This window comes from Anaerococcus sp. Marseille-Q5996, assembly GCF_946893725.1.
Lineage (GTDB): Bacteria > Bacillota > Clostridia > Tissierellales > Peptoniphilaceae > Anaerococcus > Anaerococcus martiniensis.
In genome coordinates this window covers 1-41392 of record NZ_CAMPPE010000007.1, presented here as the reverse complement: position 1 = coordinate 41392, position 41392 = coordinate 1, and the positions used below count along the sequence as shown (strand labels likewise).

At 35.9% G+C, this 41392-nt stretch carries 67 protein-coding genes and 1 tRNA gene; 63 read left to right on the top strand and 5 right to left on the bottom strand.

Translation table 11 applies throughout. The features are described 5' to 3' along the window. Positions 1 to 40 precede the first annotated feature (40 nt). Positions 41 to 126 (top strand) — tRNA-Leu (locus tag OC526_RS08265). 85 nt (positions 127 to 211) lie between these two features. Here the strand turns inward: OC526_RS08265 and OC526_RS08260 are convergent. From OC526_RS08260 to OC526_RS08250, 3 genes are all read right to left on the bottom strand, one after another. Then, complete coding sequence (locus OC526_RS08260; protein WP_262123444.1) at positions 212 to 1306, bottom strand: tyrosine-type recombinase/integrase; 1095 nt, start codon at positions 1304 to 1306, stop codon at positions 212 to 214. Positions 1307 to 1441: 135 nt separating this feature from the next. Further along, a complete protein-coding gene (locus OC526_RS08255) occupies positions 1442 to 2044 on the bottom strand; it encodes a hypothetical protein (protein ID WP_262123443.1) in 603 nt (200 codons plus the stop codon). A gap of 51 nt (positions 2045 to 2095) precedes the next feature. Then, entirely contained in the window at positions 2096 to 2743 is a 648-nt protein-coding gene (locus OC526_RS08250) for a LexA family protein (protein WP_262123441.1), read from the bottom strand. Positions 2744 to 2906: 163 nt separating this feature from the next. On the opposite strand from OC526_RS08250, the gene OC526_RS08245 reads away from it, so the two are divergent. Then, positions 2907 to 3110 (top strand): hypothetical protein, encoded by a 204-nt coding sequence (locus tag OC526_RS08245; protein WP_262123439.1) that lies wholly within the window; start codon positions 2907 to 2909, stop codon positions 3108 to 3110. A gap of 4 nt (positions 3111 to 3114) precedes the next feature. Here OC526_RS08245 and OC526_RS08240 read toward each other — a convergent pair whose 3' ends face one another. After that, entirely contained in the window at positions 3115 to 3465 is a 351-nt protein-coding gene (locus tag OC526_RS08240; protein WP_262123437.1) for a hypothetical protein, read from the bottom strand. Between the two features lie 116 nt (positions 3466 to 3581). Here OC526_RS08240 and OC526_RS08235 point away from each other — a divergent pair, with 116 nt between their 5' ends. Continuing rightward, positions 3582 to 3767 carry a helix-turn-helix transcriptional regulator gene (locus OC526_RS08235; protein WP_262123435.1) on the top strand — a complete coding sequence of 62 codons (186 nt, stop codon included), beginning with the start codon at positions 3582 to 3584 and terminating at the stop codon, positions 3765 to 3767. Between the two features lie 11 nt (positions 3768 to 3778). Beyond that, positions 3779 to 3982 (top strand): hypothetical protein, encoded by a 204-nt coding sequence (locus OC526_RS08230; protein WP_262123433.1) that lies wholly within the window; start codon positions 3779 to 3781, stop codon positions 3980 to 3982. Here the strand turns inward: OC526_RS08230 and OC526_RS08225 are convergent. Then, positions 3925 to 4590 carry a DUF4145 domain-containing protein gene (locus OC526_RS08225; RefSeq protein WP_262123449.1) on the bottom strand — a complete coding sequence of 222 codons (666 nt, stop codon included), beginning with the start codon at positions 4588 to 4590 and terminating at the stop codon, positions 3925 to 3927. The genes OC526_RS08230 and OC526_RS08225 overlap by 58 nt on opposite strands. On the opposite strand from OC526_RS08225, the gene OC526_RS08220 reads away from it, so the two are divergent. The 59 genes from OC526_RS08220 to OC526_RS07930 all read left to right on the top strand — a co-directional run bounded on the left by OC526_RS08220 (position 4513) and on the right by OC526_RS07930 (position 41149). Beyond that, positions 4513 to 4857: a helix-turn-helix transcriptional regulator gene (locus OC526_RS08220; protein WP_316043783.1), complete on the top strand. Its 345-nt coding sequence runs from the start codon at positions 4513 to 4515 to the stop codon at positions 4855 to 4857. The two genes, OC526_RS08225 and OC526_RS08220, sit on opposite strands and share 78 nt — an antisense overlap. A gap of 47 nt (positions 4858 to 4904) precedes the next feature. Then, positions 4905 to 5687 (top strand): phage antirepressor KilAC domain-containing protein, encoded by a 783-nt coding sequence (locus OC526_RS08215; RefSeq protein ID WP_262123431.1) that lies wholly within the window; start codon positions 4905 to 4907, stop codon positions 5685 to 5687. A gap of 8 nt (positions 5688 to 5695) precedes the next feature. Then, complete coding sequence (locus OC526_RS08210; protein ID WP_262123429.1) at positions 5696 to 5899, top strand: hypothetical protein; 204 nt, start codon at positions 5696 to 5698, stop codon at positions 5897 to 5899. A 14-nt stretch (positions 5900 to 5913) separates the two neighbouring features. Continuing rightward, entirely contained in the window at positions 5914 to 6132 is a 219-nt protein-coding gene (locus OC526_RS08205) for a hypothetical protein (protein ID WP_262123427.1), read from the top strand. A gap of 104 nt (positions 6133 to 6236) precedes the next feature. Continuing rightward, entirely contained in the window at positions 6237 to 6377 is a 141-nt protein-coding gene (locus tag OC526_RS08200; RefSeq protein ID WP_262123425.1) for a hypothetical protein, read from the top strand. After that, positions 6367 to 6609, top strand: a complete 243-nt coding sequence (locus OC526_RS08195; protein WP_262123423.1) for a hypothetical protein — start codon at positions 6367 to 6369, stop codon at positions 6607 to 6609. Before OC526_RS08200 ends, OC526_RS08195 begins: the two co-directional genes overlap by 11 nt. After that, complete coding sequence (locus tag OC526_RS08190; RefSeq protein ID WP_262123421.1) at positions 6606 to 7544, top strand: YqaJ viral recombinase family protein; 939 nt, start codon at positions 6606 to 6608, stop codon at positions 7542 to 7544. The genes OC526_RS08195 and OC526_RS08190 overlap by 4 nt, the downstream gene beginning before the upstream one ends. Continuing rightward, on the top strand, positions 7541 to 7831 hold the full coding sequence (locus OC526_RS08185) for a hypothetical protein (protein ID WP_262123419.1): 291 nt from the start codon (positions 7541 to 7543) through the stop codon (positions 7829 to 7831). The genes OC526_RS08190 and OC526_RS08185 overlap by 4 nt, the downstream gene beginning before the upstream one ends. Beyond that, positions 7824 to 8768, top strand: coding sequence for a recombinase RecT (locus OC526_RS08180; RefSeq protein ID WP_262123418.1), 945 nt, complete (start codon positions 7824 to 7826; stop codon positions 8766 to 8768). Before OC526_RS08185 ends, OC526_RS08180 begins: the two co-directional genes overlap by 8 nt. Continuing rightward, a complete protein-coding gene (locus tag OC526_RS08175) occupies positions 8768 to 9568 on the top strand; it encodes a DNA-methyltransferase (protein ID WP_262123416.1) in 801 nt (266 codons plus the stop codon). The genes OC526_RS08180 and OC526_RS08175 overlap by 1 nt, the downstream gene beginning before the upstream one ends. A 12-nt stretch (positions 9569 to 9580) precedes the next feature. After that, positions 9581 to 10447: a conserved phage C-terminal domain-containing protein gene (locus OC526_RS08170; protein WP_262123414.1), complete on the top strand. Its 867-nt coding sequence runs from the start codon at positions 9581 to 9583 to the stop codon at positions 10445 to 10447. After that, the gene (locus OC526_RS08165) at positions 10440 to 10898 is read left to right on the top strand and encodes a helix-turn-helix domain-containing protein (protein WP_262123413.1); all 459 of its coding nucleotides are present in this window, start codon (positions 10440 to 10442) and stop codon (positions 10896 to 10898) included. Before OC526_RS08170 ends, OC526_RS08165 begins: the two co-directional genes overlap by 8 nt. After that, entirely contained in the window at positions 10895 to 11308 is a 414-nt protein-coding gene (locus OC526_RS08160; protein WP_262123412.1) for a single-stranded DNA-binding protein, read from the top strand. Before OC526_RS08165 ends, OC526_RS08160 begins: the two co-directional genes overlap by 4 nt. 101 nt (positions 11309 to 11409) lie before the next feature. Then, positions 11410 to 11784: a DUF1064 domain-containing protein gene (locus tag OC526_RS08155; RefSeq protein ID WP_262123411.1), complete on the top strand. Its 375-nt coding sequence runs from the start codon at positions 11410 to 11412 to the stop codon at positions 11782 to 11784. After that, on the top strand, positions 11785 to 12009 hold the full coding sequence (locus OC526_RS08150; protein ID WP_262123409.1) for a hypothetical protein: 225 nt from the start codon (positions 11785 to 11787) through the stop codon (positions 12007 to 12009). Between the two features lie 39 nt (positions 12010 to 12048). Then, positions 12049 to 12180, top strand: a complete 132-nt coding sequence (locus tag OC526_RS08145) for a hypothetical protein (protein ID WP_262123407.1) — start codon at positions 12049 to 12051, stop codon at positions 12178 to 12180. Continuing rightward, the gene (locus OC526_RS08140) at positions 12177 to 12350 is read left to right on the top strand and encodes a hypothetical protein (RefSeq protein ID WP_262123406.1); all 174 of its coding nucleotides are present in this window, start codon (positions 12177 to 12179) and stop codon (positions 12348 to 12350) included. Before OC526_RS08145 ends, OC526_RS08140 begins: the two co-directional genes overlap by 4 nt. Further along, positions 12347 to 12559 (top strand): hypothetical protein, encoded by a 213-nt coding sequence (locus OC526_RS08135; protein ID WP_262123405.1) that lies wholly within the window; start codon positions 12347 to 12349, stop codon positions 12557 to 12559. The genes OC526_RS08140 and OC526_RS08135 overlap by 4 nt, the downstream gene beginning before the upstream one ends. Positions 12560 to 12674: 115 nt before the next feature. Next, positions 12675 to 13187, top strand: coding sequence for a MazG-like family protein (locus tag OC526_RS08130; RefSeq protein ID WP_262123403.1), 513 nt, complete (start codon positions 12675 to 12677; stop codon positions 13185 to 13187). Next, positions 13172 to 13798, top strand: a complete 627-nt coding sequence (locus tag OC526_RS08125) for a hypothetical protein (protein ID WP_262123402.1) — start codon at positions 13172 to 13174, stop codon at positions 13796 to 13798. Before OC526_RS08130 ends, OC526_RS08125 begins: the two co-directional genes overlap by 16 nt. A 34-nt stretch (positions 13799 to 13832) precedes the next feature. Further along, a complete protein-coding gene (locus OC526_RS08120; protein WP_262123400.1) occupies positions 13833 to 14318 on the top strand; it encodes a hypothetical protein in 486 nt (161 codons plus the stop codon). A 223-nt stretch (positions 14319 to 14541) separates the two neighbouring features. Beyond that, the gene (locus tag OC526_RS08115) at positions 14542 to 14964 is read left to right on the top strand and encodes a terminase small subunit (RefSeq protein ID WP_262123399.1); all 423 of its coding nucleotides are present in this window, start codon (positions 14542 to 14544) and stop codon (positions 14962 to 14964) included. Further along, positions 14961 to 16238 (top strand): PBSX family phage terminase large subunit, encoded by a 1278-nt coding sequence (locus tag OC526_RS08110; RefSeq protein WP_262123398.1) that lies wholly within the window; start codon positions 14961 to 14963, stop codon positions 16236 to 16238. Before OC526_RS08115 ends, OC526_RS08110 begins: the two co-directional genes overlap by 4 nt. Before the next feature lie 253 nt (positions 16239 to 16491). Then, complete coding sequence (locus OC526_RS08105) at positions 16492 to 17859, top strand: phage portal protein (RefSeq protein ID WP_262123397.1); 1368 nt, start codon at positions 16492 to 16494, stop codon at positions 17857 to 17859. Next, entirely contained in the window at positions 17825 to 19375 is a 1551-nt protein-coding gene (locus OC526_RS08100; protein ID WP_262123396.1) for a minor capsid protein, read from the top strand. The genes OC526_RS08105 and OC526_RS08100 overlap by 35 nt, the downstream gene beginning before the upstream one ends. A gap of 114 nt (positions 19376 to 19489) precedes the next feature. After that, positions 19490 to 19744: a hypothetical protein gene (locus tag OC526_RS08095; protein ID WP_262123395.1), complete on the top strand. Its 255-nt coding sequence runs from the start codon at positions 19490 to 19492 to the stop codon at positions 19742 to 19744. Positions 19745 to 19807: 63 nt separating this feature from the next. Next, a complete protein-coding gene (locus OC526_RS08090; RefSeq protein ID WP_262123394.1) occupies positions 19808 to 20737 on the top strand; it encodes a DNA adenine methylase in 930 nt (309 codons plus the stop codon). A gap of 103 nt (positions 20738 to 20840) precedes the next feature. Further along, positions 20841 to 21425: a DUF4355 domain-containing protein gene (locus OC526_RS08085; protein WP_262123393.1), complete on the top strand. Its 585-nt coding sequence runs from the start codon at positions 20841 to 20843 to the stop codon at positions 21423 to 21425. A 14-nt stretch (positions 21426 to 21439) separates the two neighbouring features. Then, complete coding sequence (locus OC526_RS08080) at positions 21440 to 22306, top strand: capsid protein (RefSeq protein WP_262123392.1); 867 nt, start codon at positions 21440 to 21442, stop codon at positions 22304 to 22306. A gap of 10 nt (positions 22307 to 22316) precedes the next feature. Then, positions 22317 to 22586, top strand: a complete 270-nt coding sequence (locus OC526_RS08075) for a hypothetical protein (protein WP_262123391.1) — start codon at positions 22317 to 22319, stop codon at positions 22584 to 22586. An 11-nt stretch (positions 22587 to 22597) separates the two neighbouring features. Beyond that, positions 22598 to 23014, top strand: a complete 417-nt coding sequence (locus OC526_RS08070; protein ID WP_262123390.1) for a hypothetical protein — start codon at positions 22598 to 22600, stop codon at positions 23012 to 23014. Continuing rightward, entirely contained in the window at positions 23008 to 23376 is a 369-nt protein-coding gene (locus OC526_RS08065; protein ID WP_262123388.1) for a hypothetical protein, read from the top strand. Before OC526_RS08070 ends, OC526_RS08065 begins: the two co-directional genes overlap by 7 nt. Further along, positions 23376 to 23762 (top strand): HK97 gp10 family phage protein, encoded by a 387-nt coding sequence (locus tag OC526_RS08060; RefSeq protein ID WP_262123386.1) that lies wholly within the window; start codon positions 23376 to 23378, stop codon positions 23760 to 23762. Before OC526_RS08065 ends, OC526_RS08060 begins: the two co-directional genes overlap by 1 nt. 1 nt (position 23763) lies before the next feature. Continuing rightward, on the top strand, positions 23764 to 24411 hold the full coding sequence (locus tag OC526_RS08055; protein WP_262123385.1) for a DUF6838 family protein: 648 nt from the start codon (positions 23764 to 23766) through the stop codon (positions 24409 to 24411). A gap of 3 nt (positions 24412 to 24414) precedes the next feature. Beyond that, entirely contained in the window at positions 24415 to 25494 is a 1080-nt protein-coding gene (locus tag OC526_RS08050; protein WP_262123384.1) for a phage tail sheath C-terminal domain-containing protein, read from the top strand. Positions 25495 to 25508: 14 nt separating this feature from the next. After that, complete coding sequence (locus OC526_RS08045; RefSeq protein ID WP_262123383.1) at positions 25509 to 25961, top strand: phage tail tube protein; 453 nt, start codon at positions 25509 to 25511, stop codon at positions 25959 to 25961. Positions 25962 to 25969: 8 nt separating this feature from the next. After that, positions 25970 to 26350 (top strand): phage tail assembly chaperone, encoded by a 381-nt coding sequence (locus OC526_RS08040; protein WP_262123382.1) that lies wholly within the window; start codon positions 25970 to 25972, stop codon positions 26348 to 26350. A 20-nt stretch (positions 26351 to 26370) separates the two neighbouring features. Further along, positions 26371 to 26511 carry a hypothetical protein gene (locus tag OC526_RS08035; protein WP_262123381.1) on the top strand — a complete coding sequence of 47 codons (141 nt, stop codon included), beginning with the start codon at positions 26371 to 26373 and terminating at the stop codon, positions 26509 to 26511. Beyond that, positions 26498 to 28891, top strand: a complete 2394-nt coding sequence (locus OC526_RS08030) for a tape measure protein (protein WP_262123380.1) — start codon at positions 26498 to 26500, stop codon at positions 28889 to 28891. Before OC526_RS08035 ends, OC526_RS08030 begins: the two co-directional genes overlap by 14 nt. A 2-nt stretch (positions 28892 to 28893) precedes the next feature. Then, complete coding sequence (locus tag OC526_RS08025) at positions 28894 to 29547, top strand: LysM peptidoglycan-binding domain-containing protein (RefSeq protein ID WP_262123379.1); 654 nt, start codon at positions 28894 to 28896, stop codon at positions 29545 to 29547. Then, positions 29547 to 30557 (top strand): hypothetical protein, encoded by a 1011-nt coding sequence (locus OC526_RS08020; RefSeq protein WP_262123378.1) that lies wholly within the window; start codon positions 29547 to 29549, stop codon positions 30555 to 30557. The genes OC526_RS08025 and OC526_RS08020 overlap by 1 nt, the downstream gene beginning before the upstream one ends. After that, positions 30557 to 31045, top strand: a complete 489-nt coding sequence (locus OC526_RS08015; RefSeq protein ID WP_262123376.1) for a hypothetical protein — start codon at positions 30557 to 30559, stop codon at positions 31043 to 31045. Before OC526_RS08020 ends, OC526_RS08015 begins: the two co-directional genes overlap by 1 nt. A gap of 9 nt (positions 31046 to 31054) precedes the next feature. Then, the gene (locus OC526_RS08010) at positions 31055 to 31507 is read left to right on the top strand and encodes a DUF2634 domain-containing protein (RefSeq protein WP_262123374.1); all 453 of its coding nucleotides are present in this window, start codon (positions 31055 to 31057) and stop codon (positions 31505 to 31507) included. Next, positions 31486 to 32583 (top strand): baseplate J/gp47 family protein, encoded by a 1098-nt coding sequence (locus tag OC526_RS08005; protein ID WP_262123372.1) that lies wholly within the window; start codon positions 31486 to 31488, stop codon positions 32581 to 32583. Before OC526_RS08010 ends, OC526_RS08005 begins: the two co-directional genes overlap by 22 nt. Further along, complete coding sequence (locus OC526_RS08000; protein ID WP_262123370.1) at positions 32580 to 33323, top strand: hypothetical protein; 744 nt, start codon at positions 32580 to 32582, stop codon at positions 33321 to 33323. Before OC526_RS08005 ends, OC526_RS08000 begins: the two co-directional genes overlap by 4 nt. Next, positions 33324 to 33668, top strand: coding sequence for a hypothetical protein (locus tag OC526_RS07995; RefSeq protein WP_262123369.1), 345 nt, complete (start codon positions 33324 to 33326; stop codon positions 33666 to 33668). Then, a complete protein-coding gene (locus tag OC526_RS07990) occupies positions 33661 to 34128 on the top strand; it encodes a hypothetical protein (protein ID WP_262123368.1) in 468 nt (155 codons plus the stop codon). The genes OC526_RS07995 and OC526_RS07990 overlap by 8 nt, the downstream gene beginning before the upstream one ends. A 3-nt stretch (positions 34129 to 34131) precedes the next feature. Continuing rightward, a complete protein-coding gene (locus tag OC526_RS07985; RefSeq protein WP_262123366.1) occupies positions 34132 to 35988 on the top strand; it encodes a hypothetical protein in 1857 nt (618 codons plus the stop codon). Further along, positions 35981 to 36256: a hypothetical protein gene (locus OC526_RS07980; RefSeq protein ID WP_262123365.1), complete on the top strand. Its 276-nt coding sequence runs from the start codon at positions 35981 to 35983 to the stop codon at positions 36254 to 36256. The genes OC526_RS07985 and OC526_RS07980 overlap by 8 nt, the downstream gene beginning before the upstream one ends. Beyond that, positions 36256 to 36522 carry a hypothetical protein gene (locus tag OC526_RS07975; RefSeq protein WP_262123363.1) on the top strand — a complete coding sequence of 89 codons (267 nt, stop codon included), beginning with the start codon at positions 36256 to 36258 and terminating at the stop codon, positions 36520 to 36522. Before OC526_RS07980 ends, OC526_RS07975 begins: the two co-directional genes overlap by 1 nt. 131 nt (positions 36523 to 36653) lie before the next feature. Further along, positions 36654 to 37598 carry a collagen-like protein gene (locus OC526_RS07970; protein WP_262123362.1) on the top strand — a complete coding sequence of 315 codons (945 nt, stop codon included), beginning with the start codon at positions 36654 to 36656 and terminating at the stop codon, positions 37596 to 37598. Then, positions 37595 to 37948 (top strand): hypothetical protein, encoded by a 354-nt coding sequence (locus OC526_RS07965; RefSeq protein WP_262123361.1) that lies wholly within the window; start codon positions 37595 to 37597, stop codon positions 37946 to 37948. Before OC526_RS07970 ends, OC526_RS07965 begins: the two co-directional genes overlap by 4 nt. A gap of 25 nt (positions 37949 to 37973) precedes the next feature. Beyond that, positions 37974 to 38411 (top strand): hypothetical protein, encoded by a 438-nt coding sequence (locus tag OC526_RS07960; protein ID WP_262123359.1) that lies wholly within the window; start codon positions 37974 to 37976, stop codon positions 38409 to 38411. A 41-nt stretch (positions 38412 to 38452) separates the two neighbouring features. Then, complete coding sequence (locus OC526_RS07955) at positions 38453 to 39178, top strand: peptidoglycan amidohydrolase family protein (protein ID WP_262123357.1); 726 nt, start codon at positions 38453 to 38455, stop codon at positions 39176 to 39178. A 10-nt stretch (positions 39179 to 39188) separates the two neighbouring features. Beyond that, on the top strand, positions 39189 to 39578 hold the full coding sequence (locus tag OC526_RS07950; RefSeq protein ID WP_262123355.1) for a hypothetical protein: 390 nt from the start codon (positions 39189 to 39191) through the stop codon (positions 39576 to 39578). A gap of 190 nt (positions 39579 to 39768) precedes the next feature. Beyond that, positions 39769 to 39951 (top strand): type II toxin-antitoxin system HicA family toxin, encoded by a 183-nt coding sequence (locus OC526_RS07945; protein WP_262123353.1) that lies wholly within the window; start codon positions 39769 to 39771, stop codon positions 39949 to 39951. Positions 39952 to 39993: 42 nt separating this feature from the next. Next, on the top strand, positions 39994 to 40395 hold the full coding sequence (locus OC526_RS07940; RefSeq protein WP_262123351.1) for a type II toxin-antitoxin system HicB family antitoxin: 402 nt from the start codon (positions 39994 to 39996) through the stop codon (positions 40393 to 40395). Positions 40396 to 40689: 294 nt separating this feature from the next. After that, positions 40690 to 40950 carry a hypothetical protein gene (locus OC526_RS07935; protein WP_262123349.1) on the top strand — a complete coding sequence of 87 codons (261 nt, stop codon included), beginning with the start codon at positions 40690 to 40692 and terminating at the stop codon, positions 40948 to 40950. Then, positions 40940 to 41149 (top strand): hypothetical protein, encoded by a 210-nt coding sequence (locus OC526_RS07930; RefSeq protein ID WP_262123347.1) that lies wholly within the window; start codon positions 40940 to 40942, stop codon positions 41147 to 41149. Before OC526_RS07935 ends, OC526_RS07930 begins: the two co-directional genes overlap by 11 nt. Positions 41150 to 41392: the final 243 nt, after the last annotated feature.

Genomic DNA, 41392 nt, shown 5'->3' with positions numbered 1-41392 from the left:
CCCAGGAGGCCGTGAGTTCGAATCTCACTACTCACCCCATGCGGGATTGGCGGAATTGGCAGACGCGCTAGACTTAGGATCTAGTGAGAATTTCTCGTGAAGGTTCAACTCCTTTATCCCGCACCAAAGATTTAAAGCAGACGTTGGAATATCAGCGTTTGCTTTTTTTAGTGTGGGTAATATGTGGGTAATAGGCTTTTTAAAAGGTGTTTTATTGAATTTTTTGTAACTCACTATAGATATACTCATCTAAATCTTGGATATATGAGTTCGCGGTTATATTAAAGTTTGTATGTCCCATTAATTTTTGTAAAGCCTTATCGGTTACTCCACTATTATGTGCTATGGTAGCAAATGTATATCTGCAAGTGTATGGTATCTTTTTTTCAACTCCTGCTTTTTCTAGAGCAGGGTAGTACATTTTTTTGTTAAAGGTATTTATACTAGGATTGATTATTTTTCCGTTAGGTTGTTTATACTCTACTATATAACCTGTTTGTGAGTTGAGCATTAGTTCTGCTAGTATTGGCTTTATTTTTGGGTGTATAAACATTTTTCTGTCTCTACCTGCTTCTGTCTTTTCTCCAAAGTCTATTATTGTATTATCCTTTAAGTTTATATTGTCTTTTTTAAGTCCTAAATACTCTCCTGTACGCATACCTGTGAAGATGAGTATTAATATATGCCTTGCATAGTAATTGGTGTTTATAGAGTTAAATAGTGAGTTTATCTCTTTATTGGTAAAGATTTGTTTCTTTCTTTGTATCTTTAATCCGCCTACTTCTAGATTTGTTGCTAAATTATAAGTAAGTAGGTTTTCTTTTATCGCTGTTTTATATATCTTACTTACTAGGTGTTTTAATCTTTCTATTGATGATTTGCTATAGTATTTTTGTTTGTATGATCCATCTTGATTTTGTACTTGATAGCCGTCATTTTCCATATCATCTATAACTTCTTGGAGCTGGGAAAATCTGATGTCGTGTATATTTTCTTCGTGGATATCTTTATATTTATCAAAGGCTACGTCGTATCTTCTTTGTGTTTTCTCTGATAGTTTTTTAAATTCATTTGTATTTTTATATTTTTCATACAAAGCTTTAAAGGTTACTTCTGGAGGTGCTTCTTGGTAGTTGATTAGGGCTTCCATTGCTTCATTGTAGGTTTTAAAAAAGCCTATGTCTTTACGTCCTTTTTTTGCTGGTAGTCTTGCTCGGTATTGATTGAGTCGTGTTTTGCCTTGGGGTGTTAGTTTTACTCTTTCTATAGATCCTGTGCCGTTTGGTAGTTTTCTTCTTTTTGCCATTTGTATTTCCTTTCTTTTTGTGGTTGCCTGTTGCCCGGGCTGTGGGGCATCACCTCCTTTTATTGTCTGTTTTGGTCGCTTAGTGTCTTTGTTGGGTGTTTTTTTAGCCCTATGGATTGGCATAGGGCTGGGGTGCTATTTAAAAGAAGGGTGGATGTAATATTCATCAGATATTTCTTTGATGTTGTCTTCGTTGAAGTTATCAAAGTTTATCTTGTCAGCTTCTTCCCTTGGAATATAGATATGCATTACTTCGTCTTTTTTCTCATTGCCGTATTCGTCGGTAAAGTCAGTGTATGTGTTTTGGACGTAATAAGAATAATTAATGTTATTTTCTCTCAATTTCATTAGAACTTTTGTTGCTTTGCTATTTTGACTCATCATTAATTCTTTTTTTGTTGATAGGATTTCATAATAGCTGTTTACAGTGATTTGGCCTATACTTCCATCTTCTTTTTTGGATACTTCGTAGCTTTCGTACCCTTTTCCAATTTCAGATTTCAAGATGTTTTCGATTTTTTCTTCATCAGACATATCGTCGGTGATTGCAAATTCATCTTCTTCTTTTGTTTCTTCTTTTACTTCTTCTTGATGATCCTCTACTTTTGCAGGTTCTGGAGTTTCATTTTTATCTTTGTCTTTCGGACCAAAGATTGCTCCTATAATTATTAGGGCTGCGATTGCTATGAACCATTTCTTTTTGTAGAAAGGTTTTTTTTCTGTGTTGCTTGTTTTCATAATTTCCTCCTAGTATTTTTATATATTAAGCCTTGCGGCTGAATATCAATTTTATAAAGTTACTGAGTATTGGACTACTTTCCCTATAATTTTTATGTTATCTTCTATATCAAAGATTGTATCGTAGTAGTTTAGGTTGGTTGATTCTGGTCTGAATATCAGTTTATTACCGTCTCTGTAAAAGTATTTGACGGCAAATTCGTTATCTTGGGTCGAATAGACGACTATATCTCCATTTTTAAGGTCATAAATTGAGTCGTATTCAATTATCCCTATCACTGATTCGTTAGGTATTACCTTGTTCATGGATTCACCACTTACCTTTAAAAAGAATAACTTATTATTTCCAGCATATTGTCCTGTTATTTCGTCTGGTACTTGAATTTTAGGTAGGTTTTCCATACCGCTTATAGTGGTTGGACTACCTGCTGATACGTAGTTATCTATGTAGGGATAGGTGTGGGCTGTTACTGATTGGGCTATAAATTCTAATGTGTCTTTTGGTTCGCCTGTTAACTGAGATATGGATATGTTATATATATCCGCTAACATTTTTAATTTTGAGTATGGAGGCTCATTTCTACCTTGTTCGTATGATCCATAGGCGGATGTGGTGATTTTCAATTTAGGAGCGATTGTTTCCTGAGTATATCCGTTCAGTTTTCTGTAATGTTTTAGATTTTCAGTAAGTTTAGTCATTTTTTGTTCACCTCCTTTTATAGTATCTTACAACTTTAAATGGTACAATACCACGATTTAAAATGGTAATTTATAAAAAAACTATTTAAAATGATAAAAAATATTTGACAAATACCATTATAAATGGTATTATATGTTTAACAAACCAAGAAGGGAGGAAATGATGAGTAAAAGTGATAAAGAAAGATTTAAAGATTGCATAGTGCTTAGCGATGATGAGAGTGAGATTGAAGAGATTATTATTGATTGCTTAGAAGTTAATGACTTTAATGATATTTTTTATAGGCTGCAAGAATTGTATGAGTTTGAAAAAGAGTGCAATGTTTGTTGCACTCTTAAGAAGATTGTCATATCGCCCAAGAAATGAAAACTCACATTGGTAAATTTTTATTGATATACAAAATGAAAGATGTAATGCGAGTCGCTAAATAGATGTGATCATTAATATGCTCGTCTGGGATGTTAAAGACTCCTTTTTCCAAAGCTAATTGGGTTACTTCAATAGCGTTTTTAGAAACGGGGCTGTCTATCATTCGGCTCATATCTTCGATTAATGTATTGTAAAATTTAACTATAAAATCAGCAGCATTTATACTATTGTTGAAGTTGTTTGCAAAACCAGCTTTAATAATTGATTTGGTCAAATCATTGGCGTAATTTATTAATTGATTTTTATTAACCCTTGGCATCTGACGTTCAATTTTATCATAAATATCTGACATACTCTTCCTCCTTTCTTTGAAATTAATAGGATGAAACACCATACTTAAAGCATTATTCCTATTAATAACATTATACCACATATAGTGGTTTATATAAAAGGAGGACTATATATAGTATGAATAGTTTAAAAAAGTTTAGAAAAGCTGCAAATATGAAGCAAAAAGAATTAGCTGAAAAGGTTGGGGTAAATTGTAGGACTATTAGTTCTTATGAAACTGGTGCAAGAGATATGCCCGTTAAGGTTGCAAAGAAAATTGGTAAAGTTTTAAATATTGATTGGTGGATACTTTATGAAGATTAGGAGGGAGATATATGAAGAAAGAACCTTTGGGAATAGAAGTAAAAGAAGTGTTAGAAATGACTTTTAGAGTCAAAGATGATTCTCTGATGCCTGATAGGATTGTAAAAGAATATCAGACACCAGAGGGCAAGTTTATTGGCAAGTATGATCCATTGGATCAGTTTTCAGCAATCATATCAGCCGCTTCTGAAGCTGACAAATCAAATGCTATATAATGAATAAGAGCTTGTAAGAATTTTTTTAAATCAGAGATGTCTTTATCGGGTTGTAGCTTAACAGGATGTGTTTCATCATTGCCTATGTAAGATGACGCTCTAGCTAAATTTCTGATTTTATCATTGTCAATCATATCAATTGCATTGCCAAGACGAATTTTTAGAATATTTTCTGGTTTATCTATTTTTTTGAAAATCAGATAATCTTTTACTAAAAATTCTGTAGCCTTACGGTAACCCATTCCTGCAATTTGATTTAAATTATAGGCTTCTGCAAGCTTTGATTGTTTGTAGATTTCTTCAAATTTCTCAGAGGTTTTATTTATATTTTCAGGAATTTCGATATTTATTTCTGGAGAGTAATTGTAAGGTATTAAAGTTGTCTCGTGTTTGCCATAATAATATCTATAAAGATATCCTAAGGCGAAGAATTGGTCACATATTGTGCATTGAGCTAGTAAACCTATGCGATTAACTTGTTTTATCATTATAGGTTTTGACTGCATTATTATGTTAGCTGTCATTTCTTTATGACAATGAGGACATTTATCAGGTACTTCAAATTCGATTTCGTCTCTGGTGATGATATAAGTGTTTGTTTGTTGCATGGTGTACTCCTTTTTGTTTTATTATACATCAAGGAGAAAGTTTTAGGGGGTGGTTTTATTACAAATAATATTAAAATTTACAGGGCTTATAAAAATGTAAGTCAAAAAGAGATGGCTGAGGCTATAGGTATTACTCAGCAGACTCTAAGTAGGATTGAAACTACAAATAATACTAATCTTAATACAGCTAAAAAAATTGCTGATTATTTTGGTGTTGGGATTGATGATATTTTTTTAGATAAAAATACCATTTTAAATGTCAAATAATATAAAATAAATCAAAAAGACTATTGTAAATGTTATTTGGAGGGTAAATGAACGATTTAAAGATTTTTGAGAACAGCGAATTTGGAGAATTAAGAACAATTAAAGGCGAGAAAGGCGAGCCTTGGTTTGTGGGAAAAGATGTTGCTAAAGCTTTAGGGTTTACAAATACTAGAGATGCAATAAGAACTCATGTCTTCGAAGAAGATAAGGGGGTAGATTTGGTCGACACCCTTGGCGGAAGACAAAAAATGACAGTTGTAAACGAGTCTGGCCTATATGCATTAGTGTTTGGCAGTCAATTAGAAAATGCTAAAAAATTTAAGCACTGGGTTACATCAGAAGTCTTGCCAGCAATCAGAAAACATGGGGCTTATATGTCTGAAGAGGTTATCGAAAAGACTTTGTCTGATCCTGATTATCTGATTAGGCTTGCTACTAATCTGAAAGAGGAAAAGGCTAAGAGGATGCTTGCTGAGGCTGAGAATGAGCGAAATAAACCTAAGGTGCTTTTTGCTGATACTGTGTCTGCTTCTGCTAGGTCTTGTCTTATGGGTGAACTTGCTAAGATGATAAGCCAAGAGGCTATTAGACAAGGAAGAATTGATGAAAAGATTGGTCAGAACAAACTGTTTGCTTGGATGAGAAATAACGGATATTTATGCAAGTCTGGCGAAAGAAAAAACCAACCAATGCAACAGTATGTGGAGCAGGGGCTTTTTGAGATGAAGAAGGGGTCTTACATTGATAGCAAGGGTGCTAATGTTATGACTACTACTACAAAAGTTACTGGCAAGGGTCAGATTTACTTTATTAATAAGTTTTTAGGATAGGTGATTATGTGAAAGCAAGTGACCATTTAACTACAGTTGCAGAAGCTAGTGAGCTTTTGAACTGGGATGAAAAAATAATACGTGATTGTCTGAGGGCTGGGGTGTTGACTTTTGGGACTGCTATAAAAGGAACTGGGGGCAATCATAAGTATTACATTGATAAGAAAGCACTTTATAAGTGTGCAAGTGGAGAGAAAGAATTATTTAAGTAAAAGGAGATTAGAAAATGACTATTAGTATTAATTCAATTATTAAAAATAAGTATGAAATTCAAAGAAGTGATAGGGATAGGGTTAAGAGAAGGACTACTGCTCGTGAGAGGAGGGCTAATAGGGTTAAGCGTGAGGCTATGAGGTCTGAGTTTAACAGAAAAATGGAGTTTGAGAAGTATTTAAGGTTTTGTGAAGATCTTGATTTTGAACAAAAAAATGGCCAACTAGCGTAAGGGTCTAGTTGGCTAAATAAAAATATCTTTTACATGGTTATTATACCATGTTTGGAAAGGAATTGAAAATGAATATTTATAAAAGTGAGACTTTGAGAGAGAGTTTGAAGACTGTTGATGATAAGCACTTATATAGTTTGCGTGTTTGGTATGACGAAAAAGGAGAAAAGGGCAAGGATGAGTTGCTTTTGATTGACCTTGAGATTGAGAGAATGGCAAAGTTAAGGAGATATTATGATATTTAATGTAAATTTAACGCTTGATGTTGATCCTGATGAATTTTTTAAGGAATTTGATGAGGATGTTTCTTATCTTGATATTGAAAACATGATGAAATGTCATCCTGATTGGTTTGAAATTGATGATTATAAGCGTGATTATGACCCTCGTGATGATGTTTTTGAGGAAAGGGTGGCTCGTGAAATGGAGCTGGAGTTTAGGCGTATGGAGCAGGAATATTATGGGAGCTTGATATGACTAATACTATTGTTAATGTTAAGGATTTGTCCCGTGAGGAGTGGCTGGAGTATAGGCAACTTGGCATTGGTGGGTCTGATGCTGCGGCTGCTTGTGGGCTTTCTAAGTGGAAGAGTCCTGCCCAGTTGTATTTGGATAAGACTACGCCTGTTGAGAAACAGGAGTCTGAGAGTGAACATTTAAGGCAAGGGCGTGACTTTGAGGACTATGTGGCGAGGCGTTTTTGTGAGGCTACTGGCAAAAAGGTTAGGCGTGATAACTACATGATGAGCGATGATGAGTATCCGTTTTTGATTGCTGATATTGACCGCCGAGTGGTTGGTGAGGATGCAATCCTCGAGTGTAAGACTACTGGCCCTTATAACCGTGATAAGTGGGCGGATGGGCAAATCCCTATTGAGTATGAACTTCAGTGTTTGCATTATATGTCTGTGACTGGGGCTAGGAGGTGTTATATTGCTTGCTTGATATTTGGTACTGATTTTATTATTCGTGAGATTGATTGGGATGATGAGACTATTGAGATGCTGAGGGCTAAGGAAATAGAGTTTTGGACTGAATATGTGGAAAAAGGTGTTATGCCTGAACCTGACGGATCTAGTGCTTATGATGAGGCTCTTAAAAAGCGTTTTAAAGGTGGGTTAGAGGAGAGTATCGACCTTGATACTGATAAGCATGCCTATGACCTATATCTTTACAATAAAGAGCAGATTAAGACCCTAGAGGCATACAACAAACAGTTTGAGCAAGAGATTAAGTTGGCTATGGGTGATAACAATTTTGGTGAGAGTAAGCATTTTACGGTGTCTTATAAGCCTAGTACTAGCGTAAGGCTTGATACTAAGAGGATTAAAGAAGAAGCACCTGAGATTTATGAAAAGTATGGCAAAGAGACTGAAAGCAGAAGATTTTTGATTAAGGAGATTAAAAAATGAATTTAAAGCAAGAGTTATTACAATCAATGGAAAAGATTTTAAATTTAGGCATGAAGATGAGTATAGATCAAACGTTTGAAATGGACGAAGAAGAATTACTATCGAAATTTAAGGATGCAGCTTGTGATTCTCTAGAGGATAAATCTTCTGGAATGTTTGGATTGATGTTTGTAATCGGGACTTTTGGCACGGTTTTAATCACAAAATATGAAAGAAGTGAAAAAGAGCTAATTAAATTAATCAAAGAAACAAATGGTGATTTTATAAAGGAGTTACAAAATGACTAACGCAAAACAAGCACTAAGTAAAGTAAACAATAAAAAACCACAAAATAACAGCACTGGCAAGATGATTAGTATCCTGGATTCTGCGGTTATGAAGGAACAATTTAAGAAAGCACTTCCTAAGTATATGACTACTGACAGGTTTGTTAGGATGGCTATTACTGCTATTAACTCTAACCCTCTAATCGCTGAAGGTAGTCAATCAAGTGTATTTGCTGCTATGATGAATTCTGCTCAATTAGGGCTTGAATTTAATACTCCTATGGGCGAGGCTTATCTAATTCCGTATAAAAGAAAAGATGGAACGGTAGAAATAAACTTTCAAGTCGGATATCAAGGGCTTTTAAAACTTGCTTATAACACTGGCCAATTTAAAAGGATTACTGCTAGGGAGGTCAAGGAGAATGAAGAATTTGAGATTAATTATGGTACTGGGGAGATTAGTCACAAGCCTTGCTTAACTGGTGATAGTGGAGATGTTATAGGTTACTATGCAATTTATCAAACTAAGGATGGTGGCCAAGATGTCTTTTATATGAGTAAAGAGGATGCAAGAGCTTATGGGCTTGAATACTCTGTACCTTTTAGCAAATATAATAGTGGCCCTTGGGTAGACAACTTTGATGCTATGGCTAAAAAATCAGCTTTAATACAAGTTTTAAAGTATGCACCTAAGGCTACTGAAGCTGACAAGCTTGTTCAAGCTACTAGTGTTGATAATGCTAATATAACTGATTACAAGCAGGGTAACGACGGGTCGGTGGAATTCGATATTGACTATGAGGTTGTTGATGAGGGTGACAATTCTTCAGGAGATCCTTCGACTTCGCACAGCTCCGCTCAGGATGACAAGGGGGCTAAGGTTGATAAAGAGACTGGGGAAATTATTGAGGATGATTTCTTTGGGGATGATTTTGAGCCGGTGAAGGATGAGAAATAGTGAGTGATGTTAAATGTGAACTGTACAATGATAACTTTCAAAACTTTAAAAGATATGGGATACCAAAAGCCCAGTTAGTTATTGCTGATATACCTTATAATCTTGGAGCTAATGCTTATGCTAGCTCCACTGAATGGTATGTCAATGGGGACAACAAGCAAGGGGAGTCTAAAAAAGCTAAGAGTGCATTTTTTAAGACTGATCTTAACTTTAACCTTGCTGAGTATATGCACTTTTGTAGCAAGTTACTTAAAAAAGAGCCTAAAGAAAGAAATCAAGCTCCAGCAATGATAGTCTTTTGTAGTTTTGAACAGATGCCTTTGATTATAGAGTATGGCAAAAAATATGGCTTTAAAAACTCTTATCCATTATTTTTTATTAAAAACTATAGCTCCCAAGTACTTAAAGCAAACATGAGGATAGTTGGAGCGACTGAACATGCGGTTGTTTTATATCGTGATAAGTTGCCTAAGTTTAGGAATGGTAAGACAGACACTACTAAGGGCAAGATGATTTTTAACTGGTTTGAGTGGCAAAGGGATAATAAATCGGATTATCCTAAGGTGCATCCTACACAAAAGCCTGTAAGGCTACTAAAAGAGTTGATAACTATTTTTACAGACCCAGGTGATGTAGTTATTGATCCCGTGGCTGGTAGTGGCTCTACTTTAAGAGCTGCTAGAGAGTTGGGGAGGCCAGCTTATGGTTTTGAAGTAGAAAAAAAGTTTTATCAATTAGCTAAGGATGAAATGCTTAAAGAGGAGCCAGAAATTCAGATTACAATGTTTGAGAGTTGTTAGTGAGGTGAGTTAGTGGGAGATGAAAAGAGATATTATTGGCTGAAACTTAAAGATGACTTTTTCCAGTCTAGGAAGATGAAGAAACTTCGCAAGGTGGCTGGGGGTGATACATATACTATCATCTACCTGAAGCTCCAGCTTCTAAGCATAAATAACGATGGTGTGATTGAGTTTGAGGGCACCGATGAGGATATTTTTCACCAACTTGCACTTGAGATTGATGAAGAGATTGACGATATAAAAATGACTGTGGCTTTTTGCACTGCTAATGATCTGATTGAGATTAAGGAGCAGGATTTATTTTTAAATGATGTACCACATCTGATTGGGTCTGAAACTCAGGCTGCTAGGCGAATGCGTAGGAAAAGAGCAAGGGATAATAAAGCGATTGAAAGTAGTACAAATGGTAACAATGTTCTGAATGAACGTAACAATGTAACGGAGGAGCGTAACAATGTTCGCTCCTGTTACACAGAGATAGATATAGATAAAGATATAGAGAATAGAGATATATATAGTCGAGCAGAGCACGACCGTGTGGCTGACAAAATCCCTTACAAAGAGATTGTGTCTTATCTAAATAACAAAACTGGTAAAAACTATAAGCCTACTAGTAAAAAGACACAGAGTTTAATTAAGTCTAGGTACAATGAGGGTTTTAAATTAAGTGATTTCAAGCGAGTTATTGATAACAAGGTTGTTGATTGGGCTAACAATGACCAGATGAACAAGTATTTAAGGCCTGAGACTTTGTTTTCTAGTAAGTTTGAGGGTTATTTGAATGAAGTTGCTAAGAGCGATGCTAGTAATAGCAATGACTATGCACAGAAAGCCCGTGAGGAGAGGTTTAAGAGGATGTTGGAGTTTGGTAATGACTAGGAAATTGACTTTGAGTTTATCTTTTAATCAAGTTTTCACTGATTATAGTGAGGTGTTTGTGGGCAACTCTTTGCGTTTTGAGGGTTGCTTGAAGCCTTGTTTTGAGGGTGTTTCTAATTTTAACTTGATTAGATTTGTTAGTGGCGGTCGCAGGTATGTGACTTATAGGCTTGACCGTGATGGTGATTTTGTTAGGGGTGTGATTCGTTATAGGGCTTTGGCTGAGGCTGATCCTGAATTTATTGAGGTCAGTATTGCTAAGATGGAGGCTGCTATTGGTAGGGCACCTAGAAAAATGCCGCAAACTAGGGCTGTTAATGATGCCCAGATTGACAAGATTAGGTTGTTACACGCTAGTGGGATGAGTCAAAGGGATATTGCTAGAGACATGGATATACATTACATGACTGTTGGGAGGATTATAAACAGGAAAGGGGCGTATGCTGAGTGAATTGTGTTAGTTTGATTGGTCGATTGACTAGGGATTTGAATTTAAGGCAGACCAAAAGTGGTACTGCTGTTGTTGGTTTTAATTTGGCGGTTGACAGGGGTCTTTCTAAGGCTAAGCGTGACGAGGCTGAGCAAAATGGGAGTCCTACTGCTGACTTTATTTCTTGCCAAGCTTGGGGTGTGACTGCTGAACTTTTGGCTAAGTATTGCAAAAAGGGGTCTAGGATTGGCCTTGTGGGGCGTATCCAAACTGGGTCTTATCAGGATAAGGAAACGGGCAAAACTGTTTATACTACTGATGTTGTGGCTGATAGGATTGAGTTTTTGGATAGTGCTAATCAAGCTAAGGCTGATGATGACTGGGCTGATGATTTTGTTGATGAGACTGACAATGGAAGTATTCCTTTTTAGTGGTTATTGTTGGGTAGGTCTTTTAGGTTAACATAAATTTGCCTTAAATCGTGCATGTTTTATGCCTAGATTGGCTTGAAATATTAAAAGAGTACCAATGTATGGATAAGGGGGTCAATATCGTTAGAACGAGAAATAAAGGCTATAACAAGTATGGCAATAAAAAGGTTGTTGTCGATGGATATACTTTTGATAGCAAGAAAGAGGCTAGGAGGTATGGAGAGCTTAAATTGTTACTGAGAGCTGGGAAAATCAAGGATTTGGAACTCCAGCCTAAGTTTGAGCTTATCCCGACTATTAGGACTGAGGATGAGACTTTGAGGAAGGTTTCTTATATTGCTGATTTTAAGTACATAGATTTGGAGTCTGGCAAGGTGGTTGTGGAGGATGTAAAAGGTTTTAAAACGGATGTATATTTATTAAAAAAGAGGTTGTTTTTGCAAAAATATACAGAGTGTGTTTTTAGGGAGGTTTAGATGGCTGAAGATAAAATATACAAGATAAAAATCTATCATAACGATATGAGTACGTCTTATGTGAAAACTACTAAGGAGTATGTAAATGAATTCATGCGCCTACTATGTGATAGTCAGTATGACTTTACCTACGCCATTGGTTACACAGACGAGGATATTCTATCTTTCAAAAAGTCAAACATTAGAGCGGTGAAAACGAGTGAAATAGGAGGTGTTGATGAATAAGACTGATTTGAGCGACTTTGAGATGGTGGAGGTGGAGGAATGAAATTATATCTAGTAATCGAGAGAAATGATGGTGCAAGTGGTCTTTGGGGCGAGTATGTATCTTTATGTGGTATATATACAGATGCAGACCGACCAATAAATGAATTTTTAGGAGGGTATGGTGAATGATAGATGAATTAGATAAAGACCAAATATTAAGCGATATAAGTCAATTAGAAACTGGCATACAAAATCTTTATAATGTAACAGTTTATAAATTAGATGTTAAAATTGATGAATTAATTGGTGATGTACAGGATTTATATCAAATAGTTGAGGATTTAGAGGTTGAAGAGTGAAAACAATCAAAGTTGTTCTAAATGAACCTGAAAATGGGGTTGATACTTTTATGATAGGTAATGTTTTTAAATATGGGGAGATATATAAATTTGAAAGATTTCAATTTAAAGATATTCCAGTTGCTGCTGAACTAAGAATAGAATGTTTAGATGAAAGTGTTTGGGTATTTGATTTTGATAAAATACAGAGTTGGGAAGTTATAAGTTAAAAATAAGTGATTTTAGAGGTGGAGGAATGAGTGATAATGCTACAATTGTAATTCTACTTCTAATGTTCATGGTTTTTATCTATAAAGTGATTAAAGCAACTGAAAGGGATTAAATATGACAATTAGCGAATTAATAAAACTTATAGAACAATGGGCAATTGACCGTGGTCTTGATAAAAATGGTACTGTGGAAGGGCAGCTTATCAAGACTGCTGAAGAAGTGGCGGAGCTTATTATTGGAATATCCAAAGATGATATTGATGTGATTAAGGATAGTGTAGGAGATGTGTTTGTTACTTTGGTGATTGGTAATATGATTGATAAAAATCTTGATTTACTTGAGATTTGCCAAAGGGTTGGCAGGTCATCTACTATGCACCCTAAACGTAAGTTTGACTTAATTTATTTTTTAAATGGGTCTTTGCATAGTTTGTTGGCTGCTGAGTCTTATACTAACTTGGAGTTATCTTTTTTACTGGAGTCTTTGCTTGATGTGTGTGATTGGTATGAACTAGACTTTGTTGAGTGTGTGGAGAGTGCTTATAGTGAGATAGCAAACAGAAAAGGTGTTGTTAGGAATGGGACATTCTGGAAAAGTGAGGATTTAGAAAAGTGGGAAGAAGAATAGATGAAACTGGAAACAAATATGGCGAACTTACAGTAGTGAAGTCGGGCGGCACTAATAAAGATAAGAAAGCGTTATGGTTATGTAAATGTAGTTGCGGGAACTATACAACTACCACTGGAAAGTCCCTGCGAAATGGATCAAGCACCTCGTGTGGGTGCTTAAAAGTAAAGCGTGCAAGGGAAATGGCTAAGCGTAACAAAAAACACGGAGAAACAAACACCAGGCTTTACGATATATGGAGAGGGATTAAGAAAAGGTGCAGACTAGCAACGATTGATGCTTATGCAAACTATGGAGAAAAAGGTATAGATGTTTGCGATGAGTGGTTTGAGGATTATGAAAGCTTTAGAGATTGGAGCTTAGCTAACGGGTACGAAGACGACTTGACGATTGATAGAATAGATCCAAGAGGAGACTACACCCCAGAAAATTGTAGGTGGACGACCTGGAAAGTGCAAGAAAATAATAGAGGAAACACAGTTTTTTTGGAATACAAAGGCAAGCTATATCCTAGAGCTATACTGGCTGAAATGTTAGGGGTGTCTAGACAGGCATTGTATTACAGGGTAAAGCATGGAATTCCACTGGAAAAGCCATATAAAAATTTATAAAAGAAAGTTGTTTAGAGATAAGTAGGAGGTGTGGATGAATTTTAATAAGCAGCGTGAATTGAATAAGGATAGGGTTAGGGCTGATATTATTAAGGCTCGCTTGAGGAATTATAGGGAGGATCTAGAGATGCTAGATTCTCTTAATATGCGTATTGGTATTAATCGTGACAAAATGGATTTGCAGGGCGGTTGGTCTGATTGTGAGGCTGTGCAGGGTGGCGGGTCTAGTCAGGAGGATAGGCTTAATAAGCTGATTGATAGGATTCGCGAGGATGAGCGTTCTGTGAAGTTGATTGAGCTTGAGAATAGGGCGTTAAAGTATGCTATTGATTCGCTGGCTGATACGGATATGAAGTTGATTGTTCATCATGTTTGGGTTATGCATGATAGGTCTATGGAGCAGTTGGGCAAGGATTTGCATTTGTCTAAATCTAGTATTTGGCGTAAGTCTGATGCTGCTTTGCTTGAAATTTATCGTAAGTTATATATTTTAACTCCTAATGATGTTGATTTGAGATAGTTTGCCTTGTGCAACGTATTTGTCTTTGGAACGAAAACGGAACGATTACGGAACGGAAATGGCTTTTTATCGTGATATAATATAAGTGTGTAAAACTACATAAATTAACAACTACTTGGTACCGCGGTTACTGAATGAAACTCCTTATTTTTTTATCTTTTGATTTTTTGCGGTGGGTGGTTGTTTTTTTGTGTTTATTTTTAAGGGAAAGGCAGGTGACTGGATGAATCCTAAACAAAAGATTGCTGTGGATGAGTTTATCATCTGCGGTGATAAGAAAAGCTCTATGCTTAAGGCTGGTTATTCTAAGAATTATGCTGATAGGAATGCGGAGTCGATTTTTGGCAGGCGTGATGTTAAGGAATATATTGCTGAGCGTATGAAAGAGATTGACTCTAAAAAGATTGCTGACCAAAAAGAGGTTATGGAGTTTTTGACTGCTATTATGCGTGGTGAAAAGACTGAGCAGGTTTTAAGGCTTGATGGTGATGGCTATCAGGTGGTAACTGATATTGAAATTACTGCTAAGGATAAGTTGAGGGCGGCGGAGCTTATTGGTAAAAGACATCAAATGTTTACTGATAAGGTTGACCTATCTAGTGACATTACTCTTAACTTTGAACTGGATTACGGTGATGAGGATTGAGTGCTGTTAAAACTGTAAAGGTTGGCCTTAATCCTATCTTTAAACCTGTTAATACTTGCACTAAGCGTTATCGTATCCTTAAAGGGTCTGCTGGTAGCGGGAAATCTACTAACATTGCCCTTGATTACATCTTAAAACTTTCAAATCCTAAATATAAGGGGGCTAATTTACTTGTTGTGAGAAAAGTAGATGAGTCCAATAGAGACAGTACTTTTGCAGAGTTGCAGAGTGCTGTTTTTTCTTTGTTTGGGAATGCATGGGAAAGAGTGTGGAAGATACAACAAAGCCCTTTGTCTATGGAGTGCTTAAAGACTGGAAATAGGATTATTTTCCGCGGTATGAAAGATGATAAGCAGAGGGAAAAGGTAAAGTCTATTACTTTTAAGACTGGTAAGCTTACTTGGATATGGATCGAAGAAGCGACGGAGCTTGCTGAAGCTGATATTGATATTCTTGATGACCGTTTGAGAGGTCAGCTTTCTAATCCTAATTTGTTTTATCAAATAACAATGACTTTTAACCCGGTGTCTGCTACTCATTGGATTAAGAGTAAATACTTTGATGTTTCTAATGAGGATATTTACACTCATCATTCGACTTATTTGACTAATCGATTTATTGATGAGGCCTACCATCGAAGAATGATGATGAGGAAGGAACGTGATCCTGACGGCTATCGTATCTATGGCGAGGGCGAATGGGGAGAAACTGGAGGGCTTATCCTTAATAACTGGGAGGTTATGGAAATATCCCAGGACTTATCGGATTGGGAGTATTTGTCGATTGGGCAAGATTTCGGCTTCAATCATAGTAATGCTATTTTGACTTTGGCTAGTAAGGATGATGATATTTATGTCTTAAGTGAGGTCTATGTATATGAAAAGACTACAAGTGAGATTATAGACCTAGCTAATGGCAAGGTGGCTAAGGATATTACTATGTATTGTGATAGTGCGGAACCTGATAGGATTAAGGAATGGAAAAAGGCTGGCTTTAGGGCTACTGCAGTTAAAAAGGAGAAAGTGACTGGAAGTACTTATATTAATAACCAGATTAACTGGCTTAAAGAGCGTAGGATTTACATTCATCCTTCGTGTACTAACTTAATTAAAGAGTTATCCCAATGGAAGTGGAAGTATGATGACAAACGCTCTGAATACCTTGATGAGCCTGTAGCCTTTTTTGATGATGCTATTGCGGCTTTAAGATATGGAGTTGAGCCTTGGAGAAAATCTAGAGCTATTAAGTCTATGAGTAAGGATTTATTATTTTAATGAAGTTATCTATTGTTTATTTATCTAATTTGCATAGGCCTTGGTTATTACGTAGAGAGCATGGAGACTATGACCAACATGCTCATTTTTTTACTAAAAAAGAGGCTTTGTGTTGTCGTAAACTGATTGATGCGAATAAGTTTCCGCGTGATGATAAATATAGGATTGCTATGCAGAGATTACTAACCGAAGAAGAGTACAAGAGGCTTAATAAGAAGCCTAGATATTATAAAAGGAATTGTGGGGTGAGATAGTGTTTAGAACTGATAGTGAAACTCTTGAGATTAAAGAGGCTTTGGAGTTTATAAAGCTTCATAAGGTGAAGCGTGCTAGGTATGAGAGACTTAAGAGGTACTACCAGGGCGACCATGATATTTTAGATGTTGGTGGAGCATCTAAGGATAGGGATAACAAAGTTGTTGCTCCTTATCCTAAGTATATTACTGATTTTTCTACGGGTTATTTTATGGGCAATGCTGTTACATACAATGCTACTAAGGATGACCATTTAGATGATGATGAGTTTTTGGAAGAGTATATCAAGATTTGTAATTTTAATAATGAGGCTAAAGAGAACCTTGCAATAGCTAAGATTAATTCTATTAAGGGTGAATGTTTTGAGGTTTTATGGTTTAGCGATGATAGTCAAGTGAGATTTAAGCGTGTGGAGCCTGACAATGCTTTTTTAATCTATGACACAAGTATAGATGAGAAAGAGAAATTTGGGGTTAGGTACTACCTTGATGAAAAATTAAAGAGAACTGTTACTTATGTGGAGATCTATGATAAAGACTCCATTTTTTATTTTAATGATGAAAATAAAAGCAATGAATTTGTAATGACTGATGTGCAAGACCACCCTTTTGGGGCTGTGCCTTTGATACATTATAAAAATAATGAGGAGTTGCAGGGTGATTTTGAGCAGGTTATATCTTTGATTGATGCTTATAACCGTGAGCAGTCCAATACTTTAAATGATATGGACCAGTTTTCTGATGCTTATTTGGTGTTGACTGGTTATAGTGGTTCAACTCGTGAAGATATTGAACAGATGAAAAAAGATAAGATTCTTCTTAACGAAGCAGATGGTGATGCTGAGTGGCTTATTAAAGATGTCAATGATAGTTGGGTTGAGAATTATAAGAATAGACTTAATAAGGATATACACAAGTTTTCTTTTACTCCTGATTTTACAGATGAGTCTTTTGGTACTAATGTGCCTGGGGTGTCTTTAAAGCTTAAGTTATTGACTAGCGAGGAATTAAGGGCTACTAAGGAGATGTTTTTTACTGAGGGTCTTCGTAAGCGTATGGATTTGATTGCTAATTACTTAAATATGGCGGGTGACCATGATATTATCCGTAATGAGATACAAATAGTATTTAGCGATGTATTACCTCAAAACTTATTAGAGATTACTCAGATAGTACAAAATCTAGCACAGGATGTATCCACAGAAACTAGACTTGCTTTACTACCTTTTATCGATGATCCATTAGGAGAAATGGAAAAGAAAGAGCAGGAAGAAGAAGCTAAGGCTGAAAGTGACATAAACCTTTATAGAAACTTTGCTAAGGATAATGATAATGGCGAAGACAAAGAAGAAGTATTGGAAAGATAGAAGCGAACAAAAGCTTGTCAAGGTTTTAAGGGATGCTGAAAAGACTCTGAATCTTGTAGAAAGTCAGTACCGTAATGCTAGTTATGGGATTAATAAAGATATTAAAAAGCTTTATGCTCAATTTGCTGGAGAAAATAACCTGACTATGGAAAAGGCCATGGAGTTAATACATGGTAGTGAGTATCTAGAGTGGCGAATGACAATGGATGAGTATATGGCGAAGATTGAAAGCACTGGAGACCAAAAACTTTTGCTTGAACTTAACACTTTGGCTATGAGGTCTAGAATAACTAGGCTTGAAGCTTTGAATGCTGAAATCATGGCTAATGTTGCATTGATGACTGATAGGGCTGATAAAAATATTTCATTGCTTTTGACTAGATCTTTAGAAAATACTTATTATGAAAATATGTATGATGAATATAAGGATAGGAATCCAAAGGTTTATGATTTGATGAGTCAGCACAATGTAGGTATTTCTAAGGCTGCGGTTGATAGGGAACTTAAACTGCCTTGGTCTGGAGCGAATTATTCAACTAATTTGTGGAATAATGCAGATTATATTGCTGGAAAGTGCCAGAAACTGGTAGCCCAAAATATTATAGCTGGCACTTCTATTGATACGCTAACAAAGGAAATTACTAAAGCTTTTGGTAAGAATTATAGGGCGGCTGCACAAAGACTTATAATAACTGAGACTGCCTATGTAAAAAATAGGGCGGATATGCTTACTTATGAAAAATTAGAGATTGAAGAGTATGAGATTTTAGCTACTCTTGATACAAAAACCAGTGAGATTTGCCAAAACCAAGATGGAAAGCATTATAAATTGGAAGATGCTGTAATTGGGGAAAATTATCCACCCTTTCATCCACATTGTAGGTCTACTACTGTGAAATATGATCCTGATACTGAAGATAGAACTAGGATTGCCCGTGATAAAGACGGCAAGAATGTTACTGTACCTTATGATATGAAGTATAAGGAGTGGAGAGAGTGGATTGAATCCAATGATAAACCTTATGAAATAATCACCGAGAATACGAAACGTGAATTAGATAAAAAAGATAAACACGTTGGGTACATGAATGAAATCATAATCGACGGAAAGAAGTATGTAGTTGATGATAAACACGTTGTGCTAGATCCAGACAAGAGAGAAAAAGAAATTGGACAATGGTTAGTAAATGAGGTAGGAGGCAGTATTGAGTTTGTACCTAGAGTTTTATTACCTCAAGGTGTTAGTACTCCAGATTATTTGTGGAATGGCGAAAGTTGGGACTTAAAACAAATAACTAAAAAGTCCAAAAATACAATTACAACGGCAATTAATAAGGCGAAAAATCAAACAGATAACATCATTCTCGATTTAAAACCTGGCTTATACAGTGATGATGAAATATCTAATCAACTCGAAAGAGTTTTCATGAATAATCGTTATAACTTCTTGAATAAACTATTAATTACCGAGAGTCTAAAACTAAAAGGAATATATAAAAGAAAACAAAAAAAATAGGAGTGGCCCCCTCAAACTATTAAAATTACTTCTAATAGCATTTGGTGGGAAGAGGTACTCCTATTGTTACTACAAATATACCCGTATTTAGCGTAAAGGCAACAGGAGATAATTATGATTGAAGTAATGTTTCCATCCATAAGGTGGAATGATGAAGATTGGTGTATTAAAGAGCTTAAGTCTATTAAAGATGGAGCAGATGTGCTTAGAGCCTGTGATGGCGGTGTTAGTAATGTAATATTAGATTGCAAAAGTATTAATAATGTTGAAAAAAATATTAAAGTGTTATTTCAAGAGATTGACTGGATCGATAAAATTCTTGTTAAACACAATAACGAACTTGTAGGAATATATCAAAGTAAAATTTAAATACTTAATCTAAGGCGGTTTTATACCGTCTTTTTTTGTACTTAGAAATAAAGAGGAGACTAATTGAAGATAATACTTGATGAAAAGAGAATCAGAAAAGGAAAGCCTATAGGCCTGCCTTACATAGGAAGTAAGAAAAAAATATCTAAAAACCTTATAGAGATTATCAAACAAAACTTTGGAATAGATAAAACCATATATGACCTATTTGGTGGGGGTGGAGCTGTTACTTTTGAATGTTTGCTAAATGGTTTAAATGTTGTTTATAACGATATAGACCCTATACCAGGTCTTATGATACAAAAAATATTATCAGAAGATAGGGAATATCTTAAAGCCTTAATTTGCAGTAGGGAAGAATTTTTCAAGATTAGAGATAAGGAAGAAAAGGTTATAGATGACCATTTGAAATTACTTGTAAATTCGTTTAGCAATAATAACAGAGATTACTTATATAGCAAAAAAACTTCTGATATTAAATATAAGCTAGCTAAAGAAATTATAGAAAAATACGATTGTTTTTATGGATACAAGCAAACTGAAACTTTTAAAGGATTTGTAGAAAACGAAGAAAAACAAAAATCTATAAATTGGGAACACAAACATAAGAAGAGCCAAACATTGCAACAGTTATCAAGATTGCAGCAGATGGAAAGGCTCGGCCAACTAAAATCAATAAAAAATAATAAAAAAATTAAAAATTTAAAAATCCATTCAAAAAACTATAAAGAATTTTCTGATATTAAAAATTCAATTATATATTTAGATCCACCATATAAAAATACTAAAAGAGCCTATAATCACAATGATTTAAATTATGAAGAATTTTTTGATTGGTGTAAGGATATGAGCAAAGAAAACATCGTTCTTATAAGTGGATATGATATGCCAAAAGATTTTGAATGCATTTATGAGTTCACAAAGGCTAAGTCAACTCTTCAAGGCGGAACTCATAATAGGAAATATGAAAAACTTTATACTATAAAAAACTAATCGTGCGTTAATCGTGCGGTTTTTTTATGCCTTTTTTACTTGGTCTAGGCTTTAAAGAAAATCATGGAATATACAGTCGACGGACTTTAAATGGAGGGAACAGATGGATACACAATTGTTAACAAATTTGAATTTACAGAGGTTTGCAGAGGATGTGGACCAAGAAACTACTGAGCAAGCAGGACAAAGCGAAGATACAGAAACTTCTAAAAATACTGGTGATGATGAGAAAAACGAAACTAAGATGCTTTCTATAACTCAAGATGAACTTGATGAGATCTTGAATAAGAGACTGGCTAGGCAAGAAGAAAAGCTTAAAAAAGATTTTAAAGCGCAAAGAGATGAGGAAATTCGCAAGTCTAAGCTATCACAGGCAGAAAAAGAAGCAGAAGAAAGAAAAGAGCTGCAAGATGAATTAGCTAAGGCCCGTGAAGAAAATCGATTGATGAAGCTTGAAGGTCGTACAAGTGAACTTCTTACAGAAAATGAATTGCCACAGTCTTTTAAGGGATTTTTGATTGGCAAAGATGAAGAAGCAACTGAAGCTAATATCAAAGCTTTTCAAGAAGTCTACCGTGCTGAGATTAAGAGAGCAACTGAAGAAAAATGGAAGTCTAAGGCTCCTGGAACTGCTACAAAGGAGGCTGCTCCTGATGTTTGGGAGATTGCTGCGAAATCAATTAAGTAAGAGAGGAATTAAAAATGGCAATTAAAATTTATGAAAAACAATTTTCTAAGACACTACAATCAATTTTTACCACTAAACAAAGATTTTTTGAAACATTTGGGGGTTCTTTACAAACTGCTTATGGGGCAGAGTATGACGATAAGTTTATGCATATCAAGACAAGCCCTAAAAACAACGTAATTATTCAAAAATATGACACTGGGGAAAATGTAGCTTTTGGAACTGGTACTGGAAATTCTAATAGATTCGGACCAAGACAAGAAATAAAATCAGTTGACACTGCGGTTGGATATGATGACCCAATTGCTGTTCATGCTGGTGTTGATAGATTTACATGTAACGATATACCAGAGCAATTAGTGGCAGAATACGCAGCAAGTCACGCTAATGCTTGGGTTAAACATTTAAATACCTATATGGCTGACTTGTTAAATGAAAATGCAAGTAAAACCTTACAAACTGATTTAACTGAGGATGGGATTTCAAAATTATTTTTTGAAGCTAGAAAGCATTATATCAATTCAGAAATTTCTGATGGCATTACTTGGGCAGCTTATGTTAATGCCGATATTTATAATCTTTTGGTTGAGCATAAGCTTACAACTCCTAATAAATTAAATGCTGGTAATATTGGAGAGCAAATTATAAATAAGTTTAAAGGCTTTGTACTAAGAGAAGTGCCAGATCAATATTTTAAAGATAATGCTTGTGTGATTTTTGCACCTGATAACATAGGTGTTATTGGGGTTGGTATTAATACTTATAGAGTTATAGATTCTGCTGATTTCAACGGTGTAGCTATTCAAGGTGCTGGTAAAACTGCAAATTATATACCTGAAGAAAATAAGATTGCTATAGTAAAAGCTACTATAGGTGCATAAGGAGGATTAGATGTTTGTTAAAACAAATAGAAACTTTTTTGATATTGTAACTGGAGATTACAGAAAAGCTGGAGATGAGTTTGAGGTTAGCAAGGAAAGATTTGAAGAACTTAACGAAAAAGTGCCTGACTTTGTGACTGAATTAGACTCTAAGACTAAAAAAGAGATTGATCCACTTGATAATCTTACTGTTGCTGAAATCAAAGATTTGCTTGATAAAGATGGTATCGACTATGACCCTAAGGCTAAAAAGGAAGATTTGAAAGCACTTCTTAAATAAGGAGGTGGCTTATGGACAAAAACAAAAGAGAAAGAGCTAGGTATTTGCTCAATGATGAGGTTAATAAGGCTATAGAAGATGAAGCCCTTGATTTTAACTTTGATTTGATAGAGTCTGAGGTCTTGAGTTACTGTAATAGGCTGGACTTTCCACCTGGCCTAATGCTGATTGTTATAAAGATGGTTGCTGACTATACAATGGCTAATTACTATAAGTCTAAAATGGCTGAAGAAGCTGCCAAAGGTAATGAGGACAGCAAAAGAGTTGTTTCCTCTGTAAGCCGTGGAGATACAACTATATCTTATGGTGACAATGCCAAGGTCTATGATTTTGGCACTCCTATGAAGGCTTATCTTGCTGTAAATGACTTTGTGGGCAACTACACAGATCAAATAAGAAAGTATAGGAGACTTAAAACGCCATGGTAATGACTAATCCTATTTTTGAAAATGAGGCTGATATACTAGCTGAAACTTATTACCATACATGTACGGTTAAAAGGCCCTCACATAAACGTAATAAGTACCTAGATGAGTTTAAATATGATGAAGTATATAAAGATATAGCTTGCGCCATATCTTTTACTCAGGGGTCAAAAGGGGACTTATCTGATACCACTCAAGTCATACAGTATGATGCAACTTTCTTTGCTAGACCTGAGATAGAAATATTGGCTGGAGATATTATCTATGCTGATGTTTTGGGTCATGCTTATGAGTTTAGGGCTGGAGAGGGTTATTGGTATCAATCCCACATTGAAGTGCCTCTAATCAGAAATGAGGTGGCCTAATGAGTGTTGATATTAAGATAAAGGGATTGGATGAGGCTCTTGCACAAATGGAAAATCTAAATCCTAAGATTGAAAAAGAACTTACTTTTACCCTTAATGATGAGGGTGTGGAGTGGAGAGATGATGTTCGTGCTAATACACCAGTGGATAGTGGAGAATTAAGACGATCTATGACCTTTGAAGATGTGAAAAAGACTGGCAGTGGCTTTGAAATGAGTTTATCAAATAACACTGAATATGCTGGTCACGTTGAATTTGGTCATAGGACACGTGGTGGTAAAGGTGTAGTTAAAGGTGTCTACATGATGAAAAAGGGTACTACACGCCTAGAACAAAGGCTACCTAGCAAGCTTGAGCAAGCTATGGAAAGGGCTTTGGGTGATTAGTATGGCCCACTATGAGATAAAAGTACAGGATATATTTTATGAAATAGCTAGGGTCTTAAAAGCTATATATCCTAATAATAAACTTAAAATACACCAAGAAAGAATTGCTGATTTAAAGACTCCAGCAATGAGTATAGAACTTGTGCAATATAGCACACCTCAATTTAGTCAATCAATCATAAATAAACGTGTTGATTTGGATATAATTTATTTTTCTGAATCTGACACGGTAGCTGAAGCACTCTCGATGGTTAATCCCTTGATGAGTGCTTTTTCTATGGGCTTAAAGGTATATGAGCGTGACTTTGATGGAAATATTCAAAGGGATGAAAAAGGAAACATTGTATATTCTCGATTTATCCATTGTTTAAGACCACCTGAATATACTTTGGTAGATCAAGACTTACATTTTATGGTAACTTTTGAATTTGCTGATAATTATAAGCCTATCTATGTGCATTTAGATGATGAAAATGTGAGTGAATATAACACTGCAGATGAGACTCTAGATAACAAAGAAATTGAATTTATAAATGATGAAGATAATGCGAAAAATAGGGCTTATATAAATGAGCCTTATAGATTGATGGAGGATTTATATACTAATGTCAATTGTATTAATGCCTCTATGGAAATTAAGAAAGGATAATATATGCCTACAATTGGAATGCCAAAGGTTAAGATAGCTTTTGAGTCTGCAGGGCTTACAGCTATCCAAAGAAGTGAAACTGGTATAGTTTTGCTCCTGATTAAAGGTACTAATCCAGAAGAAATGGGTTCATATAAATTTACTTCGCTGATTGACTTGCCAGAAGATGTGCAGTTTAGCGAAGAAACTATAAAACTTATCAAGCTGGGATATGAAGCACACCCAAGAAGAATGCTGGTTGAAGTTTATGGAGATAATAATCCACTAAAACAAGTATTAGCTAAGCTTCAATTGATGAAATTTAACTATTATGCTGCACCTAATGCGACTGAAGATGAGATTGATACTATAAAAAGCTGGCACATGCAAATAGTAAATGAAAAGGATAAGACAATTAAGTTTGTTGGCTTTGACTATGAGGCTGACCACGAAACAGTTATTAACTGGTCTACTCCTAGAATTGTTTATGATGATAAAGAGTACACAGGTCAAGAGTCTACTGCTTTAATTGCATCACAATTAGCAGCACTCCCTCTTACAAGATCCTTTACCTATTTTAGCTGGCCTTTACTTACAGATGCTGACCTACCTTATGCTGAAGATGAGGATAAGGCTGTAAATGAGGGAAGATTATTCCTTACTTACAATGGTGAAAAGTACAAGATTGCAAGGGGTGTAAACTCACTTACTACTTATAATGCAAGAAAAGGCGAAGATTTCTCTAAGATTAAAATTGTCGATTCTATGCATCTTATTAAAGATGATATTAGGGATACATGGAATGAGTTTTATGTTGGTAAAATCCTAAACACTTATGAAAACAAGATGCAGTTTATTGCCCTAATCAATAGGGTTTATTTTGTTGAACTAAGAAACACAGTTTTAGAAAATTCTGACAGAAACAAAGTTGATATTGATGTTGCTGCCAATATGAGATATGCAATCAAGCGTGAAGCTAAGGTTGATGAAATGACTAATCAACAAATCAGAGAATTTAATACTGGTTCCAATGTTTTCCTTGATGGATATGTATCTATGCTTGATGCTATGGAAGACCTTTATATTAACTTCTGGAATGAGTAAGGAGGGGATGATTAATGGCTTTATATGGCAATAATGAAAACCGTGGATATAGGAGAATAGCTGGTGCTTGGGGTACCCTCCATATCGATGGTGAAGATATTTTTGAAGTTGAATCTGTAGAAGCTACTATAGAAGTCCAAAGGGGCGATGTATTAGTAGGAAACAATGTAGATAGTAAGATAACAGGACTTGCAGGAAGCGGGTCTTTTACAGTTAAACACGTTTATACACGCGGTATCGAAAGAGCCTTATCTAAGTTAAAGGAGGGACACGATCCGCGTTTTGTTATGTCTATAGCTTTTAATGACCCTGATGCAGTTGGCGGTCAAAAAGAGCGTATCAACATTGGTAATGTGTGGATTAATAACTTACCATTATCAAACTTTAACCGTTCTGAAGTTGTAGAAAAGACTTTTGAGTTTGGATTTACTCCAAATGATGCTGAAATTGCTGAAGGTATTTACTAGGAGGAAAGATGGCAATAAGTGCTAAAGACTTAATCAATAATAGAAAATTAATTGAAGATAGAAAAGATGATCAAGTAGAAATAGAAGTCCCTAATGTAGGGACTTTTTTATTTAGGCTGCCTACTATAAATGACTCTCAAGATGCACAAGCTAAAGCTAAAAACAGACCTGGAGAGTTAATGGAGAATAAATATCTGATTTACTCTTGCTGTGTAGAACCTGCACTTAATGACAAGGAATTGCAAGATGCATACGAATGTAAAGAACCTATCGATATTGTAGATAAGCTATTTATGATTGGCGAAATTACAAGTATTGCCCAAATTTTGGTTGATAATGCTGGATTTAAAGATGATTACAAAACGGTGGTTAAAAAAGCAAAAAACTAATATTAGGCAATGATGCAGAGATGCAGATTGTTGCCTATATGCTGGGCAAGGGATTTACCTTTGATTATATATTTTCTATGGATGAATATGAAAAGCTATTAGTTTTGGCTACTATCGATGCTGAAAATGAAAGGAAGGTGAATCTAATTGGCGGTAATTAAAAGTACTGTTGTTCTTGATGATAAGTATTCATCTAAAGCAGAGAAGATAGCAAGTTCTACAAATGCCATGAGTGAGGCTATGAAAAAGAGTCAATCTGTGGCAAGTAAAATGACCAGTGCTTTAAAGTCTGCTTTTAGCAGATCTCATAAAGTAAAAATATCTGAAGTAGGCTCTAAAGAAACTAGAGCTAAGATTTATAAACTTAATAATGATTTAAAATCGATAACAGGAAAACCACTTAACTTTGAAATTTCAGCTAAAACTGGAAAAATTGAACATATTAAAAATCAATTCTCAAAAATGAAAAGTGGCGTCAATTCCTTAAGTGGAGCATTTAATAATAAGCTAGACAAAGGATTTGGTAAACTTACAAAATTCACTTCAGATATTTCTAGTTTCCATAAAGCTAAAAAAGAAGCTAGAAGTCTGTCAAAAGAATTGACAAAAATGACTGGACAAAAGCACAAAATCAAAATTGATATGGAAAATCCTATCAAAAAAGGTTTTGCAAACTTGAAGTCTGGTATTGGAAATATGTTTTCCAAAATGAATCCTAAAAACTGGTTTGGCAGATCATCTGCACCTATGATGGCACCTCAAATGGGTGGCGGCTCGATGCTTGGTTCATTTATTAAGGGGAATTTGATAAGTTCTGCTATTACTTCTGGTATTGGAATGCTTAAGTCTGGAGTCGACACTACACTGGGCGCTGGTATGACTAGGCTTGAGAATATCCAATCTGCTAAGGCTAGGCTACGTGGACAGACTAATGCTGATGGGACTAGAAAGTTTAATGATAGTCAAATCAAGGCTATTTCTGATTCGGCAATGAATGCTGTTACTGGTACTGCTTATGGATTTGGTGATGCTATGTCTACTGCTTCATCTGCAATTGCAGCTGGGGTGGACCAAAAGAACATCGAGCCTTATTTGAAAAACATTGCCAATATTTCTGCGGCTACTGGTTCTGACTTTAACGAAATTGGAGCTTTGATTAACAAAATCCAAACTACTGGTAGGCTCCAAGGTGATGAGCTTATGCAATTGTCTGATAGGGGATTACCTATGTTGGCAAAGATTGCTGAACTTAAGGGTGTGGATGCTAATACTGCTAGGGATATGATCTCTAAGGGTGAAATATCTGCTGAAGATGCAATCAAGGCGGCTACTGCTGCGGCTGGAGATTCTGCCAAAGAGATGAATAAGACCTGGAATGCTGCAAAGATGAACTTTGGCTCTGCACTAAGTAAGATTGGGGCTGGACTTTTAGGTGGTAAAGAAGGTGAAGAAGGCGGTATCTTTGGGGCTATGACTCCAATGCTTTTAAAGGTTAACGATGCCCTTAATGGCTTTGTACCTATTGCAAAAAATGCTGGCGATGCAATAAAAGACTTTGCAACAAATGGTTTTGAAAAACTTAAAAGTGGATTTGGAAAAGTTTCTGAGTTTTTTAAGCCTGCTATGGATAAGTTTAAGGAAGGATTTAGTAAAGTTTCTGAAAAAGTTGGGGAATTTATTGATCCATTAAAAGAAAAGTTTGTAACAGTATTTGATGGCTTGAAAGAAGCTTTTGCGCCATTGGTTGAAGGTATATCTAATCTGTTTGGAGATGGTATTGAAGGCAATATGGATATATTTACCACGGTAATTGATTTAGTTGGTCAAGGTTTGACAATGCTAGCTGAAGCAATCATTACAGCTACCCCGATTATTCAATCTGTAGTTGAATGGATTTCTGCAAACATCATTCCAGTTATAAGTGAGCTTGTAGCATGGGTATCTGGAACCTTGATTCCAGCTATTGCTGAAGTTGAATCAACTGTTATGGGTGTACTTTTACCTATATTCCAAACTGTTGCGGACTTCATAGGTACTTATGTAGTACCAGCCTTTCAAATAATAGCTGATACAGTATTAACTGTGGCTGAACCTGTATTCCACGCTATAGCAAGTGCTGTAGAGTGGGCTACTGGTAAGTTTAATGACTTGGTTGGTGCTGTAGGTGCTGCTGCTAATGCTTTGTTTGAACTACCAGGGAAAATAGCTGGCATGGTCGGAGATGCTGTCGGTGGGGCTGTAGGTAGTGTTAAGAGTTTCCTTGGTATAGGTAAAAACGCTACTGGTACATCCTACTTTGGCGGTGGTATGACTCAAATAAACGAACGTGGTGAAGAGATGATCCAGCTTGCCCGTGGGGATAAGATTTATCCTGCTGGCAAGACTGAGAAGATTATCAAGAATGATATCAAGAAAAACTCTAACAATACCACTACAACACAAGTTCATGCTCCTGTGAATATGTATATCTACACTAACGATGAAAAGAAGATAGTTCAAACTATGGACGCTTACTTTAAGAAATTAGGAGTACTTGTATGAGTATGCAGCAATTAATATTAAGTTTTAATAATAGGGCTGAGGTTTTAGAACTGCCTTGGCCTTTGCAAGAGCACTCCATATCAAACGAACATAATACTTATACCTTTAACACTATCAATCAAGGAGAGGTGCTTGCAATTGGTAAAAAGAAGTTAAGGTCTATGACTATAAACTCTACTTTTCCAGCCCGACAATATCCTTTCTTGCTTTCTAAAACTTTTCAAGAGCCTGAGGTATGTATAGCTATGATTAATAAATGGAAGCTATCTAACAAACCTATAAGGGTTGTAATTGTGGATACTGATATTAATCTGGCTATGGCTATAGAAGACTTTACTTATGGAAAAGAAAGTGGAGATGGGTCGGGAGATGTTGTATTTACCCTATCACTTAGAGAGTATTCTTATCTAAATGTAGAAAGATCTAAAAAAGCTGATAATACAAGTGGTTTAAAGGATAGGCCAGATGAAAGAGAAGATAATAAAGAAAGCTTAAAACATACCGTGAAAGCTGGGGATACTCTGTGGGATTTGGCAGATAAGCATTATGGAGATGGCAGTCGTTGGAAAGAAATTGCCAAGGCTAATGGAGTGACAAATCCTAGAGCCTTGCAGATAGGTAAAACTCTTACAATTCCTCCAAAGGGGGCTAAGTAATGAAGATAAAAGTAACTGGAGCTTCAATGAATGCTAGCACTGGAGAAACTGAATTTGCTGATATATCTGATTTGGTTTCTGATATACAGGTAAAGGGTGCAAGTAAGGAATGTAGCAGGACTTTGACCTTTAAATTGCTTCGTGGTGATTTTGATGAAACTCTGCCAGAAGTGAATATAAAGCTGGGCGATGCTATCACGATGACTGAAATAGATGAAGAAAGCGGGTCTAGCACTGAATTCTTTAAAGGTGTGGTATGGACTAAAAAGGTAGCTGATAATGATGTAGCTATTGATATTACTTGTTATGATAAGTCGATTTATCTAAACAACAATGAGCCTGAAACTCAAGTCCATACACAAAAGACTCCAGATGCTGTTGCCCAAACTGTTATATCTGAACTTGGTCTATCTGCTGGAGAGCTTGCAAGTGGAAGCTCAGATGACTTTAATTTACGTGGTTTAAATGGATATGATGCGATAATGGCTGCATACACAAAAGAGTCAGAAAAAAGTGGTAAAAAGTTTAAGTTAGTTTGTACAAATGACAAAATAAATGTGTATGAAGATAATCAGGAAGTGGATGTAGTTATAGAAGAACTTGATGAACCTCTTGTTGGTAAACTATTAAATACATCATATACTGAAACCCTTGATTATGTAGTCAATGAAGTTAAGGCAATAGAAGATGAAAATAAGGATAAGAAAAAAGGAAAGAAATCTAATCCTAAAAGTCAAGCTAATTATGGTACTATGCAAAAGATAGTTAAGGGCAAACCTTCAGATATTGAAGGAATAATGCAAGATGTTAAAAAAGAAGTTGATGTTGAATGTATAGGTAGCTGGGATATGGTTACTGGTAAATCTATATATTTAAAATCTAGTATTGTAAGTGGAAAATTTTATATCTTATCAGATGACCATAATCTTGATGATGCTGTCCATACTTGTAATCTAAAGCTGTCAACTGAATATGAAATGGATGAAAAGAAAGGAAGTGAGGCTAATTAGTGGAAAGAATTGCAAGAAATATGAAAGAAATTGAGAATAAAAAAGACTCTAGTGAAATTGGAATTGTTACCGGTCTAGATCCTCACTTTAAGTTTTCTATAAATGGGCAAGAATACTCTTCTGAGTTTTTTACAATATATCTACCTGCAGTTGATAGAATACGTCATTTTGAAAAAATTGATGTTGAAACTTATGTAAAGACAAAGGATAACAATCCACAGGGTGTGACTACAAATATAGGTAAGGGTAAGGGGGAAACTTATATAGATATAGGTGACCTTGAGCTAGAGCCTGATATGTATGAAAGAAGATTTCTGGAAGGGGATTTGATTGATGTTACAGATCGTGGAGATAGTTTTGTTGTCCATGGCCGTTTGGTAAAGATAGGCGAAGAGAGTGAAATTCATACCCCTACTCACAGAGATAGAGGAAATGGTGTAAAAGAAGATAAAAAAGATAGGCGAAATAGACCGCCTAAAGAATGGTAGGTGGTAGTTATGGCTATTTATCCTGCTGTTATGGATGCTGTAGAGGTATTGCCAGTTAAAGAAGAAATACTTGAGCGTGAAGGATTTTGTGAGTATGCTTATGACTTTGAAAATAATGAACTTCTGACTAAAAACGGCGAACATTATTATGTTTATGGCAATGAGGCTATGAAGATATGGATATACAAGTGCATGCTTACAGATAGGTTTAGATATTCTGCTTATACTAATAAGTTTGGCACTGAAGTATACACTTTAATCGGTGAGGTTATATCTAACAAGCTAAAAGAAGCTGAAGTCAAAAGGTATATTACGGAAGCTATTATGGTGCATCCTTTTATGGTGTCTATTAATAAGATGGTTTTAAAGACTGTTAAGAGTGGACTTTATGTTGATGTTTATTATACAACAGTCTTTACTGATAAGATTGCGAGGGTTGAATGCTTAGTTACAATCGAATGATACAGGCCTTAACCTTTGAGACAATTGTTTCAAGGATGAAGGCGGATTTGAAGAACCCTCCCAATAAGGTTGAGGGTTCTTTTGCTGCGGATAATATCCAAGCTGTGGCAAAGGAAATATTAAAATATTATGACTATATAGACTTTTTGCAAGACCAACACTATGCAGAAACAGCTACTGGTGAATATCTTGATAAGAAAGCCCAAGAAGTAGGTGTATTTAGAAAAGAGCCTACAAAAGCAAGTGGTTTTGCTACTTTTGAAGGGACTCCTGGAGTAATGATCCCTGCTGGCTTTAGGATACACTCTGACTCTTATACTTATCTAACCAGAGAGATAGGATATATCGGAAAAGATGGAAAAGTTATTATTCCTATTGAAGCTGAAAAAGCTGGTAAAGAATCAAATATACCTGCTGGGTCTATATACAAATATGATAGTGGAGTTGTTGGACTTAAAAGAGTACACAATGAAAAGTCAATAAATGGTGGTACTGAACTTGAAGATGATGAGTCTTTAAGAGAACGTACACTTTTAAGAATGAGGTATCCTGGCACATCAGGCAACCAATATCACTATATGCACTGGGCTATGGAGGTTGAAGGTGTAGGCCGTGTGAGGGTCTTCCCAATATGGGATGGTCCTGGTACTGTCAAAGTCTCAATATTAGACTCCAATCAAAGAGTAGCTAATGAAGACTTAATCAAAAAAGTCAAGCACCATATAGATAATGACGGTGATAGGCTTGGTGAAAGTCTTGCACCAATAGGGGCTTTGCTTACTGTGTCTACTGCCAAAACAGTAGGTATAGAGGTTAAAGGGAAAGTTGTACTTGAACCTGCATCAAAAATGAGACGTGAAGATCTAGAAGACAAGCTAAAAGAGAATTTACAAAACTATATCGACCAATCTATATCTTATAAAGCTAATAGATTGACAGTAGCAAAAGTTATTGACCTTTTGTACTCTATAGAAGGTGTACAGGATATAATTGAACTTACTGTAAATGGGGTTAATGATAGTGTGGGTTTTGAAAAAGAAGAAATACCCTTTGTTGAAAGTGTGAGCCTATCATGAGAGGGGATAGATTTAAGAAAAGACTTCCTAAATTTATAGGTCGTATATCTGATATGGATGACCTTTTCTATGCTGAAGACCAAGAGTTTGAACGTATAGAACAATTAATTTGGGATTTTACTTATGGGCTTTATGTATCACAGATAGATAAGACTTCAAATCCCGATTTCTTTTTATCAAGGCTTGAACGTGATTATGGTTTAGAATCAGCAGGAAGTGTTAAAGAACGTATAAATGCAATACTGCTTAAAATGAGAGGGAAAAGGACTACCACTGAAGAAGTTATCCTTGAGATATGTTTTGCTTTTGGTTTTCCTACTACTTATCAAGAAAGATACAAGGACTATAGCTTTCTACTAGAACTTTTTGTAAATGGAGACCTCGATATGGACCAAATGCTTAAAGCTTTAAGAGAGGTTACTCCAGCACACTTATGGATAGACTTGAATATGAATTTTGCAAGAGTTATGAAGCTACAAACACGTAGTGGAGATAGCTCTTTTTTAGTGTGGTTATGTGGTGAACATCCATGTGGAGATATACCTTATCCATACACTGTTGCTGAACCTTACTATGTCGGTGTAAGTGCAAAAACAGGAAATTATGATGCAAATCACTATTATGGAAATGCTGGAGATGGTCATAGATCTGGAGAACTGCGTGACTATGAAGATACAGAGTATATCTATGTACAAAACTTTGGTCTAGAAAACATAACAAACTTTGGAGGTGATGTTTAGGTGCTAAGTGAATATCTAATGAAAAATGTTTGCCAATTTATAAAGGATGAAATCAAAACTGCTGTAGTTGTTTTTGAGGGAAAAGAACCTGAAGAGGTGCAAATCATAAGAAAGAATTTAGATAAAGATACTTTAAAGGTGTTAGTAAATACGACAAAGGGTGCTGGAACTATAACTGATATAAGACTGCTGGATAATAAGGGCAATGTGCTTATATCAAAACCTAAGGGAAAAGTAAAAACTATAGACCATGGAATTATAAGTACCTTTTGGATAAAAATTGTTGAAGAAGAAATACTTGATCCTATAAATATCTTTGAGTTGAAAGGAGCTTTAAATGGCTAATGGTTTTTCTTTAGCTGAGTATTATCAGTTGCTTGAGAGTGGTTATTCTAGTGAAGAAATTATTGAGTATTTTGCTTCGCAGAATATATCGTTGGTTGGGTGGAAAGACCATCTGGCTGAGTTTGCTGATGTGAGGGCTGAAAAGGATGTTGGGAAAGACAATGAGGGCAATCCCTTATACCAACATATACGTTTTGATGGGGTGGTTGTTCAAGAGGGTACTCCTGTAAATGCTGAAAATCTGGGGCAAATGGAGTGGAATGACTTGGTTAATGCCTCACGAATTAATAGACATGATGATATAATAAGAGACATTGTGGTACAAGTGGCTACCTTGATAGGTCAAAACAATAACAATATGCCTTACAACGCTTTTACAGCTTCGGCTAAGATACTGGGCGAGGATTTAGAAATGATTGAAGGTATCTATGATGAAGTGAATGGAAGAGGGGTGGTGTAGACTATGGCTAAGGTTGTTTATAAGAAGTATCAGGCAATAGCAAGCAAGCCTAGGTATGTACCTAAAGAAACCAAGTACTATAATATCGGCAAAAGTTTCTCAGGGTCTTATGGAGACTATACTTTTAACCATCAAACAGGTAAGTTTACTGGAATCGGAGAAACTAGTTTAGGCAAGAGAAGTTATGAAATATCTGATGATGGTAGTACCGTAAGATACATGTTAAAAGTTTCTAGTGGCGATGTTTCCTATGGGGCAGATATGTATATGATCCGTGCAGTTCTAGTGCCAACAACTTACTCTATCGGTGGATATATAGAAGATGTAGTTGCTGAAGAAGGGACTTATCCGAAAAATGGTCATCAGGGTGGTTATTGGTATGAGTGGGATAGATATGCCAATCGTGCCCCTATAATCGGCGGGTCTAGCACAGCCCTTGGCAATGTTAACAATGACTTTGCTATATCATACAACTTGATGGATGAAGATAATGATGAAGTAAAAGTAGAGATTATGGTTGATGGCAAAGTCATCCAATATCCAATGGCTATGGCTTTAAATCAAAACCACAGTGTACCTATAAGACTGGCTGATTATGGATTGGGTGAACATACTATAACGGTAACTGCTACTGATAGTTCTAATGCGTCTGCTAGTAGAACTTACTCTTTTACTAAGACCAATACTGCTCCAACTATATCTGGGTCTGATAGGGACTTGGGTGCTAAGTTTCAAGACTTTCAAGTGGACTATATAATTCAAGATGCTGAGGGTGACGATGTATCGCTTGAGATAAAGGTAGATGGGGCAATTAAGCAAAGCAATGACAAGACAACTTTAGGGGTTAGAAGATACTTTGCGGTTAGTATCAAGGAATATGACCTTGGTCGTCATAATATCGAGATTAAGGCTACTGATAAAAACAATGCTAGTACTATAAGGACTTTTACCTTTAACAAGGTTAACTCCGCACCTGTGATTTCTGGAGATGATAAAAACCTAGGGGCAAAAAACACTGCCTTTACTTATAGCTATACTGTGGCTGATAATGAGATCGACAAGGTAGATATAATTGAAAAAGTCAATGGCGAAGTAATCCGTGTGCTTAACAACGCTACTTTGGGCAGTGAGTATAGGATAACTATAACAGATGAGCAAATCAGAAAGTTTGAACTTAATGCTTCAAATACTATTGAGATAGAGGCTACTGACGGGACTGCCACTGCTTTTAGAAGAGTTACCTTTATTCGTAACAATATGCCGCCAATCATATCTGATAAGGACAAGGATTTGGGAGAAGTGACAAATGACCTTAAATACTCTTGGTCGGCTACTGATCCTGAAAAAGATAAGATGACTGCAATAATCTTTCTTGATGACAGGATAATAAAAGATAGATTTGCCTTAACTGAGGGAACTAACCAAACGCTTAAGATTGATGGCTACGATATGCTAAAACTAGGTCGTGGTAAGCATAAAATACGTATTGTGGTAGAAGATGACAAAGGCTTTTCTTCTACTAGGACTATAACTTTTAATAGGGTTGTTCCTAGACTTATAATGCAACTAGCACACAATGGGGTTGAAACTGATGAACCAGCTACACGTGTAAATGTTACTCAGGCTGGGATATATGTGGCAAAGGGTGCTGGAGTTAAGTATGAAGTATGCAATAATTCTTTTGATGAAAATCCTACATGGGAGGATGCAACAAGTGTAACCCAAGCGGGAAAAGCATATAATTTCCAAAACAAAAATCATAAATCTGATAGAGTGGGTGTAAACATAAGAGTAACCATAGAAAGAGGTAGTGCAGCGGCTTTATCCTATATAAGTGCGATTGGGGGTGCTTATGATTAAGGTATTTAATAAAAAACCAATAGCGGAAATAAACGAACTAAGGGAGCAAGGTTTATACAATGCTCCTTTTTCTGTGCTAGAAAGTGTGGATTTGTCTAAGCTTAAAACTCAGGAATTTGATGATAGCGAGATCCAACAAAGGATTGATGATGTTGAGTTTATGCAAAGTGAGTTTATGGTTGATGCTTATGAGCAAATGAACGAAATAAAAACTAGTCAAGAACAGGCAGTTGTTGAAATCTACGAAACATTATTAGGAGGTATGTAATGGCTAGAGTAATAGCAGTTGCTTATAAAAACTGTATTATCAGAGGGATTAGAGTCATAGACCAAGTTAGGCCTGATGAACTAAAAAAAGAAGTGCAGGATTTACTAATTGCCGAAGGTAGGGAAGACCTGGCAGAGGTTGAAAAAGAAGAAGCAAAAGAAGAAACTCCAATAGATAAAAAAGAAGATGAGGCTCCTACTGATAGCACAGAAGAAAAAGAGGAGCCTATCAAAGATGATGAGACTAAAGAAGATAAAGAGGGTTAATCATGGCAACAGGGATTGTGCAAGGTCGCTTTCAGTTTCAGGACGGGAGCAAAGAGGAATTAGAAGCGTCTGATTTAATACTCCTAAAAGGTGAATTAGCCCTTGAAACTGATGAAGAGGGTACTACCCGTATGAAAAGGGGTAATGGTAGGTCTAAGTATGTGGATTTGCCTTATATAACCATTGGGGAAGTCAAGGTGGATGAACTATCTGAAGAAGATAAGGCTTTGATTAGAGGTCCTAAGGGTGAAAAGGGAGACCCTTTTACCGCTGATGATTTTACTGCTAGTCAGTGGCTTGACCTTAAAGGTGATACTGGTGATGTGGGACCACAAGGTAAGCCTGGGGAGTCTATAAGGATTGCTGGAACTTTTGAAGATGAAGAAAATAATGCGACGGTTGTTAAGTTTACTAATGGCCAATCAATATCTATCCCTTGGGGACAGAAAGGGGAAAGGGGGAAACAAGGCCCTCCTGGTATCCCTGGCAAAGATGGGCAGCCTGGAAAACAAGGTGAAAAAGGTGATCCTATAAAAATAGTTGAGGCTAAAACTGTATCTAACGGCAACTCTTATGTGCTTTTTGATGACGGGACTAAGCTTGTAATTAGACAGGGTGAAACTGGCCCTCAAGGCCCTCCTGGTCCTGCTGGTAAAGATGGTGTAGATGGAAAACCAGGGGTTCAGGGTAAGCAAGGGAAAATTGGACCTAGTGGTGCAGATGGAGATAAAATATACTCGCAAAAGAATGACGCCATAGCAAATGCTCGTCCGGGTATAGATTGGTATATCGATGATAAAGGGACTATCGGACAAATACAATCTATAGATAAAAAGAATAACACAATTTCAATGATAAGCAATACAGTGGTCAACCTGCGTGGCGAAGCAGGTAAGGACGCCAACATCATCGCGGGTAAAGGACTTGTAAAAAGTGGTGATACTGTCAGCATTGAAACAAGCCTTTTGGAAAAGCTAAATAATTTGCCTAAGTTTCAATCTATGAAGCAAGCTGATTATGATAAACTTACTAATCCTGACCCTAATACTCTTTACTTAATCGAGGAGGAAATTTGATTAAATATAAAAACAAATACCCTATAGATGCTCTATACAAAAATAAACAGCATACTAAAATTTACTATGGAGAGCAATTAATTTGGAAAAAACCACCCGAAGACGGATCTTTTACCGTAGAGACCAGAGGTAGTCAGTACCTTTATAGTGTGCATACAAAACCTGGTTTAAGATACAGAGCTTTTTTTAAGTATGCTAGATCGTCACTAATTGGTACAAGACCAAGATATGAGGATATTTACAGAGACAGACCACCGAGAGAAGGTGTGGTTTTTACTGCTAAAACGAGCATAACCCATATAACAACAGGTACAGATAATGAGCTATTAAGGGTTGTTAGGGAAGTTTAAGTTGAGACTAGGAGGTGATGATGTTGTGTTAGACAAAATAGCAAGTATAGGAGCTGATCAAGGCTTTTTGATGATGTTTGCTATAGTGGTACTGTTTATACTTTGCTATATAATACAGGTTGCTATGAGTGACTGGAAGCAGCAAAAGGCTTTAGAAAGAGCCGAAAGGCAGAAGGATAGAGAGATTGCTATAGCTACCAATGAGAGATATGCTCAAATTATTGAAAATCAGTCTAAACAGATTGAAAGGTCTACAATTAGCATACAAGGCTATCAAAGTGAGCTAAGCAAGCATACGGAAAGGTCGGACTTATCTTTTAAGGAGATAGTTGGTAAGCTTGATGACCTTGATGATAAGGTAAAAATCATTGGTAGTCATAGTGAGGGTCTAGCTACCAAAGAGATGGTAGCAGATGTGAGTGAGGATATAAAATATATTAAGGACTCACTAAAAAAAGATTAGGGACTAGTATAGGCTAGTCCTTTTTTATTTGGAGGTTTTTTATGACTGTTGATATTGACAAGGTACTAAAGTACGCGGATAGCAAGCATAGGTCTAAGCCTGGCAGCCCTAAGTATAGCATGGCAAGTCCTGCAAGACTAGGTCCAAATTACATGGATTGCTCTAGTTTTGTGTATAAGGCTTTAAAGGCTGGGGGCTGGCAGTCTTCTATAAACTATATTGGCAATACTGAAACTTTATATCGAGAAAAGAACTTAAAAGAGATTTACTCTTATGATGAGGTTAGACCTGGGGATATCTTTATCCGTGGGGTGCAAGGCTCATCAATTGGCGGGGCTGGACACACTGGTATTTTCTATAAGAAAGATGGAATTGTCCATTGTAATTATTCTAATAATGGGGTTTCTTATAATGATATGTCTTGCTATCTGACTTACTTTATTGACCGTAAGCGTAGTAACAAGGAAAGATATTTTAGGCCTATACCACAAAAGGCTAAGGCTAAAGCAAAAGCTACTGGCGGTTATGTAACTGAATTTGCTAAGGCAGTAATTGCTGGTAAGTATGGTACTGGACAAGCTAGGGTAGACCGTATCTATAAGGCTGTGCAGGACGAGGTTAATAAGCTTGTAAAAGGTCAAAAGGGTCGTGGTGATTATGTGACTGCTATGGCTAAGGATGTGTTGGCTGGTAAGTATGGCGTTGGGTCTGACCGTAAGGCTAGGCTTTATAAGGCTGTACAGAATGAAGTGAACAAATTGGTTTAGGAGGTTTTTTATGATAGATAGTTTAATGATTTTTGGTTTAGTACTCCTTTCTGGAGCTTTGCTAACTTTAATTGTAGAGGGTTTGGGTAAAGCTAAAGTGGAGGTGGAGCAGATAGAAAATGAGAATTTAAGATTTGCCCTTTTACAGTTAATAGATACTGTAAGAGCGGTTGTGGGAAGTGTCAATCAAACTGTTGTAAAACCACTTAAGGAGAGCCCTGAGCTTAATTGGGACAACGCTGCTCAAGAAAAAGTTTTAAGAGAGACTATCGATGAGATTAAGAAAAATCTTGATGCCAAGAGTCTGGAAATCTTAAAGGATAAGTACGAGGATCTGGACAAAACTCTAAGTCACTTTGTGGAGGCTGAGGTTAGAAAACAAAAGCTGATAGAAGCGTAGACTCTTAATGACTTTTATAGTCGTTGGGAGTATAATATCAGTGATAGATGTAACTGTATATTTTCTGAATTAACTCTAAAAATTGGGCTGGCCTTTGGGCTGGCCTCTTTTTTTGTGAAAATAATAAAAAATAAACTTGACAAGGCGTATAAATAGGCGTATACTATATATTGAAAGGAGGATATTGTCTTTGAAAAAGCGTGATTTAATAAAAATTATAGAAAGTCACGGCGGTAAGTTTGTTAGACACGGTTCAGACCACGATATATATCAAAATGCCGAAGGAACTAAAAAATCACAAGTCCCACGACATAACGAAATAAACGATATTACTGCTAAAAAGATTTTCAAGCAGTTGGAGATAAAACTCTAACTGCTCCCCTCAATAGGGGAAGGCAATATAAAGGGAGGAATAATGGCAATATCACAAGATGTTAAGGCATATCCGATTTACCTTAAAAAAATAGACGGTTTTTATGCTGTATGGAATGATAGCATTCCTATAGCAACACAAGGGAAGACACTAGAAGAAGCTTTATATATGGCTAAAGATGCTATAGAATTAATGGCTTATGACGCTTTTTGTAACGGTGAGAAGATAATCGATCCCGATGAAAATGTAGAAACAGAGGATGATTACGACTTTAAAAATTTTGTTGTGTGTGATATGTATAGGTATGTAAGGCTAGATAATGATAATAAAGTTAAAAAAAATTGCACTATTCCAGAAAGCTTAGCTAAAGCTGCTGAGAGTAGAGGTATAAATTTTTCAAAAGTATTAACTTACGCACTTGAAAAAGAAGTCGAAATGGTTTAGAATATAATAAAGACAATATCCTAGAGTCGACAATAGTGTCGGCTCTTTTTTTGTGTTTTAAAGCTTTTTTATAGGTATAAAAGTATGGCTAAAGAAATAAAATCGCTTATAGCTTAAAATATTGATGATTGGCTTGATTGCAGGGGTTGTAGGGTTTAGTTCTCTTTTTGTTTGTAAAGTTTATGTAAAATAAGAGATTTTCTTTAAAAAACTTGGAAAAAGACTTGACTTTATATAGTACCTGTACTATAATATAGATATAAGATAAAGACAAGTATTAAAGGAGATTTAAACATGACAAAACAATTAGAAGTACTAAGAAACAAAGAAGACCAAGAACTAGTAGTAGCTTATCAAGGTATAGACCTCGATGACTATGAGTACTTAACAGCAGATGAGTTTATAGAAGCAGTAGAAAGTGCTGATATGTGGAGCGATATAGATGCTGAAGTGTATGCAAAAGCATTAGAAGAGTATGAGCTAGACTACAGTAGCTATGATGATCCTGATACTATGTGGAGTGACTTTTTAAAAGCTGCAGAAAATGACAGATAAAAAAGGAAAAGTAAGCGAGGCTCAGCTACGAGCCTCTGCTAATTACCGAGAAAGAAACCCTGAGGCTACTAAGTATTTAAGATATAGAACTACAGCAAGAACTTTTGTAAGACATCATGCAAAGCAAGAAGATATTGATGAGTTGATTGAGATTTTTAAAAAGGAAAATCCTAATGGGATAAAAAAAGAGGATGATTAGTCCTCTTATAAATCTGTGGGCAACGTGTGGGCAACCTAACTGGGTGGTCGGGGTTGTGCTTGGTGGGAGTAAGTCACTATATAAACAGATGTTGAAATATCAATGTTTTGATAATACCTTTATCCCGCACCAAAGATTTAAAGCAGACGTTGGAATATCAGCGTTTGCTTTTTTTAGTGTGGGTAATATGTGGGTAATAGGCTTTTTAAAAGGTGTTTTATTGAATTTTTTGTAACTCACTAT

Excerpts from the sequence above, each read along its gene's own strand:
- OC526_RS08260 (WP_262123444.1), bottom strand. The coding sequence starts at position 1,306 with ATGGCAAAAAGAAGAAAACTACCAAACGGCACAGGATCTATAGAAAGA.
- OC526_RS08255 (WP_262123443.1), bottom strand. The coding sequence starts at position 2,044 with ATGAAAACAAGCAACACAGAAAAAAAACCTTTCTACAAAAAGAAATGG.
- OC526_RS08250 (WP_262123441.1), bottom strand. The coding sequence starts at position 2,743 with ATGACTAAACTTACTGAAAATCTAAAACATTACAGAAAACTGAACGGA.
- OC526_RS08245 (WP_262123439.1), top strand. The coding sequence starts at position 2,907 with ATGAGTAAAAGTGATAAAGAAAGATTTAAAGATTGCATAGTGCTTAGC.
- OC526_RS08240 (WP_262123437.1), bottom strand. The coding sequence starts at position 3,465 with ATGTCAGATATTTATGATAAAATTGAACGTCAGATGCCAAGGGTTAAT.
- OC526_RS08235 (WP_262123435.1), top strand. The coding sequence starts at position 3,582 with ATGAATAGTTTAAAAAAGTTTAGAAAAGCTGCAAATATGAAGCAAAAA.
- OC526_RS08230 (WP_262123433.1), top strand. The coding sequence starts at position 3,779 with ATGAAGAAAGAACCTTTGGGAATAGAAGTAAAAGAAGTGTTAGAAATG.
- OC526_RS08220 (WP_316043783.1), top strand. The coding sequence starts at position 4,513 with ATGACAATGAGGACATTTATCAGGTACTTCAAATTCGATTTCGTCTCT.
- OC526_RS08225 (WP_262123449.1), bottom strand. The coding sequence starts at position 4,590 with ATGCAACAAACAAACACTTATATCATCACCAGAGACGAAATCGAATTT.
- OC526_RS08215 (WP_262123431.1), top strand. The coding sequence starts at position 4,905 with ATGAACGATTTAAAGATTTTTGAGAACAGCGAATTTGGAGAATTAAGA.
- OC526_RS08205 (WP_262123427.1), top strand. The coding sequence starts at position 5,914 with ATGACTATTAGTATTAATTCAATTATTAAAAATAAGTATGAAATTCAA.
- OC526_RS08195 (WP_262123423.1), top strand. The coding sequence starts at position 6,367 with ATGATATTTAATGTAAATTTAACGCTTGATGTTGATCCTGATGAATTT.
- OC526_RS08190 (WP_262123421.1), top strand. The coding sequence starts at position 6,606 with ATGACTAATACTATTGTTAATGTTAAGGATTTGTCCCGTGAGGAGTGG.
- OC526_RS08185 (WP_262123419.1), top strand. The coding sequence starts at position 7,541 with ATGAATTTAAAGCAAGAGTTATTACAATCAATGGAAAAGATTTTAAAT.
- OC526_RS08180 (WP_262123418.1), top strand. The coding sequence starts at position 7,824 with ATGACTAACGCAAAACAAGCACTAAGTAAAGTAAACAATAAAAAACCA.
- OC526_RS08165 (WP_262123413.1), top strand. The coding sequence starts at position 10,440 with ATGACTAGGAAATTGACTTTGAGTTTATCTTTTAATCAAGTTTTCACT.
- OC526_RS08155 (WP_262123411.1), top strand. The coding sequence starts at position 11,410 with ATGGATAAGGGGGTCAATATCGTTAGAACGAGAAATAAAGGCTATAAC.
- OC526_RS08150 (WP_262123409.1), top strand. The coding sequence starts at position 11,785 with ATGGCTGAAGATAAAATATACAAGATAAAAATCTATCATAACGATATG.
- OC526_RS08145 (WP_262123407.1), top strand. The coding sequence starts at position 12,049 with ATGAAATTATATCTAGTAATCGAGAGAAATGATGGTGCAAGTGGTCTT.
- OC526_RS08140 (WP_262123406.1), top strand. The coding sequence starts at position 12,177 with ATGATAGATGAATTAGATAAAGACCAAATATTAAGCGATATAAGTCAA.
- OC526_RS08130 (WP_262123403.1), top strand. The coding sequence starts at position 12,675 with ATGACAATTAGCGAATTAATAAAACTTATAGAACAATGGGCAATTGAC.
- OC526_RS08120 (WP_262123400.1), top strand. The coding sequence starts at position 13,833 with ATGAATTTTAATAAGCAGCGTGAATTGAATAAGGATAGGGTTAGGGCT.
- OC526_RS08115 (WP_262123399.1), top strand. The coding sequence starts at position 14,542 with ATGAATCCTAAACAAAAGATTGCTGTGGATGAGTTTATCATCTGCGGT.
- OC526_RS08100 (WP_262123396.1), top strand. The coding sequence starts at position 17,825 with ATGGCGAAGACAAAGAAGAAGTATTGGAAAGATAGAAGCGAACAAAAG.
- OC526_RS08095 (WP_262123395.1), top strand. The coding sequence starts at position 19,490 with ATGATTGAAGTAATGTTTCCATCCATAAGGTGGAATGATGAAGATTGG.
- OC526_RS08085 (WP_262123393.1), top strand. The coding sequence starts at position 20,841 with ATGGATACACAATTGTTAACAAATTTGAATTTACAGAGGTTTGCAGAG.
- OC526_RS08080 (WP_262123392.1), top strand. The coding sequence starts at position 21,440 with ATGGCAATTAAAATTTATGAAAAACAATTTTCTAAGACACTACAATCA.
- OC526_RS08075 (WP_262123391.1), top strand. The coding sequence starts at position 22,317 with ATGTTTGTTAAAACAAATAGAAACTTTTTTGATATTGTAACTGGAGAT.
- OC526_RS08070 (WP_262123390.1), top strand. The coding sequence starts at position 22,598 with ATGGACAAAAACAAAAGAGAAAGAGCTAGGTATTTGCTCAATGATGAG.
- OC526_RS08065 (WP_262123388.1), top strand. The coding sequence starts at position 23,008 with ATGGTAATGACTAATCCTATTTTTGAAAATGAGGCTGATATACTAGCT.
- OC526_RS08060 (WP_262123386.1), top strand. The coding sequence starts at position 23,376 with ATGAGTGTTGATATTAAGATAAAGGGATTGGATGAGGCTCTTGCACAA.
- OC526_RS08055 (WP_262123385.1), top strand. The coding sequence starts at position 23,764 with ATGGCCCACTATGAGATAAAAGTACAGGATATATTTTATGAAATAGCT.
- OC526_RS08050 (WP_262123384.1), top strand. The coding sequence starts at position 24,415 with ATGCCTACAATTGGAATGCCAAAGGTTAAGATAGCTTTTGAGTCTGCA.
- OC526_RS08045 (WP_262123383.1), top strand. The coding sequence starts at position 25,509 with ATGGCTTTATATGGCAATAATGAAAACCGTGGATATAGGAGAATAGCT.
- OC526_RS08040 (WP_262123382.1), top strand. The coding sequence starts at position 25,970 with ATGGCAATAAGTGCTAAAGACTTAATCAATAATAGAAAATTAATTGAA.
- OC526_RS08035 (WP_262123381.1), top strand. The coding sequence starts at position 26,371 with ATGCAGATTGTTGCCTATATGCTGGGCAAGGGATTTACCTTTGATTAT.
- OC526_RS08025 (WP_262123379.1), top strand. The coding sequence starts at position 28,894 with ATGCAGCAATTAATATTAAGTTTTAATAATAGGGCTGAGGTTTTAGAA.
- OC526_RS08020 (WP_262123378.1), top strand. The coding sequence starts at position 29,547 with ATGAAGATAAAAGTAACTGGAGCTTCAATGAATGCTAGCACTGGAGAA.
- OC526_RS08010 (WP_262123374.1), top strand. The coding sequence starts at position 31,055 with ATGGCTATTTATCCTGCTGTTATGGATGCTGTAGAGGTATTGCCAGTT.
- OC526_RS08005 (WP_262123372.1), top strand. The coding sequence starts at position 31,486 with ATGCTTAGTTACAATCGAATGATACAGGCCTTAACCTTTGAGACAATT.
- OC526_RS08000 (WP_262123370.1), top strand. The coding sequence starts at position 32,580 with ATGAGAGGGGATAGATTTAAGAAAAGACTTCCTAAATTTATAGGTCGT.
- OC526_RS07990 (WP_262123368.1), top strand. The coding sequence starts at position 33,661 with ATGGCTAATGGTTTTTCTTTAGCTGAGTATTATCAGTTGCTTGAGAGT.
- OC526_RS07985 (WP_262123366.1), top strand. The coding sequence starts at position 34,132 with ATGGCTAAGGTTGTTTATAAGAAGTATCAGGCAATAGCAAGCAAGCCT.
- OC526_RS07980 (WP_262123365.1), top strand. The coding sequence starts at position 35,981 with ATGATTAAGGTATTTAATAAAAAACCAATAGCGGAAATAAACGAACTA.
- OC526_RS07975 (WP_262123363.1), top strand. The coding sequence starts at position 36,256 with ATGGCTAGAGTAATAGCAGTTGCTTATAAAAACTGTATTATCAGAGGG.
- OC526_RS07970 (WP_262123362.1), top strand. The coding sequence starts at position 36,654 with ATGAAAAGGGGTAATGGTAGGTCTAAGTATGTGGATTTGCCTTATATA.
- OC526_RS07955 (WP_262123357.1), top strand. The coding sequence starts at position 38,453 with ATGACTGTTGATATTGACAAGGTACTAAAGTACGCGGATAGCAAGCAT.
- OC526_RS07950 (WP_262123355.1), top strand. The coding sequence starts at position 39,189 with ATGATAGATAGTTTAATGATTTTTGGTTTAGTACTCCTTTCTGGAGCT.
- OC526_RS07940 (WP_262123351.1), top strand. The coding sequence starts at position 39,994 with ATGGCAATATCACAAGATGTTAAGGCATATCCGATTTACCTTAAAAAA.
- OC526_RS07935 (WP_262123349.1), top strand. The coding sequence starts at position 40,690 with ATGACAAAACAATTAGAAGTACTAAGAAACAAAGAAGACCAAGAACTA.
- OC526_RS07930 (WP_262123347.1), top strand. The coding sequence starts at position 40,940 with ATGACAGATAAAAAAGGAAAAGTAAGCGAGGCTCAGCTACGAGCCTCT.